This is a genomic window from Caballeronia udeis, assembly GCF_001544555.2.
GTDB lineage: Bacteria > Pseudomonadota > Gammaproteobacteria > Burkholderiales > Burkholderiaceae > Caballeronia > Caballeronia udeis.
Genome location: NZ_FCOK02000028.1, coordinates 57,672 through 103,353, shown reverse-complemented (window position 1 = coordinate 103,353; position 45,682 = coordinate 57,672). Strand labels below are relative to the sequence as shown.

Genomic DNA, 45,682 nt, shown 5'->3' with positions numbered 1-45,682 from the left:
CAATCCGGAGCGCATGCAGCCGGAAGAACTAAAGCAGTTTGCTTGAAGTGACACGACAAGTACGTTGACAACCGCCGGAAACGCCAGTGCGCTCGAGCCTGCCAAGCTACTGGTATTTGCGTTTGTGGGTGAGCATGACCCGGTCAAGTTGCCGATTCCAAAGTAGGCGGCAAGGCGCAGACGATGGCCCGTTCTGCGCCGCCTTTCCCACTCGTTGTCATTGCGCGTTATTCGCAGAGACGGTATACGACAGTGACATGACCACCAGCAGTGTGGTCCAGCCGGTTCAGGACCCTGCATAAATATTGCAGAAACTGACCGGACCGACACAGGTTTCAGGACTTTGCGTACCGTTAAGCTTGACGCGTGGAGCACTCATACCAGAGCCAGCCGCGACGCCGCCATACGCGCTCGCATTTTTCTCCTGATTCGCGACCTGGTTCTGAAACACCGGACTGATATCCGGATACGATGCATTCGACACGTACTGCGAACCATTCTGCTCTGCTTCCACCAGTTGCTGGCGGACTTCGGAACGGGTCAGTCCTTGCGCGAACGCGCTTGAGGAAACAAGGACGGCGGTGGACAACGTAAGCCAGGCAAGTGTCTTCATTTTCGACTCCAGTGTGTTTAACGGGTTGGTACAAGGGCTAACACATTTCCCGCCGGATTTATTCCTGAGTTATCGAAAATAAATAGAGGCCTGCCTGCGCGACACCATCGGCACTTAAGACAAACGCCGCTGCAAGAAAAAACCGCCGGAGCATCAACTCCGGCGGCCGCATGAATTTGCTTCTGGTGAAACGCAAACACCTAGAGCGCTTGCACCTGCACGGGCGCACCCGGCTTGCCCGACACTCGCGGCGCAATCACCAGGTAGCGCCGTTTATCGGCGGGATGACTCACACCCGGCACGACTACCTGACGGATCTGCCCAATTGCGTTGACGATCGCCGCGCCGGCCGGGTTGGTCATGAACAATGCAAGCGATTCCACGTTGCCGCTGCCATCGGCGTTATCGGAAAGTCCCAATACGTACGGCGATTTCGGCTGCAAGCCAGTCGCCGATGCCTGCAACACCTGCAGCAAACCCTGGTCGAATAACGCGACGCTGGTAGGCGCCACGTCCGTCGCCTGACCCGTCCCTACCGGCACCAGGCTGAGGTGCGCACTCTCGCCCGCCAATCCAAGCGGTTGCGTGTTTTGCGTACCATCGCCTTCGGGCACTGCGTTCGGAACATAGACAACCGCTTGCGGCGCCTGCCCGATGGGGACGGTGGCGATGACCTTGTTGGTCAAGGTATCGATAGCGGTCATCCCATCGGCATTTTCCAGGCCGACATACACGCGGCTGCCATCGCCTGACGGCCAGATTCCATGCGGCAGCTTGCCGACCGGGATGGTCGCGACCTGCGAGAAGTCGTCGGTACGGAACACCTTTACCTGATTCAGGCCACCGACGGTCACATAAGCAAAAGTACCGTTGGCGTTATGCACGATGTTGACGTGGTTCGTGATCGGACCTGTATCAAGCACCTTTAGCGTGGCGAACGGCGGACGCGCGTCGAAGACCTGCGTCTTGCCCGTATCTTTCAGCGTGAACCAGACCTGCTTGCCGTCAGGCGTGGCCGCAATGTTCGGGCAGAACGGACTCACCTGCGTGACCTTGCCGACCAGCTTGTGATCGGCCACGGAGATCACGTCCACTTCAGGATTGAACGACGAGCACACGTACCCGTACTTGCCGTCGGGCGAGAAAATCTGCATGCCCGGTCCCGCAGGAGTGACGATGCGGGTCTTCTCCTCGAACGTGTGTCCATCCAGCACCGACACATAGTTTTCTCCCCGCACGGTCACCCAGACCTCGTTGCCGTCCGGTGTGAAAAACGCTTCGTGGGGTGCCCTCCCCACATAGGTCACATGCTTGACGGCATTGGTCTGCGTGTCGATGAACGAAACCGAGTTCGAGCCGATCGAGACCACGGCAATCGTGCGATGGTCCGGTGAGAAACCCATGCCATGCACGAGGACCTGCCCCTTGTACAACGGGCTGAAATTGCCCGGCGACGGATCGCCCAGACGAATCACGCCTACCAGTTTGTTGTCGACAGGGTCCGTGACGGAGACCGTGTTGGAGAACTGCTCGGCCGCATAGACGCGGTCGTGGTGGCTGATCGCCACATCAGGTGCGGACGCGGAATCAGGCGCCTGGCCCGCGCAAGCAAGCTGCGGCATGGCGGCGAAAGCGGCGGTCGCGAACACCGTCATCGCGACGGAAAACAGAGTGGCTCGTTTCATTTCATCTCCTGATCCATGCGCATCGGCATGGGCATTGTTGTGCTGGACGTGGGTTGGGCGGGTACTGCGTCTGACGGTGCCTGACCTTGATCCGGTGCCGGCGCCGAGGGAGGCAATGATTGACCAAGCGCGAGGCGCATGGCGGTGATTTCCTGCTGTTGCTCAACAATGATTTCCTGGGCTATCCGACGTAATTGCTCGTTGTGCCCATAACGCAGTTCGGCCTGCGCCATATCGATCGCGCCTTGATGATGCGGAATCATCATTGCGGTGAAATCGCGATCGACGTCGCCGCTCGGCTTGATGGACATCCCGCCCATCATGCGCGTCATCGCCTGGTCGTTTTCAGCGAGGAACGGTGTTTCCGGGCCTCCGTTCGCCGCGCCTGCAGCATGGGCTGCGGAACCGGCTGAACCCAGGGCAACGGCGGCAACGGACAGTGCCGCCGCGACGCCTCGGGCACGCAAGACCGTAATGAAATTGGAAGGCATGGACATTCACCTCGAAGAACGGGTGTGAATACATCAATGCCAGCGCTAACCCCTTTCCACAACTCTTTATTCCACGACTTTTTTCTCGACCGGTAAAAGAACGCAGCGGGCAAGCGCAGCCGGTGTCCCACAGGCGATTCAGCACGAATCGTCGTAATCTTGTATAAGGTTTCCGATTGAGACGGCCTATAGAAATCCCCACGACAACTGGAGTTGCAGATGACGACGCTTTCCATCAACGGCGAATCTCACACGGTCGACGCCCCGCCCGACATGCCGCTTCTCTGGGTGCTGCGTGATCTGGTTGGTCTCACGGGCACCAAGTTCGGCTGCGGTATCGCGCAATGCGGCGCGTGCACCGTGCACCTCGACGGTCAGGCAGTACGCTCCTGCGTGCTGCCGGTCGCAGCGGTTGGGGAGCGCAAGGTGACGACCATCGAGGCCGTCAGCACCACGCCCGCAGGCAAGAAAGTGCAGGACGCGTGGGTCGCGCTCGATGTTGTGCAGTGCGGGTACTGTCAGTCGGGTCAGGTGATGTCGGCGGCTTCGCTGATCGCCTCGAACCCGAACCCCTCGGATGCCGATATCGATGCAGCCATGGCGGGCAACATCTGCCGCTGCGGTACGTACAACCGTATCCGTGCCGCGGTCAAGCACGCCGCCAGGGGGGCGTGACATGTCGCGAGGATTACTCGATGCACAGAATCGCCGCACACCCGACGGCCTGAATCGGCGCACATTTCTAAAGCTCGGAGTATCGGTTGGCGCAGCGGTTGGCGGCGGCTTGCTGCTCGGTTTCAGCCTGCCCGCCGCGAGCCAGGGTGGAACTCCGCAGGGCAAATCGGTGATCGGCGGCGACGGCAACGAAGCACCGCAAAGCGGCGTATTCGAACCCAATGCGTTTGTACAGATCGACTCGGCGGGCAAGGTGACGCTGGTCATTCCCAAGGTGGAAATGGGCCAGGGAATCTATACGTCCATCCCCATGCTGATCGCGGAAGAACTGGAAGTGCCGCTGGACAGCGTGGTGATCGATCACGCGCCGCCCAACGAAAAGCTCTTCATGGACCCGCTGCTTGGCGGCCAGTTGACCGGCGGCTCGACGTCGATCCGCTATGCATGGGAGCCCATGCGAAAGGCCGGCGCCACCGCCCGCGTGATGCTCATTTCCGCGGCGGCGCAGCAATGGCAGGTCGACCCGGCGACGTGCCATGCGGAGAAAGGCGAGGTGGTGCATGCCGCAAGCAGTCGCCGTATCGGCTATGGACAACTTGTTGATGCCGCCGCGAAACTGCCCGCTCCGCAGGACGTGCCGCTTAAAGACCCGAAGGATTTCAAGCTGATCGGCACCGCTGCCAAGCGTCTCGACTCTCCTGAAAAAGTGGACGGCGCGGCCATGTTCGGACTCGATGTCCGCGTGCCGGGCATGGTCTATGCCGCCATTGTGAATAGCCCGGTGTTCGGCGGGACGCTCGCGTCTGTCGACGACACCAACGCGAAGAAGATCCCCGGCGTTCGCCAGGTGATCCGGCTCGACAACGGCGTGGCCGTGATCGGCGATCATACGTGGGCCGCCAAGCGCGGTGCGGCTGCGCTCGACATCAAATGGAACGAAGGCCGCGGTGCGGACTTTTCCACGGCCAAGGTAGTGCAGCAACTCGCCGATGCATCGAAGCGCGATGGCGCGGTGGCCCGCAAGGACGGCGACGTGAAGAAGGGCTTCAACGACGCCAAGACGCGCGTTGATGCGGTGTACCAGCAACCCTTCCTCGCGCACGCCACCATGGAGCCGGTGAACTGCACCGTGTCCGTGCGCGCTGACGGCTGCGATATCTGGGTCGGCACGCAAGTGCCCACGCGCGCGGTGGATACGGCAGTGAGAATCACCGGCCTCACCGCCGACAAGATCACCGTGCACAACCACTTGCTCGGCGGCGGCTTTGGACGCCGGCTGGAAACCGATTTCATCGCTCAGGCGCTGAAGGTCGGCAAGCAGGTCGGCACGCCCGTGAAGGTTACCTACACGCGCGAGGAAGACGTCCAGCACGACATGTATCGCCCGTACTACTACGACGTCATCTCCGCCGGCCTCGATGCCAGCGGCAAGCCCGTCGCTTGGCAACATCGCATTGTGGGGTCGTCCATCATGGCGCGGTTCGCGCCGCCTGCGTTCAAGAACGGCCTTGATCCGGACGCGGTGGAAGTTGCCGCCGACCTGCCCTACGACCTCCCGAACCAGTTCATCGACTATGTGCGGCAGGAACCCATGGACGTGCCCACCGCGTTCTGGCGTGGCGTCGGTCCGACTCGCGGAACCTTCGTAGTCGAAAGTTTCATGGACGAGCTGGCCGCGCAGGCGAAAGTAGATCCGGTGAAGTATCGCCACGACCTGCTGGGCAAGACGCCGCGCGCGCAGAACGTGCTCGACGTCGCCGCCCGTGAAGCCGGCTGGGGCAACACGCCGCCCAAGGGCCAGGGACGCGGGGTATCGGTGATGCACGCGTTCGGCAGCTTCTTCGGCATGGTGGTGGACGTCACCGTGAACGGCGACGGCGAAGTGGCCGTGAACCGCGTGGTGTGTGCGGTGGATTGCGGCATGGTGGTCAATCCGAACACCATCGAGGCGCAGATCCAGGGCGGCATTATCTTCGGCATCACGGCAGCGCTTTATAGCGAGATCACGATCAAGGACGGCCGCGTCGAACAATCCAACTTCACGGATTACCGGATGCTGCGGATCGACCAGACGCCTCCTATCGAGGTGCATATCGTGAAGAGTAGCGAGGCGCCCGGAGGCATTGGCGAACCGGGTACCGCAGCACTCGCGCCCGCGCTGACCAACGCGATTTTTGCCGCTACCGGCAAGCGCTTGCGGCAGTTGCCCGTTGGCCGTCAACTGCAAAGCGCATGAGGGACCACACAATGATCAAACATCTTGTTGCCACCCTTGCGCTCACGCTTGGCTTGCCCCTTCTGGCTCATGCTGCTGCGAACGACGATCCGCTCGTGGCCCGTGGCGCCTATCTCGCGAAGGTGGGCGATTGCGTCGCCTGTCATTCCGCGCCCAAGGGCAAGCCGTTTGCCGGCGGTCTGCCGATGACCACGCCCATGGGCAAGATCTATACGACCAACATCACGCCCGACCCGGATACGGGTATTGGTAAATGGAGCGAGGAGGACTTCGAAAAAGCGTTGCGCCAGGGCGTGGCGAGGGACGGTCACAACCTTTATCCGGCCATGCCCTATACGTCGTATGCGAAGGTCCGCGACGACGACGTGAAGGCGCTCTATGCGTACTTCATGCACGGTGTCGCGCCGGTGAACCAGGCGAACCGGCCGTCGGACATTCCGTTCCCGCTGAACATGCGCTGGCCGCTCAAGTTCTGGAACATGGTGTTCCTCGATAAAGGAGTCTATCGCGACAAGGACGGCCACGACGTTGCGTGGAATCGCGGTGCCTACCTGATCCAGGGCCTGGGCCATTGCAGCGCATGCCACACGCCTCGCGGTATTGCATTCCAGGAAAAGGCGCTGGATGAAAGCGGCAGCGCCTGGCTCACGGGCGGTGCGCTCGACGGCTGGTTTGCGTCGAACCTGACGGGCGAGCAGAACGTCGGGCTGGGGCGCTGGTCGGATGCTGAGCTGACCGCGTTCCTGAAGACCGGAGCGAACGCGCATGCGTCGGCGTTCGGGTCCATGACCGATGTGATCAACCACAGCACCCAGGGCATGGACGATCAGGATCTGGCAGCCATGTCCGCGTATTTGAAGTCGTTGCCGCCGGCCGGTGGCACGAATGCACCGGCCTATGCCTACGATCCGAAGGCCACTACCGCACTGCTGCAACATCCGGCCAATGACGCAGGCGCGAAGGTGTATACCGCGTACTGCATGCATTGCCACGGTGTGGATGGCCGTGCGTTCGCACCACTGCTTGCGCCGCTGGCGGGCAATCCGAACGTGATGGAGACGGACGCCTCGTCGCTGATCAACGTCACGCTGAACGGCACGCACGACCTCGTGATACAAGGCATTCCCGCCGCGTATCCAATGCCGAAATACGCGCCGGTGCTAAGCGATCAGCAGATCGCCGACGTGCTCACGTTCATTCGCGCCGGATGGAACAACGGTGCGCCCGCCGTTGCAGCAGCCGATGTCGCGAAGCTGCGCAAAACGACGCAGGCATCGCAGTAAGTCGGTTTGGTCTCAGCGAAAGCGGCGGCGGATTTTCGAGTCCGCTGCCGCTTTACGTAAGCTCATGCAGGCTCCGGAACGGGCATTGACCACTCGATCAATGGCTGGTCGCCGCGCACATATAGCGGATGACGCGGTGCGCCATTTTTCGTCATGCCGAGGCAGGTGAGTTGCGCGCCTGCCTCGCGCAGCAGGTTCATGACCGCTGTCACCCGGTCGTCCCTGGCGTTCGCACCCCAGCCACGCACGACGAGTCCATGCCTCACCGCCATCTTGTGCAGGTAGTCGTCGTTGTCCGGACCAACCGGGTCGTGATGAAGCCACAGCGCCGCCGGGTCGGTCGAGCGCAACGCATACAGGTTCACGACGGTGATGCCGTTGAATCTCCATGAAGACGCAAAGCAACGACAGCGCCTGATAGTCGGGTCGTCGAGCGTGGCGTCAGCCGTGCTCGGATTCAGCATGAGAAACATCACCTTTCCGCGTTTGCCTGACGGCGTGTCGCCCGCGCGCGTCAGCACGTAGCGATACGTGCCGCAAGGACTGATGATCGCGCTCATAATGAGGTTCCTCGATGAGCAGGGAGACGGCCATGCATCAAGACGTTGAAGTGGGCGACTACCTTCTGACTATAAACGTGGCGCCGAAATGCGACCCTGCCGACGCAGAAAAGATTGATGGTTTTAGCGTCCGCGTGACGGTGACTCGCCATGATGGCACGCCGGTCCGAGGTTCAACGCACGCGGAAGATTCCGGTGAATTGACCGGCGCTCACGGGCCCTACGTCACGGTGGCGGACGCCGTTGCGCACGGTGAGGCATGGGGTAGACACTTCGTCGCGCGCGTATTGGGCGGGGCGGTCTAGTTCCCGTTTGTTTGGCGCGGGCTCCTGAGGGTGGAGGTTTCCATGTGGGAAAGAATAGACTACAAAGGCTTCGAGATCTGGGTGCTGCCAATCCTGGCATACGGACCTCCCACGCCAGATACCCCCTACCACTACAACGGCTACGTATGCCGACCCGGCGCCGACCTGCGTCATGCCGGGCAACGCACGCAGTTTTATGAGCTCGGCAACGTGTTTGAGACTGAAGCAAAGGCACTTGACGCGGCCTATCACGCGGGGCGCGACCTGGTCGACACGCTGACTGACAACCGCTGAGTAGTGGCGTCGAAACGCGTGAGCGGCTGGTGCTGGCTGCAATTCCCGCCACTCACGGCGAAGGGTGAGATGCCCGCGTGCATGCAGGCTTACGCGTGCTGCATTGCACAGAATTGCCCGGTGCTGAGCGGGTATTGAGCGGCGGATTTCAAGTCCGCCGCTTTTTCATCACTGCGATGCCACGCTCAGCAGCACCGGTTTATCGCGGTAAAGCGTCGGAAAGACGCGCTTCAGGTTCTCGACCTTCGGCAGGTCATTGATCGCGATATACGGTGTATCCGGATGCAGCGTCAAATAGTTCTGGTGATAAGACTCGGCAGGATAAAAACCCTTGAGCGGGTCTGTCTTGGTGACGATCGGCGCGGGAAAAACATGCGCCTTATCGAGCTGCGCAATATAACTTTGCGCGATGTGTTTTTGCATGTCGTTGGCCGGGAAGATTGCCGAACGATATTGCGTGCCGCTATCCGGGCCTTGCCGGTTCAATTCCGTCGGGTCGTGCGCGACCGAGAAATAGATCTGCAGCAGCTTGCCGTAGGTGATCCTGGCCGGGTCGTAGGTAATCTGCACGGACTCGGCGTGACCCGTCTGGCCCCCGCTGACGGTTTCATATTGCGCGGTCTGGGGCTGACCGCCGGCATACCCCGCCACAACCTTCGTCACGCCGTTCACATGCTGGAACACGCCTTGAACGCCCCAAAAACAGCCGCCTGCCAGCACGGCGGTTTCCTCGTGCGCACCATTTGCGGGTTCGTCGAGCGCGGGGGGCGCAATGACGACGGCGGCTTCTGAAGAATGCGCGAGATGCATGGAGGCAAACAGGATGCTGGCACCCAGGCCGACAGCCGTCAACAGCGCAGCCCCGCGCGAGCGCAGGAACGTTGCAGGATTTTGCTTCTTGGAAATCATGGAGAGCCTCCGGGTTTCAGGACGACGCGCTGTACCCGGCGCCCGGCACCCAAGCGCCGGCCGGGCGCTCAAGCGTCCTCCTCTTGCCTTATGTTAGCTCGCCCGGCGACGTGTGGAAGCTTGATGACAAAGATGTCATCGAAAGGTCAGGAAGGAAAGCTGACGAAGGGCGGCAAAAGCTATTCACGCAAACGCAGCCACGACAATCCGTGCCGCCGACGCCACCACGTCGTCACGCGCCTTTGCATCCTGCTCCCGCTGAGTCAGATAGATGGCCAGGACAATGGGCGGTTTTCCCGGCGGCCAAATTACGCCGATATCGTTTGTCGTACCGTAGTCGCCTGAGCCGGTCTTGTCGCCAATCATCCAATGTGCAGGCATTGCCGCAGCGATTTTGCCGGCGCCCGTGGTATTGCCCAGCAACCATGTCTGCAGTTGGCTGCGTTGCGAAGCGCCGAGCGCATCGCCTAGCGTCACGCGCTGGAGGCTGTGCGCCATCGCTGCAGGTGTCGACGTGTCGCGCGGGTCGCCGGGTATTGCCGAGTTCAGATCCGGTTCCCGGCGGTCGAGGTGGAACTGGTTGTCGCCTATCGAGCGCGCGTACGCAGTCACCGTTTCCGGGCCGCCGACCAGTTTCATCAACAGGTTGGCTGCGGTGTTGTCGCTGTATTGCAGCGTGGCGGCGCAGAGTTCCGCGACGGTCATGCCCGTAGCAACCTGTTTTTTCGTGATCGGCGCCCACGACAGGAGCTCGCTGCGCGCATAGTGGATCCGGCGCTCAAGCAAGCCCTTTTGAAGCGGACTCTCACTCTGTTCGAGGACCGCGGACACCAGCATCAATTTGAAGGTGCTGCAAAGCGGGAAACGCTCGTCCGCGCGATAGTTCACCAGCTTGCCGTCAGCGGTGTTCAGCGCTGCAACGCCAAGGCGTCCTCCAGCACTGCTTTCCAGTTGCTTCAACTGGTCTTGCGCGATTGAGCTGCCGGTGGCCGCGCGCCACGACGTACACGCGCTGACAAAGGGGATCATGGCAGCAGCCGTCAGCAATGAGCGGCGTCGCGGGGAATAAACAATTGAATGTTGCATCGGGTAGGAAACAGGCGAAAGCTTTGCGGAAGTGTCGTGAATCAGGGGATGAATAACGAGCAGGAAATGCTCGTTGCCGAAGCTTACAGGCCGGACACGGAAAGCACAAACCACGCGCGCCGGCGCCGTAAAGATGGCTCGGTCGATGCGCAAAAAATCTTGCGCATCGACCTGCGCGATGGCGTGCTTGCCCTCCTCTTACGCCGCCTGATGAACGTGAGCGCGGCGCGGCGTGACCATCGATACGACAAACGCCACCACAATATTCGCGGCAAGCGCGATCAGCCCGATATACAGCGGATACGTCGCCCCAGCCAGATGCAGCGCGAACACGGGCTTCAGGCCCTGCGCGATCGCCATGCCGGTCCCGAGCACGATTCCGGCCAGCCAGCCGAGGAACAAGCCCGGTGTGTTCAGACGCCGCGTGTAAAGCGAGAACACAATGGCCGGGAATATCTGCAGGATCCACACGCCTCCAAGCAATTGCAGATCGATTGCATATTGCGTCGGCAGGAACACGATGAACAACAACGCGCCGAACTTCACAACCAGCGACACCAGCTTCGCTGTCTTCGCTTCCTTCTCGGGCGAGGTGTCACGCACCATCAGCGGCCACAGATTACGCGTGAACAGGTTCGCTGCACCAATCGACATGATCGCCGCCGGCACGAGCGCGCTGATTGCAATGGCCGCGGCCGCGAAGCCGACGAACCACGCGGGGAACAGTTGGCCGAACAACGCGGGCACGACGTCGGACGCGGATTGCACCTTGATGCCCGCAGCAATCGCCATGTAGCCGAGCAACGCAATCAGGCCGAGCAGCAGCGTGTAGGCAGGCAGGAAGATGGCGTTCTTGCGCACGGTCGCAGCCGATGACGACGACAATACTGCGGTCATGGTATGCGGATACATGAAGGCCGCCAGCGCCGAGCCCAAGGCAAGCGACGCGTACGCGGTAAATTGCGTCGGCTTCAGGATGATGCCGGTTGCACCGCCCTTGGCTTTGAAGAACTGGTCGGCAGCATCGAACACGTGCGCGTAGCCGCCGAGTTTCGACGGAATCAGCCACACCGCCGCGATCACCACGATATAGATCATGATGTCCTTCACGAAGGCGATCATGGCCGGGGCACGCAAGCCGCTGGTGTACGTGTAGAGCGCAAGAATCACGAACGCGACAATCAGCGGCAACTCGCCGCTCACGCCCAGGCCCTTGATCACGACCTGCATGCCCACCAGTTGCAACGCGATGTACGGCATGGTCGCGATAATCCCGGTCAGCGCCACGGCCGCCGGGAACCACTTGCCGCCATACTCGCCCTGCACATAATCGGCCGCCGTAATATGGTTCTTGGCGTGAGCGACCTTCCATAGCCGCGGCATGACCGCAAACACAAACGGATAAACAATGATGGTGTAAGGCAGCGCAAAGAACCCGTACGCCCCCACCGAATACACCAAGGCCGGTACGGCGATCACGGTATAGGCTGTGTAGAAATCCCCGCCTACCAGGAACCACGAAATCACGGTGCCGAACTGGCGGCCGCCCAGGCCCCATTCATGAAGTTGCGTCAGGTCGCCGCGTTTCCAGCGCGCCGCGAAAAATCCCACCACCGTCACCAGCAGGAAGAAGGCGATGAAGACCGTCATGGCTACCGGATTGACCGGAACAATATCGCTCATTTGACACCTCTATACACGATGTAAATGATGAGCGAGGTCAACGGCACCCACAGAAACTGATACCAGTAGAAGAATGGGAAACCGGCGAAAGACGGGCGGGTATCGTTATAAAAAGGCAGCCACAGCAATGCGATATACGGAATAAGCAAGACCAGCCAAAGCCAGGAATGCTTTGTCTCTTCGGATGTTTTCATAATAGTTTGTTCGAGATTGAGGTTCGACCTGTCGCGCTTCGCGGCAGCCGGGCGCCGCGGCAAAGCTCGAAATAACGACATCGAGGATTATGTTCGAGTTTTTGAAGACGTGCTGAATGCCCCTGGCAGGAGGGCTTGGAATGCGGGTCGATCGGGGAGACCGAGGAGCTTAGCTGCAGGCTTTTAACTCTAGACAGGTCCTGGGCTTTTGTCTGCGCCAGTGCAGGAAGCCGCTTCGTTCCTATGCAAGGCCGCAAAGGAACGAAGCATGCAAGCGCTTAGGGTTACGGCTGTTGGCCAAGCAAATCCGCTAGCGCAATTGCAACGGTCTTGGTCGCAACCCTCAAGTCTTCAAGCGCAACCCGCTCGTCGGCCCGATGTCCGTTAGCCTCAAGCAGCGTCCGCGGACCGGCGCCGTAAATGACGGTGGGTACGTCCGCCTCGCAATACAAGCGGGCATCGGTATAAAGAGGTACGCCTTCAGTGGGAATGTCACGCTGAAGCGTCACCCGAGCCGCACGCTGCAACGCCTGCGACAAGCGCTCCGAGCCGTCGAGCGCGCGCAGTGGCGACGTCACCAGCACCTCTTCCATCTCCACGCTGATACCCGGCAACCCCGCAACCGCCGCCGTGATCAGCGTCTTCAATTGCTTGAGCACGTCTTGCGGATTCTCCTCCGGCACCACGCGCCGGTCGAGCCGCAAACTGACCTTGTCAGGCACCACGTTCGTGTTGATCCCGCCTTTGATCAGACCCACCACGATCGTAGGGTGATCGATACCCGGCGTCGCCGAACGGATCTCGCGCAATGCTGCCCGATGCGCGTACAGCGCGTTCAGCACCGCCGTAGCAGCTTCCAGCGCGTCATGCCCGGTATCGGGCCGCGCCGCGTGCGCCGACTTGCCCCGCACCGTGACTTCCAGGTGGATCGTGCCATTGTGCGCGGTCGTGATCGAATAAGAAAAGCCCGCACAGATAGCGTAATCGGGCTTCACGATGCCTTGCTTCAACAACCACCCCGGCCCGATCAGGCCGCCGGTTTCCTCGTCATAGGTCAGGTGAAGCTCCACCGTCCCGGCCAGCGTCGCGCCGCTCTCGATCAACGCCTTCAACGCAAACGCATAGGTGGCGAAGTCCGATTTCGATACCGCCGCCCCGCGCCCGATCATGAAACCATCGCGGATCTCGGCGCCGTATGGATCCGCGGTCCAGCCATCGCCGGGCGGCACCACGTCGCCGTGCGCGTTCAGCGCGATCACCGGCCCCGCGCCAAAGCGATGGCGAACCACGAGGTTCGTGGCGCTGATCATGCCGGCGCGCGTGACATCGCCGGCCGGCACCACATGGCGCTCGACCGTGAAGCCGAGCCGTTCCAGCCATTGCGCCGCCATCTCGGCGTGGCCTGCGCAATCGCCCGGCGGATTGTCCGACGGCTTTTGCACGAGCGCGGAAAGGAACTGGACCTCCTGGTCAAAGTGATGGTCGACGCAGTCGGTCAGGGTCGAGGCAAGGACGGGTTGTGTCATGGGCAGTGGTCTATCCAGGTATCTGGCTGGGGGTTGGCTGCATGGTAACGAGTATTGCTACCGCAGGCGAGCAGCGCCAGCTTAGCGGACCCGGCGCGCGCCTTGGTAAGCGCACCCGAATTCCGCCCATAACAGATCGCGATCAATTTATTGCGCCCAAGCGCGGTTTTCATCGAAGAATATTGCATCGGCGCCTAAGCGCCGCGTTTGTTTCGCAATCAATTAAAGACCGTTCTCGGCTAAGCTTTCAGGCATGGGCACGCGCTCTGCCAAACGGCGGCGAGACGTGGATTTCCGTCCGGCACGCGGACACACACGGACACTTAATTCACCGGAATACGCTTCAATGAACCATAGAGACGATGCCGCGGCAATCGACCGCGACGATCCGCTAGCCCGCTTGCGCGACCAGTTCGCGCTCGGCCACGACACCATCTACCTGGACGGCAACTCGCTTGGCGTCCCCCCCAAAGCGGCCGCCTCGCGCGCCGCGGCCGTCATCACCGGCGAATGGGGCGACGGTTTGATCCGCTCGTGGAACACGGCGGGATGGTTCGCGTTGCCCAAGCGGCTTGGCAACAAGCTGGCCCCGTTGATTGGCGCGGCCGAGGACGAAGTGGTCGTCACCGACACCATTTCCATCAACCTCTTCAAGATCCTCTCGGCGGCGCTGCGGGTCGCCAACGAGCGCGACGCGAAGCGTCGTGTCATCGTCTCCGAACGCTCGAATTTCCCGACCGATCTGTACATTGCGCAGGGCCTGATCGAGCAACTGGATCGCGGTTATGAACTGCGTCTCGTGGATCACGCATCCGAGCTCGCCGGCGCTATCGACGAGAATACGGCTGTCGTCATGATCACGCACGTGAACTATCGCACGGGCGCCATGCACGACATGGCCGCGCTGACCCGCGTGATCCATCAGGCGGGCGCACTCGCGGTCTGGGACCTGGCGCATTCGGCAGGCGCGGTTCCGGTCGATCTCAACGGCGCCGGCGCGGATTACGCGGTCGGCTGCACCTACAAGTACCTGAATGGCGGACCGGGATCGCCTGCGTTCATCTGGGTTCCGAAGCGGCTGCAGAATGTTTTCTCGCAACCGCTGTCCGGTTGGTGGGGCCATAAAAAACCGTTTGAAATGAGCCCGGAATATCGGCCCGATGATGGCATCGGCCGGTTCCTGTGCGGCACGCAACCCATTGTCGCCATGTCGATGGTCGAATGCGGCCTTGACGTGTTCGGGCAAACCAGTATGACCGCGTTGCGCAGCAAGTCGCTCGCGCTGAGCGACTTGTTCATCGAACTCGTGGAGACCCGCTGCAGCGAATTTCCGTTGCAGCTCGTGACGCCGCGAACACATGCCGAACGCGGATCACAGGCGAGCTTCGAACACCCGCATGGGTATGAGGTCATGCAGGCGCTGATCGCGCGTAACGTGATTGGCGACTACCGCGAGCCGCGCATCCTGCGCTTCGGCTTCACGCCGCTCTATACGCGCTATGTGGATGTATGGGACGCCGTTGAAACACTGCGCGACGTGCTGGCGACCGAAGCGTGGCGCGCACCTGAATTCGCCGAACGTGGCGCCGTTACCTGATCAAATGGAGAACGCGCGATGACACAATCACATGAACGCGAAGGCACGGGCGGCTGTCCCATGGGGTATGGGACGGGGACGGGGACGGGGACGGCAGGCGACGCTGCGCAGAAGCCCGAAGGCTGGCATGACGCGCAGCTCGACTTCACCGGCTCGATGAGCTATGGCGACTATCTCTCGCTCGACACGCTGCTTGCGGCACAGCACCCGCTCTCGCCCGACCATAACGAAATGCTGTTCATCGTTCAACACCAGACGAGCGAGCTATGGATGAAGCTCGCGCTTTATGAGCTGCATGCAGCGCTTGCCGCCGTGCATCGCGATGACCTGCCGCCTGCGTTCAAGATGCTCGCGCGTGTCTCGCGCATACTCGATCAGCTGGTCCAGGCGTGGAGCGTTCTTGCGACCATGACGCCTTCCGAATACACGGCAATGCGGCCTTATCTGGGGGCGTCGTCCGGATTCCAGTCGCATCAGTACCGGCAGATCGAGTTCCTGCTCGGCAACAAGAACGTGCAGATGCTCAAGCCGCATGCTCACAGGCCAAACGTGCTTGCCGAAGTCACGGCAACGCTTGAAGCCCCCTCGTTCTACGATGAAGTCATCCGCCTGCTTGCGCGCCGCGGTTTCCCGATCGCGCCGGAAAGGCTTGAGCGAGACTGGACTCAGCCAACCACCCACGACGCCAGCGTGGAAGCAGCGTGGCTCACGGTGTATCGCGAGCCGACCCAGCATTGGGAACTCTACGAGATGGCGGAAGAGCTTGTCGATCTCGAAGATTCTTTCCGGCAATGGCGCTTCCGTCACGTCACCACCGTCGAGCGGATCATCGGCTTCAAGCAAGGCACCGGCGGAACCAGCGGCGCGCCCTATTTGCGAAAGATGCTGGACGTCGTGCTGTTTCCCGAGTTATGGCACGTCAGGACGCTGCTCTGAGCGTTTGAATGTTCGACTGCGCGGATCATATTGAGCCGGTCATCCGCGTGGACCTTTTAGAATTTGAAAGCTTGAAGGTCGCACGGGGTAAAACAGACTCGCTCTGACAAGCGGCGCGCTTTGCCCGATAATGACCCGCATGAAAATACTCCCTACTCCCCGCCTCAAGCGGCGTGCCTTGCTGGTGCTGCCCGCCGCCCTCTTGCTGGCGTCCTGCGCCACGCCTGTCGCACCAACATCACTCGATACCGCCATTGCCGCGCCGTATCGGGGAGACAAGGCGCAGGCCCGCGACGTCTACCGGCACCCGAAAGACACACTGGAATTCTTCGGCCTCGCGCCGAACCAGAGCGTGCTGGAAATTGCGCCGGGCGGCGGTTGGTACACGGACATCCTCGCGCCATATTTGCGGGGACGTGGCACGCTTTACGAAGCGCAGTACCTGCCGCCCCAAGGGGCGCTCCCTGCCGGCGAAGCGAAGAGCAACGCGGCGTTCGAACACAAGCTCGCTACTGAGCCCGAGATCTACGGCACGGTTGTTGTCGGCACCCTGCGATCGGGGCAGTTCAAGGGCTTGCCTGCAGGGCTGCAGGTTGATCGCGTGCTGACGTTCCGTAATATTCATAACTGGATAGAAGACGGTCAGGTCGATGCAAACCTGCGTGCTTTCTATTCGGTCCTTAAACCCGGCGGCGTACTGGGTGTGGAAGAGCATCGCGCAAAGCCCGGCACATCGGTTCAGCAAATGATCGATACCGGCTACATGACTGAAGCCTACGTCATTGAGCACGCACAGGCTGCGGGTTTCAGGCTTGCCGCGCGCAGCGAGATCAACAGCAATCCCCGCGATACGAAGGATTATCCGAACGGCGTGTGGTCCCTGCCGCCGACCTACCGCGGGGGCGATACCGACCGCGCGCGCTTCGCCGCCATTGGCGAGTCGGACCGGATGACACTGCGTTTCGTCAAGCCGTAGGCGGGCATGCCCGGTTGCAAGGTCATCGCTTATCAGGGCAATGACCGGCCGTTGCCGTGCGCGGCGGTTCTGATGACGCAACGATGACGCAACCGGAACCGCAGTTTGCGTGCTGCGCACTCACCACCCCTTCTTCAATGTTTGAATCACAAGGTTATCCATGATCGAAGTCCATCACCTGAACCAATCCCGGTCGCGCCGCATTACGTGGCTGCTCGAAGAGCTCGGACTCGATTACACCGTTCATGCTTACCAGCGCAATCCGCAAACGCGGCTTGCGCCGCCCGACCTCGAGAAGATTCATCCGCTGGGCAAGGCGCCCGTGATTCGCGACGGCGACGAAGTGATCTTCGAGTCCGGTGCAATCATCGAATACCTGGTGCGCAAGTATGGCAACGGCCGGCTTGCGCCCGCGTCGGACTCGCGTGACTACAACCGCTATCTACAGTTCCTGCACTACGCAGAGGGTTCCGCCATGCTGCCGCTCATGCTCAAGCTCTACACGAGCCGGCTTGGCGACGGCGCCGCGCCGCTCCAGCCGCGCATTGAAAGCGAAATGCAGAGGCATCTCGGTTTCCTGAACAGCGAGCTTGCGGGACGAGACTACTTTATTGGCAATGAACTGACGGGCGCCGACGTTCAACTGTCGTTCGCGGTCCAGATGGCTGTGAAGTTCTGCGGCGAAGAGGCGTACCCCAACCTCACGGCGTTCGTCCGGCGCATAGAAGCGCGTGACGCGTATCAGCGGGCGATTGAGAAGTCGGGAGAGTAAACGGTTTAGGTGTCGTTGGCGGGGCAAGGATCGCTTGCCCCGCCGGCAGCCCTCGACAACCCTTGCGCTGATCAAACCCGTGCCGAAGGACGCTATAGCAAGCAGTTTCCTAACGGCCGCGACCAGCGGCACTCGCAAACCCCTCGGCCACGGCATCCCCGAACACACCGGCCGCACTTTTTAAATTGCCCAACTGAACGGGGTGGATCAGCCAGATATCGAGGCTTAACGAAAAGCCCTTCACGTCGACAACAGATAGTTCGGCATACGAATCACTTCGACCAAGCACACTGCGCGGAACGAGTCCCAAACCAAGCCCCGCAGCAATCAACTTCAGTTGCATCTCGGTGCCGTGCGTATCCACGCTTAACCTGAGCTCGCGCCCCGCCCCCTGCATCGCCCGTTCCAGCGCGGCCCGGTAACCGCAGCCCAGCGGATTGAGGATCCATTCCTGCTCCGCCAGCGCCTTGATGCTCGAGCGCCGCTCAACCACCGGCCGCCGTTTGCTCTGGACCACCAGCACCTCCAGCGTCGTGATGAACCGGCCCGCCACATCGGCCGGCAGCGTGCTGGGGGACGGCAGCAGCAACGTGGCTGCGTCCAGCTTCCCAAGGCTGACCTGCTGCAACAACCCCGTGCTCCATTCGGTGTGCGACTGAACCTCCAGCGCCGGAAACGCGGCTTTCAGACGCATCACCGCGTCGAACAAGACGATCTCCGCTACCACCTGCGACAGGCCAAGACGAAAGGCCCCGCTCGGCACAGCCTCTTCCCGGGGAATCTCGAGCAGTTGATTCACGCTGCGCATGAGCGGCACCGCATGTTCATAGATCCGGCGCGCAAGCGCGGTTGCTTGAGGAGGTTTGCTATTGCGATCCAGAAGCTCCGCGCCCAGGACCGCTTCAAGATGCTGAATCCGCCGCGATATGGCCGATTGCGTCAGCGACAACACATCCGCCGCTCGCGTCAACGAGTTATGGTCGAGCACCGCAACCAGGGTTTTAAGGTCTTCGAATAACATGCCTGCCTCTCATGATTCACATGAAAATTATGCGCTTGATGCAAGTTTACACCTAGTCTAATCTTCAATGGCGAACCAAGCGACTGCAGCATCTTTTATCGCAGCGGCCGAACTCCAGGCACGACAACACACCCGACAGGTCGCGGCCACCGCTTCCCTATTCCCCACTTAAGCCAGAGGTCAAACCATGCCACTCGTTCGAATCAATCTCGCGCAGACTGCCTCGCCTGAAGTCGTTCAGGCAATCAGCGACGTCGTGTACGGCGCCATGATCGACGTAGTCAACGTGCCCGAGCACGACAAGTTCCAGATCATCACGCGTCATGCGCCGGACGAATTGATCTATCCGGCTGAGGGATACCTGGGCGTGACCTACACGCCGGGAATCGTGTTTATTCAGGTGACCTGGAACACCGGCAGGACGATCGAAGTGAAAAAGGTCTTTTACCGCGCGGTGGCCGACGGCATACATGCGAAGACGGGCATACGAAAGGACGATGTCTGGATCAACCTGGTCGAGGTGAATCGCGAGGACTGGTCGTTCGGCAATGGCGACATGCACTACGCGCCGAAGTAACTACCGTACGTGCAACAAGACAAAACCACCGGTCGCGCCTATGCGCGACCGGTGGTCATTCGATCACTCGCTAATGCGGACGCCTGTGATTCAAAGCGATGAATACGCCCATCAGTGTGACAAACGCCAGCACAAGCAAGGTCGCGTTGAGCAGCACATGCGGATAGCCAAGTTCACCGACATCAATGAACGGATACGGATAAAAGTCCGACGTGCTGCCGCGCCACAGCGTGATGCAAAGATAAGCCAGCGGATAGATCAGCCACAGCAGGCATTGCCGCAAAGTCAGATGAAAGCGCGGTACGAACAGCACCCAATAGATTGCCGACAACACCGGAGTAATGGTGTGCAGGCATTCGTTGAGCACCGCGCGATATCCCGCCGGCGTCCACAGGTGGCGCAGCAACAGGTTATAAGCCAACCCGACAAATACGATGTACACCACGACCGCCGTCACCACGGTCGGCTTGCGAAAAAATCGCCCAAGCGGCGAGTGGCCAAGCGCGGCGACAAATGAAAAACACAGGGCGACGATAAATACGGTCAGGTTCGTCAGATAGCTGCTGAGACGTTCAATTCCATCGAATACGCTTAAGCCCCTGGCCAGCATTCGATGAACCGTGATGTCGGTTTGTGCGGCAAGCGCCAGCCACGCCATGGTCGCGATCAACGCAGCCAGCAACAACGAAGCCGTGCGGGACGCACGCAAAGGCAACGCGTGCTCTGACCCCGCCTCTAGCTGGCTTTCCATGTGGCTTTGAGGCGGCGAGGAGACTGGCTTGGACATGCCGCGATTTTATACGCGACCAAGCACCTCTGCAGGCGCAGATCCGCTGAGCGAGGCGATCAACGAGCACAGGCGCGCGGAACTTAAGCTCAGGATATCTTGAAGATGTTTTGCGAGCCGCGCACGTACAGGTCCTCGGCTTTCAGGAGAATGCGTTCACGGTACAGATCGAAGGCGGCGAGCACGGCGGATTCGCCCGACCCCATTTGCGGATTGAAACTCGACAGGGCCGCATCGCCTATCTGGAATGCGATCTCGCGCGAACCGTCATACCCCCAGAAGCACACACAGTGCCTGGAGTCGTCGTAGGACCGGCTGGGGTTCGGGAAATTGAGTTTCATACGCCATCCTAGTCCCATTCGGGTGACGTGCGCGACGGTGTTCTTCACAGTAATTACCCTGACCTGACTCTCCTTGCCTCATACATGCAATGCTTTTGTAATGAACGAGACACGTCGATGCTCTCGCATGGTGTCCCCTGGTTCAAGTAGACTCTGGTGCCACGCAATCGATTGAACCTTCGGCGCTTTGCTTGCAAGCGCGTCGTCGGCTCCACAAGCAATCCGCTCGCCGCCTCGTGAAACCTGCCAACTTCCGCATCACCGCCGCCGTTGTAGCCAGCGCGCTTTTTATGCAAAACATGGACGGTACGATCGTCGCGACGGCCCTGCCCGCCATGGCGCGCGATCTCGGCGTTGACCCGGTGCATTTGAGCAGCGCCATTACCGCTTATCTGGTGGCGCTGACGGTCTTCATTCCTGCTAGCGGATGGGTGGCCGACCGCTTCGGCGCCAAGCGCGTCTTCATGTGGGCAATCGCGACTTTCACGCTGGCGTCACTCGCGTGTGCGGCAGCCGCGAACCTTCCGCAACTCATTGCTGCGCGTATCGTGCAGGGAATTGGCGGGGCAATGATGGTGCCGGTCGGACGTCTGATCCTGTTCCGTGGCGTCAAACGCGAGGAGTTGTTGCAGGCCACCACATGGCTCACCATGCCGGCGCTCATCGGCCCCTTGATGGGTCCGCCATTAGGCGGTTTTCTCACCGATACCCTCTCGTGGCGCAGCATCTTCTGGGTCAACGTGCCCGTTGGCATTGTGGGTTTGCTGCTGACCTGGCGCTTGCTGCCGGCCGCGCCTCCCGAACATCATGCGCCGCCTGACGTTCGCGGAATGATGTTGATAGGCGGCTCGCTCACGCTGTTCATGACCGGCATTGAATGCGCGGGACGCGGGGTCCTGCCGCCGTTTGCTTCTCCTGCATGCGTTGCTGCGGGCGTGCTGATGTTCTGGATGGCGGTCAGGCACTGCCGCCGCGTGGACGATCCTGCCGTCGATTTCTCGCTGCTCTCCATTCCGACTTTTCATGCGGCGACTATTGCGGGAAGTCTGTTTCGTGCCGGTGCCGGCGCGCTGCCGTTTCTCGTGCCGCTGACATTGCAGGCAGGGTTCGGTTATAGCGCTTCCGCTAGCGGCCTGGTGACGTTCGCCAGCGCGCTGGGGTCATTTTGCATGCGTCCCATGACATCGCTTGCACTAAGGCGCTTCTCTGTCCGGACCGTCTTGTGCGCGGGCAGTGTTTCGTTTGCCGCCGTGCTGATGGTGTGCTCGCTCATGTCGCAGAACTGGCCGGCGGGTGGCATCTTCTTGTTGCTGCTTGTGGGCGGCTTGTCGCGTTCGCTTAGCTTCGCCACCATGGGAGCGCTCGCTTTCGCGGATGTTCCCAAGGCCCGGCTGGCCGCCGCCACCTCGTTCCAGGGTACCGCCCAGCAATTGATGAAAGCCGTAGGCGTGACGGTCGCGGCAGGGACCATTCAAGTCACCATGATCGTGGCCCCCGGCACGCATGCCGAACGCTGGCAGTTGGCCTCTGCCTTTATTGTTACCGCGCTCGTTGTGATTACTTCTTATCCGATGTTCATGCGGATGCCCGCTGAAGCAGGGGCCGGGATTTCTGCTTCGCGAGGATCCGCACGCGGGCGGGCAAGCGAGGTCAAGTAACGCTATTCACGCGAGCTGCTTAGGTCGCCTGTTCAAGCAGACTGTTCAAGCAGCCTGTTCAAGCACCAATCAGCACCCCGGTCCTGAACGGGACAGCGCCCGTTACACGGCCCATCGGTGCGCCGGCGATCACAAAACGAATTGCCCGGCGCATGTAAAAGACACCGTCGTTTTTCGTCGTCAGCGTGGTCACTTCGTCCGTGATCGGATCGACGATATCGAACACCGGGTCACCCGCTTTCAGATGTGCCCCAACCTGCGCGCGATACACCACCACGCCGCTTGCGGGCGCAATGAACTGCTCGCTGCCGGCCAGCGGCGTCGCCGGATGATTGAGCGGCGGCAACTCACGCGCCTCACCTTCGATCACACCGCGATACGTCAGGTAGTCGACAATCGCCTCCGCGTCCTGCTCTGCAAATTCGTAGGACACGTCGCGCTGGCCGCGATGCTCGACCGTCAGCGCAACATTAGGCGCGGCGAGCGGCGTGCCCTCGCCCAGCAGCGCGCGAACGTCGTTCCACAACTGCGTGTGAACCTCATCGAATGACTGGCCACCCGAGTCCGCACAGAGCAGTACACCACTTGCGCCCAGATAGCGCGCGAGTGGTTCGACCGACGGCCAGCTAGCAGGGCTCGTGTACAGGTGCATGGTGGCTTCAAGCGAACAATGCAGGTCGAGGATCACGTCGGCGTCGGCTGCCATGATCAGCATCTCGCGGCGCAGGGACTCGAACTCGTTCTTCGGCTTGACCTCGGCGAGCATCTCGCACACGGCCCGCCGCAGCAAGCGCGTGTTGTTGTCCGCATCCTGCGTCCATTGACTGCCAACACGCTTGACCAAAGCAGCGGCCGCCGGCAGCGGAAAGCTGCGGTTGAAGTTGTGGCCGCTATTCAACTCGAAACGCCCAAGGAACTGCCCGAGCACATGCTGCGACAGTCCGATCGGATTGGCGACCGGCACCAGGATCACCTCGCCGCGAATACATCCCGCCTTCTCCAGTTCGATCATCCGTTGCTTCAGGCGCCACGCGGTCAGCATCGCCGGTATTTCGTCCGCGTGCAGCGACGCCTGTATGTAGATCTTCTCGCCCTTGCCGGGGGTGCCGAAGTGAAAGCTGACGAACTCGCGGCGCGTGCCGATGGACGTGGAAACCAGCGGCGTGCTTTGGGTATGCATCGAATGCTCCTGAAATCTTGTTAGTTGCCGTAGACGTCGAAGTCGAAGTACTTGTGGGCGATCTTCTGATAAGTGCCGTCGGCACGCATGCTGGTGATCGCCTGATCAATGCTCGCCTTGAGCGCAACGTCGTCCTTGCGCAGGCCAATGCCCGTGCCATGGTCACCCATGTCCAGCGTCCCGCCGACAAAACCGAATCCCTTGCCTCGCGGGGTCTTCAGGAAGCCGTTATCCGCTTCCACCGACCCCAGCAGCGCCGCGTCCAGCCGGCCAGCCGTCAGGTCTTCAAAGACACCCTCCTGGCTTTGATACGCGACCACTTCCACTCCGCCCGGCTGCCAGTTCTTCTGTGCATACGTTTCAAACTGCGTGCCGCTCTGCACGCCAACGCGCTTGCCGCGCAAACCCTCCGCGCTGACCGTCAGGGGAAGACCGGTCTTCGCGATCAAACGCGACTTGAACTGGAACAGCTTGGTTGAAAACGCGATCTGCTGCATGCGCTTTTCGGTGATCGCCATCGACGAGATGATCGCGTCGATCTTGCGTGCCTGCAGCGCCGGGATCATGCCGGAAAACTCCATTTCGACCCATTGGCAATGCATCGCGATGCGGCGGCAGATCTCGTTGGCGAGATCGACGTCGAAACCGGTCACGGTGCCGTCGGGCATTTTTACGTCCATCGGCGGATAGGTCGGATCGATGCCCAGTCGCAACACGTTCGCATCTTTCGCGAAGGCCGGCGTGGCGACGGTCACGGCCGCGATCACGGCGGCGGCGAGCAACGAAGAGAGGGTTTTCATCGGCGCTTACTCAGTAGTTAACACGGTGATGGGGATAGGACGTCTGCATGGTACGAGCGCAAAATGCCACCAAACAGGCCCGATTTACTTATCATGATCACTTTTACCTATCACCCGGGCGATTACAGTGGACTTGACCTTAACTCAGCTTCGCGTATTCGTTGCTGTCGCCGAAGCCGGCAGTCTCAGGGCGGCGGCGCGCAGCCTCGGCATTGCGCAAAGCGGTGTGACGCAGCAGTTGAGGAAGCTGGAGACCAGCGCGGGCGGACCGTTGTTCGAGCGCGGGCATCGCGGCGCCCGCCTGACCTCGATCGGCGAGCGCCTGCGGATTCGGGCGGACGTGATCCTTGGTGAGTGCGTCCGAACCGAAAACGAAATGCGCCAGTTGCGCGGCGAGTTGACGGGGCAAGTCTCGCTCGGCGTCGCGGCTGAGGCCATGATGCGATTATTTCCCGCGCTGCTGGCGAGTTTTCGCGAACGGTGCCCGCGTATCGACGTTCACTTGACCAGCGCCACATCGCGGGTCCTGACGGCGTGGGTGCGCGACGGCAGCCTGGACTTTGCGTTGGCGCTCGCGTCGACCAAAGCCGATATCCACGACCTGGACGCCACCACGCTGTTTGAATCGCCCGTCACCGTGATCGCGCGGCGGGGTCATCCGCTCGCCCGCGCGCGATCGTTGCGGGCGTTGCAGGACTGCGAGTGGGTCAGCACCCGGCCTCGTCATTCGGGCGATGTCGTGAACCGCTTGTCCGCCTTGTTCGAGGACGCGGGGCTTGAACCGCCGCGTATCGCGGCCACCACCGAAGCCGTGTTCGACACGCTGCATTGCGTGGCCAACAGCGATTATTTGTCGCTCGAACCCGTGCGTCTCGCGGCCCACCCTTTTTTCACGGACCACGTGACGATCGTCCCGATCAAGGAACAGGCAATGAGTACGCGCGTGTGCCTGCTGCGCCGCGCAGGCGTGCCGCTGACGCCGGTCGCGCAGGAGCTGGCGTCCATGGCTGTATCGTTTGCGAGAATGCTGCCCGCAACGGGCGTGACTGCGGTGACCGGCGCGACAGACGTGACAGACGAGGCGCCGGGTCAATGACACTCGATACGATTGCGCCCCCGCTCCTTCGCGCGATATAGCGCGGCGTCGCTGCGCGAAAGAGACGCATCGGTGGCTGCATCGGCCGCATTCATGACGGTAATGCCAATGCTGACCGTCAGCGCGATTCGCCAGTCGCTTTCCATCAGCGGCGTCTCCACAATCCGTTGCTGCACTCGTTCAGCGAACGCCCTTGCATCGCTCAGGCCGAGACCGGGCAGCACCACGGCAAATTCCTCGCCGCCAACACGGCCGGCAATGCCCTGCTTTCCCAGCTCAGCCTGCAGGATGGAAGCGAAATGCCTGAGCGCCCGATCGCCGAGCGCATGTCCCCATGTGTCGTTGATCAATTTGAAGTGGTCCAGATCGCACATGAGGATGGCCGCGATGCCCTCCTTTGTGTGCCGTATCCGCGCGAGTACCGCCTCGAGCTGAACCATGAAATGACGGCGATTGGGCAACTGCGTCATGAAGTCGATGGTCGCGAACTCCTTCAGTTCGGACTCTATGCGCTTGCGTTCCGTCACGTCGGTAATGAAGCCGTGCCACAGCGTGCTGCCGTCTTCCAGCCGCCGGGGCTGCGCGTCGCCCTGCCGCCAGCACAGACCCTGTCTTGGCAATTCGACACGGTATTCAAGGTGCCACCGCGTCAGGCTGGCCGCGGAGTGTTCCAGGGACGCACGATAAGCCGGGAGATCATCCGGGTGCACGATCGTATTGATGAGCGCCGCGCTCGTGGCCACCTGCTGCGGCGTGATCTCGTAGATATCTTCAATGCCCGCGCTTGCATACGAAAAAAACGACTCGCCGTTCGGGAGCAGGCGATATTGAAAGACCAGGCCCGGCACCTCGTTGGTCAGGCTGGTGATCAGGTCGACCGATTCCTGCAGCCGTTCCGACATCGCGCGCATGGCCGTGATATCGGTAGTGGTGCCAATCATGCGCAGCGGCCGGCCCGCGGCGTCACGGCTCACCACCTTGCCGCGGCTGGAGATCCATTTATAGCTGCCATCCTTGCACCGGATGCGATGTTCAACTTCGTAACTTGGCGTCTTTTGATCGAAATGCGCCTGGATGGTCGCCTGGACGTAAGCGAGATCGTCCGGGTGGACCCGCTTGTAGCTCTCGTTGATCTGATTGGTCAGTTCCGAGTCCGCATACCCCAGGATGGCTTTCCATCCCGCGGAGTAGTGGATCTCGTTTGTAACGATATTGCGATCCCAGATGCCCGTGCCACTGCCTGCAATGGCAAGCGCCATTCTTTTCTCGCGCTCACACAGCGCGTCCTGCTCTTCCTTTAATTGGGCGGCCACGTGATCGCGCTCGACGATCACTTCCGCCAGCCGGGCAAACTCGCGCAGGCATTCGCGCTCTGCCCGATCCAGTTCGCGGGGCTTGGTATCGAGCAGACAAAAGGCGCCGAGCGTTTCCCCGTTCGAAGCCCGCAGCGGGCATCCCGCATAAAAGCGGATGCGGGGAGTATCCATGACAAGCGGATGACTATAAAAACGCTTGTCAGCAAGGGTGTCCGGCACGACCAGGAGATCGTCGCCATAGGTTGCCTGGCCACAGAACGATAACTCGCGGGGGGTTGCCGGGAAGAGAGTCCCCGCAGGAAGACAGTCGCATGAGCTGAACCACTGCCGCTGCGCGTCAACCTGCATGATCAGCGCGAGGGTAACGCCGAAATGGCGTCTGGCGAGGCGGGTCAGGCCGTCGAATCGTTCGTCCGGGACCGTGTCCCCATCGGGCGATCGCAGGGCATGAACCGGGTTGCTTTCGTCGTCAAGTTTAGCGGGGGCCAGCATATCCGGTTCTGTCGACGGTGACTGGGAGCAGTGCATACAGTCTATAACGACAATTCTCGCATAAGGTTTAGACCTTTAATCTTGCACTGCACGCACAGGTGCTCGCGGTTCGATCGGCAGATTGATTTTATACAGGCGCTCTCCGGCGCAATAGGCGTGCCCATGCCAACATCAACGTGAATTTTTCCATCATGCGCGGACCGCGCGGCGCTGTTCTTCCGGTTGGTTCCGACCGGCTATCATGTCGATCTGGGCAATACCTCGAGCTTCGGAAAACACGGTCATGACACGAAAGAAACTTGCGGACAGCGCGCCTCGGGAAGCCGCTGCAATCCTGCGTCACTGGCACGACGCCGTACCCAACGACCGCCTCGCCCACCTCGTGAAGGACGCCGCGCGTTCGATGGTTCGCGCGATGCAGATGCGCCTTGCCGAGCACACCGTATCGTACGGGCACTGGACGTTCCTGCGGATCTTGTGGGAGACCGACGGCCTCACGCAGCGCGAACTGAGCACGCAGGCGGGAGTGATGGAGCCTACGACCTTTGCCGCCGTCAAGGCCATGGAGGCGCTGGGTTATGTCGAGCGTCAGCAGATGCCCGACAACAAGAAAAACGTGCACGTCTTCCTGACCGCCGACGGCCGGGCACTGAAAGAGAAGCTCGTTCCGCTCGCGGAGGAAGTCAATGAGATCAGCGTGGCGAGCCTGAGCGAGCAGGACATCAGGACCGCGCGGAAGGTATTGCTGGCTTTGATCGAAAACCTGGCCGACGATGAATTGGGGTCCACGAATCCAATGCGCCGCGTGCCTTCAACGCGGGAGCTGGGACGGATTATTGCCGAGCGCGGGGATACGGTTGAGGACAGTTGACGCCGAGGATAGCGCTGCTTTAAGAGGATCTGCGATTACCACCAGGATACTTATGATTCGCGAAATTCCACTCGACACACCCGGCGAGATCCTCGCGGAAGAATGGCTCGCCCCAATGGGCATCACTCAGTACGCGCTCGCAAAAGCGATCGATGTACCTGCACGTCGTATCAATGAAATCGTACAAGGGAAACGCGCCATCACTGCTGATACAGCCGTTCGGCTCGGTGCATTTTTTGGTGTCGATCCCCAAAGCTGGATGAACCTCCAAACGCATTACGATACCGAACAGGCGCGTGAAAAACTCGGCGATCGACTCGCGCAAATCATGCGCAACGGTGTAGCAAACGAAGCGATCGCGTCGCTGCGTTAAAGCGCAAAATGACGGCGGGTTGCGCTCGGCGCGCGTAACCCGCCTGTATAAACGGCGTGTACCCCAACAGTACCCTCTACACCGGTGACGGATTGCGGTCCGCGAACCCGCGTTGATGCCAGTACGGATACGGCAGCGGCAATGTGCTCGCTTTATCCAGAGCGGCGATCTGCTCCGCACTCAACGACCAGCCGATACTGCCCAGGTTCTCGCGGAACTGCGTCTCGTCGCGCGCACCCACGATCACGTTCGCGACCGTCGGCCGCTGCAGCAGCCAGTTCAACGCAATCTGCGGCACGCTCTTGCCGGTTTCCTTGGCCACGGCATCCAGCGCATCCACAATGCTGTAGACGTATTCGTCGGCAACCGGCGGTCCCATGTCCGCCGTCTTGTGCAAGCGGCTGTTCGCCGGCAACGGCGCGCCGCGACGGATCTTGCCCGTCAGACGTCCCCATCCCAGCGGACTCCACACCATGGTCGACACCTTCTGGTCGAGTCCCAGCGGCATCAGCTCATGCTCGAAATCGCGGCCGGTCAGCGAGTAATACGCCTGGTGCACCGAATGCCGGGCGAGGCCTTCGCGGTCCGACACCGCCAGCGATTTCATCAAGTGCCAGCCGGAAAAATTCGAGCAGCCGATCACGCGGATCTTGCCCGCACGCACGAAGTCGTCGAGCGTGCGCAAGGTTTCCTCCACGCGAGTCAGCGCGTCGAAACCATGCAGTTGATAGATGTCGATGTAGTCCGTGTTCAGGCGCTTCAGGCTGCCGTTGATGGCCTCCGTCAGATGATGCCGGGTCGAGCCGACGCCGTTCACGTCCGAGCCGAACGGAAACGTCCCTTTCGTCGATACGATCACCTGCGAGCGGCGTCCGGCAATGGCCTTCCCCAGGATCTCCTCCGCCTGACCGTCGGAATAGACGTCGGCGCTGTCGAACATCGAGACGCCCGCCTCCAGCGCAATGTCGACCAGGCTGCGCGCACCGTCGGCGTCGGTACTGCCCCACGCCTTGAAGAAATCATTGCTGCCGCCGAACGTGGCGGTGCCCAGACTCAGCACGGGCACCTTGAAGCCCGTCTCACCCAGTAAGCGATATTCCATATCCACTCCTTGCCATTGAAAGCCACTGAACCGCCACCGCGCCGTCGGCGCGAGCAGGCGGCTTCGTTGATGCATGGGCCATGTTAAGAGAACACTGTAATTCGCGCTTGGACGCCGGCGGCCATAACAAGCCTTGCGCTCAAGCGAGCACGGTTACAGCCCCCGGACCACATTCAGCGCAGCGCCCACCATCTCCTTCACAACGACCTGAACCTTGCCGGCCGCTTCAGGCGCGTAGTCGAACGGTTCGGTCTCATGCATGTAGGTCGACTGGCACATTTCCAGTTGTATCGCGTGAATGCCGCTCTCGGGCGTTCCATAGTGACGCGTGTTGTAGCCACCCTTGAAGCGGCCGTTGGCGATCCACGTATAAGCGCTCCGCGCGGCGACATCCGTGACGGCCTGCAAGGCGCCGGGCGCCGCCGTCCGCCCATCCTGCGTACCAATGTTCAGGTCGGGAAGCTTGCCCTCGAACAGCCGCGGCAGCACGCTTGCAATGGAATGCGCTTCCCACAACAAGACGTTCGGATGCGCCGCCCGCAACCGCGCCAGTTCCACTTCAAGCACGTCGTGATAGGGCTGCCAGTAAGTGACCACGCGCCGCGCTTTCTCGGCGTCATCGGGCTGCGTGCCATCACGATACAGCGGCATGCCACGGAAGGTTTCACCCGGGCATAGACCGGTGGTTGTCTGGCCCGGATAGAGGCTTTCATCATTCGATGGACGGTTCAGGTCGATCACATAACGCGAGATGCGTGCGCCCAGGATTGTCGCGCCCATCTCGCGGGCAAAGTCGTACAGACGGTCGAGATGCCAGTCGGTATCGGCAACGGTCAACGCTATGTCCGTGTACAACGGCTGCAAGCTCTCGGGAATCCGGGTGCCCACATGCGGGATGGAAATGAGCAGCGGAGCGTCGCCGCGATGCAAGGTGTAGAGATCGGTCATGATGGATTCCGGGCGAAGTAGGTAGGCAGAACAAGTGTCGAAAAAAGCTCGATAGGCAAGTCGATAAGCGGTTATTGGAGCGCGTCGTCCGGCAGGGCCGGCAGCGCTTCCTCCAGTGCCGGCCGAATGCGCTGGTCAAGCACGCCGCGCGTCAGGGAGATGAGCTCGGCCGCAAAACCGTCCCATTCGCTTTCACGATGCAGCAGGAAAAAATCGCGGCGTGCAAGGCCGCCGGGCGGGAGTGGCAACACGTCGATCTCGTCCAGATAGTGACGCGCCTGCCATAAGCAAAGCGGCGTGGAGATCGCGAAACCGAGGCCTGCGGCAACGAGGCTGAGCAGGGGATCGGTGGCGTCGAATTCATAACGCCTCGGGCTGTCGATACCCAGGTGCCGCGCAAAGCGCTCCACCTGCTGGCCAATGACCGAACGCCCCGTATAACGAATCAACGGCAGGCTGCTCGCAAGCAAACGCCAGTCCGCCGCCGGCCGCGACGCGAGGAAACGCCGCGACGCCACGGCCACGAACGCCTCGGAGAACAACGGAATCTCCACTATGCGAGGGTCCGAAATGACAGTCTGGGTGCAGACGGCCAGATCGATCTCGCGATCGTGCAACTGCTTGGTCAGCCCCGGTGTCAGTCCCGACCACAACGCAATCTGCCGCGACGAACCCGACAACGCGCGAATCAGTTCCGGGCCCACGGTCGCCGCGAACGAGTCTACGCAGCCAAGCCGCACCGAAGCGTTGCCCACATCCGATACCTCGTCAATGCGGGCGCTGACGCGTTGCGCATGATCGAGCAAGGGCGTGGCAAGTTCGAGCAACGCGCGCCCGGCGCTGTTGGCACGCGGCGGACGGCTGTCGCGATCGAACAGGCTCGTGCCCTGCTCGCGTTCGAGCGCCGATACAGCCTGGCTGATTGCACTCTGGCTCACGCCGAGTTGCCTGGCAGCGGCGGTCATTGAACCTGTATCGCAGACGGCTACGAACGCCTGCAGCGCACGCAGGTCGATGGGGTGATGCGGTCGTCTCATAGGCGCTCCGGGCAGCGTTTTCCGTCGATAAGCATAAGTTTGCCTTATGCAAAATGTTCGCGGAAGCGGCGTTTCGTGCAATCGCGGTAAGGTGCGGGCGTGCGGTGGCGCCTGCCACATACGCCACCTCATGCGCCGCCCGATGTTCCGGCTTAGCGCGATCCTTCCGGAAAGTCGGCGCCGACCGTCGTCTTTTCCCACACGTCAAAGTCGTGAGTCAGCGAGGCGACTTTCTTGCGCGCCAGTTCAAGCGCTGCTTTGCCGAGCAGCAGACGCAGCGGCGGAGTGTCCGAGAGTGCGGCGTCAATGATCGCCTGCGCCGCGCGCACGGGGTCTCCCGCCTGATTGCCGCTGCGCGCTTCGGTCTGCTTGCGGCGCTCGCCCGCGGTCGCCGCATAGTCATCAATGCGCGTAGCCGACTCCTTGATCGATGGCCCGGCCCAGTTGGTGCGGAATGGTCCGGGCTCGACCACGAGCACGTCGATGCCCAGCGGTTTCACTTCAATCGCGAGCGACTCCGAGATGCCTTCCACCGCGTATTTGGTGCCGTGGTAATAGCCCGTGGCCGCGAAACTCGTGATCCCGCCTATCGACGAAATGTTGACAATGAGGCCGCTCTTCTGCGCACGCATGACGGGCAGCACGGCCTTGGTCATGTCGACCAGGCCGAACACGTTGGTCTCGAACATGGCTCGAACGGCGTCGTCTTCACCTTCTTCAATCGCTGCCAGGTAACCGTAACCTGCGTTGTTCACGAGAACGTCGATACGTCCGAAATGCTTCTGCGACTTCGCAACAACATCGGCGATCTGCTTGCGGTCGGTCACGTCGAGTTGCAGCACCAGTGCGCGGTCCCCGTGGCCTTCGGCGAGATCGCCGAGCTTCGACGGGTCACGGGCGGTCACCACGGCGCGCCACCCGCGGTCCAGCACGAGCTTCGCCAGCTCGCGGCCGAAACCGGTCGAGCAGCCGGTAATGAGCCATACGGGATTGTCTCGATTCATCATGGAAAGCTCCTGTCTATAGATCGGAAAGTCGTTTGTATTAATGCAGCGGAATAAGGAGGGCTTCCGGGATACGAACGTCCGGGTTCTTCGCCAAAACCACGCTCGCGTGGAAATCCCCGCTAGAGCTTACTCGCGATGCGCGAATGCAGCACGGAGCAGCCGGGTTAAGGTTTCCGGGTTCCCGGGTTTCCGGGTCGTGGCTTCAGCTTGCCTGATTCTGCTAGCGGCGGCTGACTCAAGGTCGAATCTGATTTTTAGTTTTATTAGTTCGCGGCCACGAAGGACTTTCATTTCGACTTTGCCAACGCACAGAAAATTGTGCGAAAGCGACGCGGGCAAACATGCCCTTCCGCACTTTCTTTAGTAGATGAATGCCCCTTTTTTTAACATGCCGAAATAATCCGACGCCCTCGAACGGTGCAGCTATCCGGTCCGAAAGGCATGGGTAATATCGCGTCGTTCAAGTTACTGTCATAGCCGTCAATCCGGCCCTGTCCAAACACCGATACAGCCACCGGTTTATATTGCTTCGATGACCCTACGCACTATCGATCACAAAATGCGTAATGCCGGACGCCACGCCTGGATCGGCAATCGTGCCGATAAACGCGTCCGGCTGCAGCATTTCGTATTGCGGATGCATCCAGCGAATCAGGGCGTCGGCGCTAGACAAAGCAAGGCACCTGTCTCAAACGCGTATTAAGTCATTGTCATAAACAAGACGGTCAAGCTTACTGTGTATTCAAAACGACGGTAGCTCTTGCCGTCCAATAATGATTTTACAAACCGCATTGCGCGCGTTCCTACCGAAAAATCCGTACGCGTGATTGCGGGTTATCCGAACGCTGCTAATCCATCCATCTATGTCTCACATGTCCGGCATTTTGGCGGACACATGGTATTTGTATCTTCCACGATGGTTATAACGGCGGGTTATTCAATGGCCCGATTCAAATCAGAAAGAAATTCCAGTTTAAGGAAGTGGACGACCAACAATGGAAATTTTTCCTTGTACGCTGGTCTTCGTCGATGTCGACGCAACCGCCAGTCCCAATAGCACGAGTAAAGATCCGTTGTCCTACGCCCGCCAGGCGCTTTGTTTAAACAAGACCTTGCTTCATGCAGGCATGCCCCGGCTTAATGTCTTCACGAATGCACTGGACGCGGTCAACGCCTGCTTTTCCCTCGTACCGGAAGAGCGGCGTCCGTTCGTGCACGAACTGATCGCCAGCGTCAATGTCCCAAGGAATACGGAGTTCTACGGAGCGCATTTCAAGCTCGACCTGCTTGAACAAGTGGCCGGCATGCTCGCGCCCGACATGCTGTTGTTGCTGCTCGATTCGGACATTGTTGCCATCCGGCCCCTGGACGACGAGCTGCTTCACCTCTGTGCCGATGCAGGAATCGGCGCGTTTGACATATCGGATCAGGTGTTTCCCGCTTACGGCAGTGCCAACGTCATCAAGGATCTGGAGATCGTGGCCGGCCGGCACCTGCTTAATCCGCGCTGGTATGGCGGCGAATTTCTGCTGAGCACAAGCGCGTTCCTCAGGGCATTGGTGCCTCGCGCACGCCGGCACTGTGAACGTTATGTCGCGGAGATCGCGAATTTGCGGCATCACGGCGACGAGTCGTTTATCTCTGCGGCACTTAATACGCTGGCCGACGAAGGGCAGCAGATTGTGGAGTTGGGCGCGTACCAGGCCATCGGCCGGCACTGGACCGGCAACACGCATCGTGACCTCCGATGGTTCCAGCACTGCTGCTTCGTCCATTTGCCCGACGGCAAGGCGTTGATCGAACGCGAGTCGCGTTATTCCGGCTTCAACCCGAACCGCTTCTGGCGGGCGGTGTCCACGGCACATCTTCTCAACCGCGCGCGCTTTGGCATCAAGCTGTGTTTCGAGGCAACCCCGATCGCGCCGCAACTGCGCAAGATGATCGTGCCGGGCAAGCCCGCTGGGTCAAGCGACGAACCGGGTCGGGGGCCTGACTCGCCGGAGCCCGGCCCGGTGAGCGCGCTGCGCGTAAAACGCCACCTGAACGAAAAGAACGATGAGCCCGTGTCCTGAGCCAAGGGCTCAAGGAAAAACTCCTGCCGCCTCGCTATTTCACGCCGCCGCGCCCGCTACGATAGAAGCCGCAAGCAACGCCTGCGTATAGGGATGTTCGGGCGCTTGCAACACGTCCAGGGTGTCGCCCATCTCCACAATCCGCCCAGCCTTCATGACCGCCACCCTGTGCGCCATCGCGCGCATCACGGCAAGGTCGTGCGTGATGAACAGGTAACTCAGCGTGTATTTTTTCTGCAGCCACGTGAGCAGGTTGAGCCGCGTGGCGGTCTCGAGATCGTTTAGCGTCTGCGCTTTCAATGCAGCGTCGATCATCGCGTCGGCGGCTTTCGAACGAACCCCCGCATAGTTCTCCGAGCCGGGCTGCGAGGCTGCCGCGCTGCCGAAGCGGCGCGTCAGTTCGCCGCCCGGAATAGTGACCGGCGGGTAGATATACGTGGTCATGTCAAAGTCAAACGCGTCCATGCGCTTCTCATACAACGCACTGTCGAGTTCCCGCAGGTGCGCTTGCACACCGAGCGTCTGCAACTGCTGGATGTACGGCAGGATGACCCCGTCCATGCCAGGTTGGTCGTCCATGATCTCGATGGTCATCGGTGTGCCGCTGGCATTGCGCAACGCACCGTCGCGATACCGCCAGCCCGCTTCGTTCAGGAGCGCCTGGGCTTCGCGCAAATTGGCGCGCAACGAATGCGGCGGCACGGTGTCCGGCTGCTTGATCATCGGGCCGAATACGGCGGCGGGAAGCGTCGAGCGATACGGTTCGAGCAGCTTTAGTTCTTTCGCATCCGGCACGCCCTGCGCGCCGAACGGGGAATCCTGGAAGTAACTTCCCGTGCGACGATATAGACCGTAGAAATACAGCCGGTTCAGCCAGTCGTAGTCGAAAGCGAGCGTCAACGCACGTCGCACGCGAACATCCGCGAACAGCAGCTTGCGGGTATTGAAGATGATGCCCTGCATCTGCGCCGGGCCATCGGGGAATGCACCTTTCCTGAGCGACCCGTTGCTGAAGTTCTTGCCGACGTACTTGCGCGCCCAGGTCGACGATGAATACTCCGCGCGCATATCGGTGTGTCCCGCCTTGAAATCTTCCAGCGACGTGTAGTGATCCGTGAAGAGCCTGAACGTGATGCGCTGGAAGCGATACATGCCGCGTCGCGACGGCAGGCCGGCAGCCCAGTAATCAGGGTTGCGCCTGTAGGTGATCTGCTTGTCGTTCTTGCGTTGCTCGATCAGGTAGGGACCGCTTGCCACCGGCGGCACATCCGAAATCTGGTCGAACGGCGGCCGCGTGCCGTCCGCTCTCATGCCCCACTTCGGCGAGAAGACCGGCAGGTCACCCGCGATCAGCGGTGCATCGCGGCGCGCTTCCCTGAAGTCGAAGCGCACCGTCAGGCGATCGATCACGGTCGCGCGGCTGATGCTCGCGAACTGCGAGTTGTAGATCGGCGAGGCCTGATGGCTCGCCAACGTGTCATAGGAATACTTCACGTCGACGGCGGTGATCGGGTCGCCATTCGAAAAACGTGCGTTGGGATTGATATGGAACGTAGCCAACCTGCCGTCCGGGGCAACCTCCACGTCGTCCGCAATCAATGGATACTCCGACGCCAGTTCGTCCCAGCTTCGCTGCATCAGAGTGTCGAACATCAGGTTCTTCAGGTCGGGCGCGGGTGCGCCGCGGACCAGGAAGGGATTCATCGAATCATAGCTTTGCTGTTCATCGTAGTTCTGGAAATTCATGTCGCCGTTAGCCGGCGCGTCCGGGTCCGCATAGTCGAAGTGCGTGAAGTTCGCCGGATACTTCGGCTCGTCGTATTGCGCAATCGACGGCCTCGCGAACGTTTGCGATGCAACGAGCAGGGCCGCAAACCCCAGCGTGATAAAGCCTCTATTCATCGTCGCTTGCCGCCGTTGCCCTGAACGCTGATTGCACGTCGGACCCTGGCCGCACGCATGCAATCAACGTTCAATGCTTGATGATGTACATGTCTTCGCTGCGGTAATGGTCCATCGGGTTTTTCGTGGAATAGCCGCCCACGTAGCTCTTCACGAGCCGCACCATCGTGTATTGCAGCAGCGGCAACATGGGATAGTCTTCCATTGCCACCTTGCCCGCTTCGGTCTGCAATGTCTGGCGCGTAGCCGGGTCGGTTGAGTCGGACGCCTGGTGCATCAGCGCATCTGCTTTGGCGCTGCACGCCTGGTTGTCGTTCTGCTCGGAGCCGCATTGAACCAGCGTGAGGAAGGTGCTCGCGTCGTTGTAGTCCGCCACCCAGCCGTTGCGCGCGATCTGATAGTCGCCGTCATGCCGCTTCTTGAGCAGCACCTTGAATTCCATCGTCTGGATTTCGGTATCCAGGCCCAGCTTGGTCTTCCATTCGGAAGCAGCGAAGATCGCCATCTTCTTGTGATACTCACTCGTGTTGGTGGCGAACTGCAGCTTGGTGCCGGGTTTCACGCCCGCCTCGGCCAGCAGCTTTTTCGCTTCGTCCACGCGCTTCGCCATTGGCCACGAGGCCCAATCGTACGCGCTGACGTCGGCGCCCTTCACTCCCTTGACGATCACGCCATACGCCGGGATCTGACCGTCGGCCGTCACGCGCTGCGCCAGGATGTCCCGGTCGATGACCATGGACAGCGCCTTGCGCACACGCACGTCCTTCAGGAGCGGGTCCTTGTTGTTGAACGAGTAATAACGCAAGCCGAGCATGGGCGCCGCGCGCATCTCGTTCGGATACTCCTGTTTATAGCGGGCGTAAGTGCCCGAGGGAAGCTGGTTCACCCAGTCGTCACCGCCGGACCTGTACAGGTCCACGTCCGTGTTTTCGTCTTCCACCGGCAGGTACGTGACCTGATTCAGTTGAACGTAAGCGGCGTTCCAGTACTGCGGATTTTTCACCAGCACAAGACGATTGTTCACCTGCCAGTCCTTCAGCATGAATGCGCCGTTGCTGACCAGGTTGCCGGGTTTGGTCCAGTCCTTGCCGTACTTTTCGACGGCCGCCTTGTTCACCGGCCCAAGGTTCGTATTCGACATCAGGTCGGGCAGGAACGGCACCGGATTCGGCGTCTTGATTACCACCGTGTACGGGTCGGGTGCGCTCACGCCAAGCGACGCCACCGGTTTCTTGCCCGCAACAATATCCGCTCCGTTAAGCAGGAACATGCCGTAGGTGGTTGCATACGGCGAAGCCGTTTTCGGATCGACGAGACGCTGGCATCCGTACACAAAGTCAGCGGCGACCACCGGCTCGCCGTTGGACCACTTCGCATTCTTTCGCAGATGAAAGACCCACGTGGTGGGGTCCTTCATTTCCCACTTTTCCGCGACGCCGGGGACGGTTTCGCCGTCGGCGCGCGTCGCGGTCAGCCCTTCAAACAGGTCCCGCGCGACGGTGTTGGCCGGCACGGACTCCGCCACGTTCGGGTCGAGTGTCTCGACTTCCGAGCCGTTGTTGCGCACCAGTTCCTGCTTCGCAGCGAGTTGCACGCCAGGAGGAACGATTGCCCCCTGCACGGTGCCGGCGAGCATGAAGCCACCCAGGACAAGTGCCGACGATACGCGGCGAAGAGCGATTGAAGGATGAGGACGTGGTGAGAAAAACATCTGGAAACTCCTGGTATTCATTACTTCCGCGCCCGGCCTTCGCTGCGACCTTGAGCACGTCATGCGATGAGGTTTCGAAAGATCGATGTTTGAATCGAAAGGTCCGGGTCGAGGACGATGAGAGCACGCCAAAAACAAGGCCGCTCCAGCGCCGCCTAAGGCGCGCCGGAGCGACCGCTCCATCCGGCAAACAACTACAGCGGCATCAGAACTTGTACGTCGCGCCGACCTGTGCGAAGCGGCCAATGTTCGTGTAGATCGACTGGTCGTAGCCGTTCTGATCCAGCGTGCCATTCGCAAAGATCGGATCGTACGGCGGCGCACGGTTGAAGATGTTGTCGATGCCGCCGAAGATCGTCCAGTGCTTGAAGCCCGTGTACGTCATCATCAGGTTGAACTGGCTGTACGACCCCACGTGCGACGGCCCGCCGGCAACCAGATTTTGCGCATACGGACCTGTGAACTGCCAGGTCAACGCTGCGTCAAACTTGTTGTACGCCCAGTCCAGCGTGGTGTTGCCTTTCCAGCGCGGGAAGCTGCCACCGAACGGCTGTGTGATGGTGTAGTCATTGCCCGCACCATTCACCGGCGCCTGGCCCGGAGAGCCGAGCTTGAAGCTGTTCACGTAAGCCCAGTCACCGGACAAGGTGAACGTCCCGGTCTTCGTCGGCAGCGACTGGCGGAACGTGCCTTCGAAACCGTTCGTGTCGAGATAGCCGAGGTTCGCGTACGGGATGACCTTGTACAGGAGATCGCCCGTTACCGGATCGGTGACAACCTGGGAAGGCGAGCCTTGGCCAATCACGTTATCGACACGAATCTTGTACCAATCCAGGCCGATATCGGTCGTACGGGTAGGCGACAGCTGGAAGCCGACGGTGAGGTTACGAGTGCGCTCGGCTTTCAGGGCCGGATTACCTTCCGTGATCGATGTGTAGTTCTGGCCGGTGGTCTGGTCCACCTGGATACCCTGCGTCCGCGAGTCGCTGTCCTCAACGAACGTCGGTGCACGGAAGCCGCGGTTGTACGAGGTGTACATCGTGAGCGCCTGAACCGGCTGATAACGCAGCGCGAAACGCGGCGAGAACGCACCGCCCACATCGCTGTAGTGGTCATAACGGCCCGACTGGCTGAACGTCAGCGCGCGCACAATCGGAATGTCCACCTGGTAGTACACGGCGGCCACGTTGCGCTGGCCGTTCACCGTCTGCAGAATCGGGCTGATAACTTCGCCCTGCTCGAATGCCGAACCCGGGGTCATCACTTCGCTCTGATGCGTGAACTGCGCCCCAAACCCGAGACCCACGTCGCCCGCCGGCAGACTGAAGAGGTGTGGCGTGGACAACGTCGCGTCAACGGTATCGAGCTTCGAGATCGCCAGGTTATTCGCATCCTGGTACAGCCCATTGAGGCCGTTCGGCGTAGCCGCCGGATTCGAGAAATCGAACGTCCCGTTCTGGTAAATATTGTTCAGTACGTTGGTGTTGAGCTGGTTCGTATAGGTGTTCGAAACCGTGCTTTGCGAGTGACTGATCGACGTCGCCCAATCCCACTCGCCGTTCGGCAGGTTGAACGAACCCTTGAGGCCCGTTGACGCGCGCCAGTAGGTGGCATACGTGTCTTCCGCTACCGCGCCCGGGAACGCGTACGTAAGCGGCGTGGCCACCCCGAACGGGTTGAACGGATTGCTCGCCGGCACAGTGAAGTTGAACGGAGAAAGCAGCTTGGTCGCCGGATTCCACACGAGTGCGGGGACCTGTGGATTGCCAATAACGTTGTTCCACAGACCGTCGTTCGTGGTGGTCTTGTTGCTGCTGATCAGGAAGTCGCCGAACGCCGTCGTTGCATCGTTGATCTTGAAATCGGCGTGAAGCTTCGCGTTCAAACGCTCGGTCATCGGTGCGATGGACGTGCTTTCTGCGGAGTTGTAGCCGCAGATCGTGCCCGGCAATCCCGATGTCAGCGAGTTGGTGCCTGCGGGATGCACCGCACCGCCGTTCGCGCAGCCGCTCAATGCCTGCACGCTGCCGTCGGGCATATTCCAGTACGACGGCGCGAGCAACGAATGGCCGCCCGGCTGATTGGTGAAATCCTGAGCGCTCGTCGCGTCGCGGTCCGCGAGCGTAAAACCGTTCGACTTGTAGTAGCTTGCGGCGGCCGTCACGTTGAAGCGATCGGCGTTGAGATCGCCAAAACCGGCGAGCACGCCGAATTTGGTCGTGCCCGCGCCGCCGCCCTGGCTGATGGCGCTGCCGTAGCTCCCGTCGAGTTGCAGCCCCTGAAAGTCGTGCTTCGTGATGATGTTGACCACGCCCGCAATAGCGTCCGAGCCGTATTGCGACACGGCACCGGCCTTCACGATTTCGATGCGGTCGATGGAGTTCAACGGCAGCGTATTCAGGTCAAAGAAGGAGTCGACGCTGTTCGAGAAGAACGCGAACGGCGCAACGCGCTGTCCATCCACCAACACGAGCGTGTACTTTTCGCTGAGACCACGCAGGGCAATACCCGCGGCGCCTGCAGCAAAGTTGCCGGACTGGCCTTCGCCCCAGCTATTGGCCGAGTTGGCGGAGGTCGTGCGCAGATAGTCGGCGACGGTCGTGGCGCCGCTCTGCACAATGTCCTTCTGCGTAACCGTCTGAACCGCATTGAAGCCGACCTTGTCGGCGCTGCGGATCAGCGACCCGGTCACTTCGAATTTCTTGATCTGCTGGACGCCCTTGTCAGCAGTCGGTGTCGCGGTGTTGTTGTCCGCGGACGCTGCTGCAGGTGTGCCGGATGCCGATGCCGGTGCCGCCGCTGCAGCAGTGCCGGATGCCGGCGCCGCCGCTGCTGCCGGTGTGCTTTCCGTCGTCGTTGCGCCCGCGGCTGTACCCGTGGTGGCTGGCTGGCTTTGCGCAAACGCCGGTACGGCGATTGCGGCTGATAATGCTAGTTCAGCCCAGACTATTCTTTTGATGGCCAGCGCCAATACCCGTTGTTTCATTTTTCCCCTTCTCGCTCGTAAGTAAAGCCACAGCTGTGTGTGAAGAGAGGCCTTGTGGACCTCTCCACTCGATATACGGCGTTCTTGCGCCGCGCTCCGTTAAAGCTGACCCGTGCTTCTACTGCCCGGCATCGGGTCAATAGCGCACCAAATTGCAAATACAGACAGAAGACGGGACACTTCAGATACTTTCATATCGGACTACTTATTTATTACAAACGAAATGCGCAGCGCTTTCTAATTGTTTTCACTTCCACTACTTTGCATGATGGACCGGGCAACGCCCCTCCATCAAAGCAACCTTGCAACCATCCATTAGCAATACTTATTAGCACTATGTCAGTGCTTTTAGAGAAAGTACGGAGCGAAGGCACCTAGAACAATCTTGGCGTGCCCACCCATACGACCACAGCTTCTTCGCGAGCGGTATTGCTCCAGGCGTGAGGCACGGTGGACTCGAAATGCGCGGTGTCACCTGCCTGCAATACGAACGTTGTCCCTTCCAACGTGAGCGATATCTGGCCGCTCGTCACATACAAGAACTCTTCTCCGGCATGTGTCGTGACTTCCGATGGGTTCTGTCCCACCGGCATCCTGACGAGAATCGCTTCCAGCTTGGCGCCTACCGCCAGGTTCGTCAGCCGGCCAAAAAGATTCGCGGTTCCGTCGAACCCGAAGTACGTAAGCTCACTCCCTCTACGCACTGACTTGTCTTCGGTGGGCGTATCAACGAAGTACTGCACCGTGACGCCCAGAGCTCGCGCAATGCCAACCAGCGATGTAATGGAAGGCGTTGCCTGACCTCGTTCCACCTGCGATAAAAAGGGTTTGGAAATCCCCGCGCTCGTCGCCACTTCGTCCAGCGTGCGCTTGAACCGTTGACGGAGTGCGCGGATTTTTCTTCCTATTGAAACTGCGATCTGTGCCTTGTTATCGAGTGGCAAAACCATAGCAAGACATAATCCCGTTATTTTGACGCCACCATCACCCACAATCGGGCGAGGTCAGCCGAACCGTCGGAGCCTTTCACCGCACGGAAGGTTTGCACTGCGCGAGCTTTGTCGCCTGACACGTAGTAGGCCACGCCGAGATGCAGCTGTGCCTGGTCAGGGTGATCGAGCCCACCCTTCGCGATGGCCGCCTCCATTGCGGCAAGACCCTGCTTGGTTTGCCCCGCGAAGACCTGGTTGAAGCCGACGTCGACCGGAGCTACCGGGTTCTCCGGATCAGCCGGCGCTTGCGCCCGCTTCGCGGCTAGTGCCTGCAAGCGCTTTTCACGATCCGCCTGTGCATCGTGGCCCAGAACGCCTGACGCGAATCCCTGGTCGATCACCTGCTTACCCTCGGCCGTGGTTCCTGCCACGATCGCGAGCTGGGTCATCTCCATGTAGTCGTCGACGGTGGTGAGCGAACCGGTCGCGCGACGCAACCGATAGGTGTCTATATCGAGCGCCGACGAATAGCCCGGCTTCGTGCGGATCGATTGAAACAGATCGTCCCAATACGACTGCTTCGGGTGATAGGCGACCAGTTTTTCGAGCGCGCCGCGGTACGTCGTGTCATCTTTTACACGCTGCGCGCAGGTGCCAAGCAATTGGAGTTGCGACTCGTCGGGCGCATGGGCAGCACGCACCTGTGCGTCGATTCCAGGCTTGAGCAGACCCACCACATTGCTGCAGTCGTTCGAAAGATAGTACGACTGCACAAGCAAGGTGCGCATATCGGGATCGCTGCCGCCTGACTTCTGATAGCGCTGTGCGACCTTGATAGCCTGTGGGTAGTTCTTTTCCTGAAAGTAGATGCTGGCGAGCGCCTCGGTGGTGCGTTGTTCGTCGGCGCCGCTCAGGTGCCCTGAACTCAGCAAGGTTTCGTAGGCCTGGGCAGCCACGGCTTTGTTGCCCGCCGCCGCCGCCGCAGCGCCGCGCATTTCTTCGACCATGAGGCTTTCGTACGGTGTCTTTCCCGGCACCGCGGCAGCCTGATCGATCTTCGTCAATGCTTCCTGGTACTTGTGCGCGCGATACAGATCCTGCGCGGCGTTCAGCGGCTTCGCCACATCCGGCCGCAAGGTGTCCGCGGCGTAAGCCGTGACCGGCAGCACGACGAGCGCCGACAGCCCGCAGGTAGCGGCCGCAATGACAGCGTGTTTGAACCGATGATGGATCGTCAGCATTCCACTTCCCTATTGCATGTACTGCTCATTGCCGATCAGGCCGATTTTCGTCGCGCCCAGTCGTTGAGCGGAAGCCATCACCGCGGCGACATCCCTGTACGGCACCAGCTTGTTGGGCCGCAGATGAATTTCCGCCTGCACCGGTTCGGCGGCCACCTGTGCGAGCCTCGATTCGAGTGCCGCACGGTCAGGTACCGCCTGGCCGTTCCAGGTCGTGGTGCCGTCGAAGTCGATATCGATCTGCACCACTTCCGGCTGCGTGATCGGCGGCGGCGGATTGCCGATCGGCAAGTTCATCTTGATGGCGTGCGTCTGGATCGGGATAGTGATGATCAGCATGATCAGCAACACCAGCATCACGTCGATCAGCGGCGTGGTGTTGATATCGACCATCACATCCGGTTCAGCATTGCCACCGCCCGAAGATACATTCATTCCCATGGTGGCTTCCTAGCCGCCGCGCGCAGGCGGCTCAGTAATAAACGAAACCTTGGCAATACCGGCGCGTTCGCACTCGGTAATGACCCGGCCGATGAATTCATAGCGCGCGTTCTGGTCCCCACGAACATGCACTTCCGGTTGCGGCGTCATGACCGACACGGTTTTCAGGCGTGTCAGCAGCGTCGGCGCATCCACCAGCTTCTCGTTCCAGAAGAAATCGCCGTCGCGATTGACCGCAATGACGATACTTTTAGGTGTGGTCTGCAGCGGCTGGATCGTCTCCTTCGGCAATTGCACCGGCACCGTATGCGTCACCACCGGAATCGTGATCAGAAAGATGATCAGCAAGACCAGCATTACATCGACGAGCGGTGTGGTGTTGATACTGGAGATCACCTCGTCGTCATCATCTTGCCCAACGCTCATAGCCATGGCGAACTCCGCTTAATTGGCCAGCGCTGCTTCGCGAGCCGTAGCGCGTGCCGAGCGCCGGCTGCCCGCCAGCAGGACCGTGTGCAGTTGTGCGCCGAACGCACGAACACGCTCCATCACCGACTTGTTGCGGCGAACCAGGAAGTTGTAGCCGAGTACCGCCGGCACGGCCACGGCGAGACCGATCGCGGTCATGATCAGCGCCTCACCCACCGGGCCGGCGACCTTGTCGATCGAAGCCTGACCGGCAATACCGATTGCCGTCAGCGCGTGATAGATCCCCCACACCGTACCGAACAGACCGACGAACGGCGCTGTCGAGCCGACCGTACCGAGGAAAGCCAGGCCGTCCTGCAGACGATTCGATACGTTGGTGATGGCACGATCAACCGAGGTGTCGATCCACGTGTTGCGGTCGACGGCTTCGAGCAGTGCTTCGTCGTGATGCTCGCCGGCCTCGATGGCTGTTTCGGCGATGAAGCGGAACGGCGAAGCTTCGTCGAGCATCTTCGCGCCTTCGACTAGCGACGGCGCGGTCCACAGCTGCTCGTCGGCGCTCTTCGCACGACGGTTTGCACGAAACTGCTCGAAAAATTTGGTGATCATGATGTACCAGCTGCCCATGGACATAAGCACCAGCAGGATCAGCACGAAGCGGGCGACAAAGTCACCGTTCTTCCAGAGCGCGCCGAGACCGTATGGGTTAGCAACGGTTTCGGACGTGGCCGGTGCCGGCGGCGGTGCCGCTTCGTCTGCGGCCGAGCCGGCCGTTTGCGGTGCGGCGGTGGCCGTGGGGGTAGCAGTGGCCGCAGCGGACGCGGTGGCGTCGCTAGCTTGCGCGTGGGCCATATGCGGCGCCACAAAGGTATCCACCGTGGTTACGGCGAACAACAGGGTTGCCGCCAATGCGGCGAGAGTACGCTTTTTCATGCCTGCTCCAAGTTCATTAGTACAACTTCTAAACCAAGACTGATAAATCGCAACCGGTACCGGACAGCCAGTGGGTTTCAGTTCAGGTTAAACGAGAACGGAACTTGCACACGGACAGCCTGGCCTTGGGAAACGCACGTGAACTGCCTGACCGCGTTGAACGCTGCACGGTCGAGTGAGGAATCTTCCGCAGACCTGGCCACGCGTTCATTCGTAATATGACCCTGTGGGTCCACCGTGAATTCGATCAGCACATCACCCGTCACGTTGTTCTCCTGCGCTTCCTTCGGGTAGCGAATCGACGAACGGATCTGATCCGAGTTCGGGCACACAACCCCTACTTCGGTGCTCACGGGCTTGCTCGGCGCGGGAGGCGCCGGCGGTGCGGGCGGCGCTACCGCGGGTGCCGACACGACCGGCGCGGCCTGGTGCGTGATGGTCGGCTGGGGCGGCGTTTGCACCTGCACTTCCGGCGGTGGCACGAACGGCGGCGGCGGCGGCGCGAACTTCGGTGGCGGCAATTGCACGGTTGGCAACGGCGGCGGAGGCGGCGGCTTCACCGGCTCGATGATTTTCGTTTCAATAGGATGCTGGATGACCTGTACGAC

44 protein-coding genes (1 of these 44 running past the window's edge) are annotated in these 45,682 nt (G+C 60.7%); 15 read left to right on the top strand and 29 right to left on the bottom strand.

Translation table 11 applies throughout. The annotated features are described in order from the left end of the window. Nucleotides 1-286: 286 nt before the first annotated feature. The 3 genes from AWB69_RS20615 to AWB69_RS20605 form a co-directional block, all read right to left on the bottom strand. Nucleotides 287-613, bottom strand: a complete 327-nt coding sequence (locus AWB69_RS20615; RefSeq protein ID WP_063977865.1) for a DUF4148 domain-containing protein — start codon at nucleotides 611-613, stop codon at nucleotides 287-289. 200 nt (nucleotides 614-813) lie between these two features. Further along, nucleotides 814-2,298, bottom strand: a complete 1,485-nt coding sequence (locus AWB69_RS20610) for a YncE family protein (protein ID WP_062088094.1) — start codon at nucleotides 2,296-2,298, stop codon at nucleotides 814-816. Then, entirely contained in the window at nucleotides 2,295-2,789 is a 495-nt protein-coding gene (locus AWB69_RS20605) for a DUF305 domain-containing protein (protein WP_082913495.1), read from the bottom strand. Before AWB69_RS20605 ends, AWB69_RS20610 begins: the two co-directional genes overlap by 4 nt. 219 nt (nucleotides 2,790-3,008) lie before the next feature. Here AWB69_RS20605 and AWB69_RS20600 point away from each other — a divergent pair, with 219 nt between their 5' ends. Genes AWB69_RS20600 through AWB69_RS20590 form a run of 3 tightly spaced genes read left to right on the top strand, consistent with a single transcriptional unit; the run spans nucleotide 3,009 to nucleotide 6,983 of the window. After that, nucleotides 3,009-3,464 (top strand): (2Fe-2S)-binding protein, encoded by a 456-nt coding sequence (locus AWB69_RS20600; RefSeq protein WP_062088092.1) that lies wholly within the window; start codon nucleotides 3,009-3,011, stop codon nucleotides 3,462-3,464. A gap of 1 nt (nucleotide 3,465) precedes the next feature. Beyond that, a complete protein-coding gene (locus AWB69_RS20595) occupies nucleotides 3,466-5,700 on the top strand; it encodes a xanthine dehydrogenase family protein molybdopterin-binding subunit (protein WP_062088090.1) in 2,235 nt (744 codons plus the stop codon). A gap of 11 nt (nucleotides 5,701-5,711) precedes the next feature. Further along, a complete protein-coding gene (locus tag AWB69_RS20590; RefSeq protein WP_231937175.1) occupies nucleotides 5,712-6,983 on the top strand; it encodes a c-type cytochrome in 1,272 nt (423 codons plus the stop codon). A 62-nt stretch (nucleotides 6,984-7,045) separates the two neighbouring features. Here the strand turns inward: AWB69_RS20590 and AWB69_RS20585 are convergent, their stop codons facing one another. Further along, complete coding sequence (locus tag AWB69_RS20585; RefSeq protein WP_062088086.1) at nucleotides 7,046-7,543, bottom strand: DUF1643 domain-containing protein; 498 nt, start codon at nucleotides 7,541-7,543, stop codon at nucleotides 7,046-7,048. Between the two features lie 32 nt (nucleotides 7,544-7,575). On the opposite strand from AWB69_RS20585, the gene AWB69_RS20580 reads away from it, so the two are divergent. Both AWB69_RS20580 and AWB69_RS20575 read left to right on the top strand, forming a co-directional pair. Beyond that, complete coding sequence (locus AWB69_RS20580; RefSeq protein WP_062088114.1) at nucleotides 7,576-7,848, top strand: hypothetical protein; 273 nt, start codon at nucleotides 7,576-7,578, stop codon at nucleotides 7,846-7,848. A gap of 42 nt (nucleotides 7,849-7,890) precedes the next feature. Next, nucleotides 7,891-8,142, top strand: a complete 252-nt coding sequence (locus AWB69_RS20575) for a hypothetical protein (RefSeq protein ID WP_062088084.1) — start codon at nucleotides 7,891-7,893, stop codon at nucleotides 8,140-8,142. A 168-nt stretch (nucleotides 8,143-8,310) separates the two neighbouring features. On the opposite strand, the gene msrA is transcribed toward AWB69_RS20575, so the two are convergent. From msrA to AWB69_RS20550, 5 genes are all read right to left on the bottom strand, one after another. Next, nucleotides 8,311-9,051: a peptide-methionine (S)-S-oxide reductase MsrA gene (msrA, locus tag AWB69_RS20570; RefSeq protein WP_062088082.1), complete on the bottom strand. Its 741-nt coding sequence runs from the start codon at nucleotides 9,049-9,051 to the stop codon at nucleotides 8,311-8,313. A gap of 183 nt (nucleotides 9,052-9,234) precedes the next feature. Continuing rightward, nucleotides 9,235-10,125 carry a class A beta-lactamase gene (bla, locus tag AWB69_RS20565; RefSeq protein WP_062088112.1) on the bottom strand — a complete coding sequence of 297 codons (891 nt, stop codon included), beginning with the start codon at nucleotides 10,123-10,125 and terminating at the stop codon, nucleotides 9,235-9,237. A 210-nt stretch (nucleotides 10,126-10,335) separates the two neighbouring features. After that, complete coding sequence (gene mctP, locus AWB69_RS20560) at nucleotides 10,336-11,820, bottom strand: monocarboxylate uptake permease MctP (RefSeq protein WP_062088079.1); 1,485 nt, start codon at nucleotides 11,818-11,820, stop codon at nucleotides 10,336-10,338. After that, on the bottom strand, nucleotides 11,817-12,014 hold the full coding sequence (locus AWB69_RS20555) for a DUF3311 domain-containing protein (RefSeq protein ID WP_062088110.1): 198 nt from the start codon (nucleotides 12,012-12,014) through the stop codon (nucleotides 11,817-11,819). Before AWB69_RS20555 ends, mctP begins: the two co-directional genes overlap by 4 nt. Before the next feature lie 284 nt (nucleotides 12,015-12,298). Further along, nucleotides 12,299-13,540: an ArgE/DapE family deacylase gene (locus AWB69_RS20550; protein WP_062088077.1), complete on the bottom strand. Its 1,242-nt coding sequence runs from the start codon at nucleotides 13,538-13,540 to the stop codon at nucleotides 12,299-12,301. Nucleotides 13,541-13,886: 346 nt separating this feature from the next. Between AWB69_RS20550 and kynU the strand changes: the two genes are divergently transcribed. The 4 genes from kynU to AWB69_RS20530 all read left to right on the top strand — a co-directional run bounded on the left by kynU (nucleotide 13,887) and on the right by AWB69_RS20530 (nucleotide 17,821). Continuing rightward, the gene (gene kynU, locus AWB69_RS20545) at nucleotides 13,887-15,137 is read left to right on the top strand and encodes a kynureninase (RefSeq protein ID WP_062088075.1); all 1,251 of its coding nucleotides are present in this window, start codon (nucleotides 13,887-13,889) and stop codon (nucleotides 15,135-15,137) included. Between the two features lie 18 nt (nucleotides 15,138-15,155). Further along, nucleotides 15,156-16,073: a tryptophan 2,3-dioxygenase gene (kynA, locus tag AWB69_RS20540; RefSeq protein ID WP_082913492.1), complete on the top strand. Its 918-nt coding sequence runs from the start codon at nucleotides 15,156-15,158 to the stop codon at nucleotides 16,071-16,073. A 139-nt stretch (nucleotides 16,074-16,212) separates the two neighbouring features. Next, nucleotides 16,213-17,049 carry a class I SAM-dependent methyltransferase gene (locus AWB69_RS20535; RefSeq protein WP_082913491.1) on the top strand — a complete coding sequence of 279 codons (837 nt, stop codon included), beginning with the start codon at nucleotides 16,213-16,215 and terminating at the stop codon, nucleotides 17,047-17,049. Nucleotides 17,050-17,209: 160 nt separating this feature from the next. Further along, entirely contained in the window at nucleotides 17,210-17,821 is a 612-nt protein-coding gene (locus tag AWB69_RS20530) for a glutathione S-transferase family protein (RefSeq protein WP_062088071.1), read from the top strand. Between the two features lie 109 nt (nucleotides 17,822-17,930). Here AWB69_RS20530 and AWB69_RS20525 read toward each other — a convergent pair whose 3' ends face one another. Then, the gene (locus AWB69_RS20525; protein WP_062088069.1) at nucleotides 17,931-18,842 is read right to left on the bottom strand and encodes a LysR family transcriptional regulator; all 912 of its coding nucleotides are present in this window, start codon (nucleotides 18,840-18,842) and stop codon (nucleotides 17,931-17,933) included. 187 nt (nucleotides 18,843-19,029) lie between these two features. Between AWB69_RS20525 and AWB69_RS20520 the strand changes: the two genes are divergently transcribed. Then, nucleotides 19,030-19,419 carry a tautomerase family protein gene (locus AWB69_RS20520; protein WP_062088066.1) on the top strand — a complete coding sequence of 130 codons (390 nt, stop codon included), beginning with the start codon at nucleotides 19,030-19,032 and terminating at the stop codon, nucleotides 19,417-19,419. Between the two features lie 70 nt (nucleotides 19,420-19,489). On the opposite strand, the gene AWB69_RS20515 is transcribed toward AWB69_RS20520, so the two are convergent. After that, nucleotides 19,490-20,206, bottom strand: a complete 717-nt coding sequence (locus AWB69_RS20515; RefSeq protein ID WP_062088064.1) for a Pr6Pr family membrane protein — start codon at nucleotides 20,204-20,206, stop codon at nucleotides 19,490-19,492. 89 nt (nucleotides 20,207-20,295) lie between these two features. Further along, nucleotides 20,296-20,547: a DUF1488 family protein gene (locus tag AWB69_RS20510; RefSeq protein ID WP_047846077.1), complete on the bottom strand. Its 252-nt coding sequence runs from the start codon at nucleotides 20,545-20,547 to the stop codon at nucleotides 20,296-20,298. Nucleotides 20,548-20,783: 236 nt separating this feature from the next. Here AWB69_RS20510 and AWB69_RS20505 point away from each other — a divergent pair, with 236 nt between their 5' ends. Further along, nucleotides 20,784-22,205, top strand: a complete 1,422-nt coding sequence (locus tag AWB69_RS20505) for an MFS transporter (RefSeq protein WP_062088106.1) — start codon at nucleotides 20,784-20,786, stop codon at nucleotides 22,203-22,205. Between the two features lie 58 nt (nucleotides 22,206-22,263). On the opposite strand, the gene AWB69_RS20500 is transcribed toward AWB69_RS20505, so the two are convergent. Together AWB69_RS20500 and AWB69_RS20495 are read right to left on the bottom strand one after the other, a co-directional pair. Continuing rightward, nucleotides 22,264-23,385, bottom strand: a complete 1,122-nt coding sequence (locus tag AWB69_RS20500) for a succinylglutamate desuccinylase/aspartoacylase family protein (protein WP_062088062.1) — start codon at nucleotides 23,383-23,385, stop codon at nucleotides 22,264-22,266. Between the two features lie 20 nt (nucleotides 23,386-23,405). Continuing rightward, complete coding sequence (locus tag AWB69_RS20495; protein ID WP_062088060.1) at nucleotides 23,406-24,185, bottom strand: transporter substrate-binding domain-containing protein; 780 nt, start codon at nucleotides 24,183-24,185, stop codon at nucleotides 23,406-23,408. Nucleotides 24,186-24,312: 127 nt separating this feature from the next. Here AWB69_RS20495 and AWB69_RS20490 point away from each other — a divergent pair, with 127 nt between their 5' ends. After that, on the top strand, nucleotides 24,313-25,281 hold the full coding sequence (locus AWB69_RS20490) for a LysR substrate-binding domain-containing protein (RefSeq protein WP_062088058.1): 969 nt from the start codon (nucleotides 24,313-24,315) through the stop codon (nucleotides 25,279-25,281). Here the strand turns inward: AWB69_RS20490 and AWB69_RS20485 are convergent. Continuing rightward, nucleotides 25,275-27,089, bottom strand: a complete 1,815-nt coding sequence (locus AWB69_RS20485; protein ID WP_062088056.1) for a GGDEF domain-containing protein — start codon at nucleotides 27,087-27,089, stop codon at nucleotides 25,275-25,277. The two genes, AWB69_RS20490 and AWB69_RS20485, sit on opposite strands and share 7 nt — an antisense overlap. Before the next feature lie 283 nt (nucleotides 27,090-27,372). Here AWB69_RS20485 and AWB69_RS20480 point away from each other — a divergent pair, with 283 nt between their 5' ends. Both AWB69_RS20480 and AWB69_RS20475 read left to right on the top strand, forming a co-directional pair. After that, entirely contained in the window at nucleotides 27,373-27,960 is a 588-nt protein-coding gene (locus AWB69_RS20480) for a MarR family winged helix-turn-helix transcriptional regulator (RefSeq protein ID WP_062088054.1), read from the top strand. Between the two features lie 52 nt (nucleotides 27,961-28,012). Further along, nucleotides 28,013-28,333 carry a HigA family addiction module antitoxin gene (locus AWB69_RS20475; RefSeq protein ID WP_062088052.1) on the top strand — a complete coding sequence of 107 codons (321 nt, stop codon included), beginning with the start codon at nucleotides 28,013-28,015 and terminating at the stop codon, nucleotides 28,331-28,333. A 76-nt stretch (nucleotides 28,334-28,409) separates the two neighbouring features. Here the strand turns inward: AWB69_RS20475 and AWB69_RS20470 are convergent, their stop codons facing one another. The 5 genes from AWB69_RS20470 to AWB69_RS50365 all read right to left on the bottom strand — a co-directional run bounded on the left by AWB69_RS20470 (nucleotide 28,410) and on the right by AWB69_RS50365 (nucleotide 33,100). Further along, nucleotides 28,410-29,435, bottom strand: a complete 1,026-nt coding sequence (locus tag AWB69_RS20470) for an aldo/keto reductase (protein WP_062088050.1) — start codon at nucleotides 29,433-29,435, stop codon at nucleotides 28,410-28,412. Nucleotides 29,436-29,588: 153 nt separating this feature from the next. Next, on the bottom strand, nucleotides 29,589-30,383 hold the full coding sequence (hutG, locus tag AWB69_RS20465; protein WP_062088048.1) for an N-formylglutamate deformylase: 795 nt from the start codon (nucleotides 30,381-30,383) through the stop codon (nucleotides 29,589-29,591). Nucleotides 30,384-30,454: 71 nt separating this feature from the next. Then, entirely contained in the window at nucleotides 30,455-31,420 is a 966-nt protein-coding gene (locus AWB69_RS20460) for a LysR family transcriptional regulator (RefSeq protein ID WP_062088046.1), read from the bottom strand. Nucleotides 31,421-31,572: 152 nt separating this feature from the next. Beyond that, entirely contained in the window at nucleotides 31,573-32,427 is an 855-nt protein-coding gene (locus AWB69_RS20455; protein WP_062088044.1) for an oxidoreductase, read from the bottom strand. A 538-nt stretch (nucleotides 32,428-32,965) separates the two neighbouring features. Further along, nucleotides 32,966-33,100 carry a hypothetical protein gene (locus AWB69_RS50365; protein ID WP_269447487.1) on the bottom strand — a complete coding sequence of 45 codons (135 nt, stop codon included), beginning with the start codon at nucleotides 33,098-33,100 and terminating at the stop codon, nucleotides 32,966-32,968. Between the two features lie 322 nt (nucleotides 33,101-33,422). On the opposite strand from AWB69_RS50365, the gene AWB69_RS20450 reads away from it, so the two are divergent. Next, on the top strand, nucleotides 33,423-34,499 hold the full coding sequence (locus AWB69_RS20450) for a hypothetical protein (protein WP_063977864.1): 1,077 nt from the start codon (nucleotides 33,423-33,425) through the stop codon (nucleotides 34,497-34,499). A gap of 39 nt (nucleotides 34,500-34,538) precedes the next feature. On the opposite strand, the gene AWB69_RS20445 is transcribed toward AWB69_RS20450, so the two are convergent. The 9 genes from AWB69_RS20445 to AWB69_RS20405 all read right to left on the bottom strand — a co-directional run. Next, nucleotides 34,539-36,401: an extracellular solute-binding protein gene (locus AWB69_RS20445; RefSeq protein ID WP_082913490.1), complete on the bottom strand. Its 1,863-nt coding sequence runs from the start codon at nucleotides 36,399-36,401 to the stop codon at nucleotides 34,539-34,541. 70 nt (nucleotides 36,402-36,471) lie between these two features. Beyond that, entirely contained in the window at nucleotides 36,472-38,112 is a 1,641-nt protein-coding gene (locus tag AWB69_RS20440) for a peptide ABC transporter substrate-binding protein (RefSeq protein WP_062088042.1), read from the bottom strand. Between the two features lie 205 nt (nucleotides 38,113-38,317). Then, entirely contained in the window at nucleotides 38,318-41,098 is a 2,781-nt protein-coding gene (locus AWB69_RS20435; RefSeq protein ID WP_062088039.1) for a TonB-dependent receptor, read from the bottom strand. Between the two features lie 374 nt (nucleotides 41,099-41,472). Then, complete coding sequence (locus tag AWB69_RS20430; RefSeq protein ID WP_062088037.1) at nucleotides 41,473-42,048, bottom strand: helix-turn-helix domain-containing protein; 576 nt, start codon at nucleotides 42,046-42,048, stop codon at nucleotides 41,473-41,475. Nucleotides 42,049-42,065: 17 nt separating this feature from the next. After that, nucleotides 42,066-43,271: a tetratricopeptide repeat protein gene (locus tag AWB69_RS20425; RefSeq protein ID WP_062088035.1), complete on the bottom strand. Its 1,206-nt coding sequence runs from the start codon at nucleotides 43,269-43,271 to the stop codon at nucleotides 42,066-42,068. 9 nt (nucleotides 43,272-43,280) lie between these two features. Next, nucleotides 43,281-43,712, bottom strand: coding sequence for an ExbD/TolR family protein (locus AWB69_RS20420; protein ID WP_062088033.1), 432 nt, complete (start codon nucleotides 43,710-43,712; stop codon nucleotides 43,281-43,283). A 9-nt stretch (nucleotides 43,713-43,721) separates the two neighbouring features. Beyond that, nucleotides 43,722-44,144: an ExbD/TolR family protein gene (locus tag AWB69_RS20415; RefSeq protein WP_062088031.1), complete on the bottom strand. Its 423-nt coding sequence runs from the start codon at nucleotides 44,142-44,144 to the stop codon at nucleotides 43,722-43,724. A 12-nt stretch (nucleotides 44,145-44,156) separates the two neighbouring features. After that, on the bottom strand, nucleotides 44,157-45,074 hold the full coding sequence (locus tag AWB69_RS20410) for a MotA/TolQ/ExbB proton channel family protein (protein ID WP_062088029.1): 918 nt from the start codon (nucleotides 45,072-45,074) through the stop codon (nucleotides 44,157-44,159). A 77-nt stretch (nucleotides 45,075-45,151) separates the two neighbouring features. Then, on the bottom strand, nucleotides 45,152-45,682 hold the 3' portion of the coding sequence (locus AWB69_RS20405; protein WP_075643957.1) for an energy transducer TonB. The gene runs 180 nt beyond the window's last position; only the last 531 of its 711 coding nucleotides appear in the window; its start codon lies off the right edge, out of view — the gene reads right to left on this strand; it ends in the stop codon at nucleotides 45,152-45,154.

What these genes read in the sequence shown, in the direction of transcription:
- AWB69_RS20615 (WP_063977865.1), bottom strand. Translation starts at nt 613, where the DNA reads ATGAAGACACTTGCCTGGCTTACGTTGTCCACCGCCGTCCTTGTTTCC.
- AWB69_RS20610 (WP_062088094.1), bottom strand. Translation starts at nt 2,298, where the DNA reads ATGAAACGAGCCACTCTGTTTTCCGTCGCGATGACGGTGTTCGCGACC.
- AWB69_RS20605 (WP_082913495.1), bottom strand. Translation starts at nt 2,789, where the DNA reads ATGCCTTCCAATTTCATTACGGTCTTGCGTGCCCGAGGCGTCGCGGCG.
- AWB69_RS20600 (WP_062088092.1), top strand. Translation starts at nt 3,009, where the DNA reads ATGACGACGCTTTCCATCAACGGCGAATCTCACACGGTCGACGCCCCG.
- AWB69_RS20595 (WP_062088090.1), top strand. Translation starts at nt 3,466, where the DNA reads ATGTCGCGAGGATTACTCGATGCACAGAATCGCCGCACACCCGACGGC.
- AWB69_RS20590 (WP_231937175.1), top strand. Translation starts at nt 5,712, where the DNA reads ATGATCAAACATCTTGTTGCCACCCTTGCGCTCACGCTTGGCTTGCCC.
- AWB69_RS20585 (WP_062088086.1), bottom strand. Translation starts at nt 7,543, where the DNA reads ATGAGCGCGATCATCAGTCCTTGCGGCACGTATCGCTACGTGCTGACG.
- AWB69_RS20580 (WP_062088114.1), top strand. Translation starts at nt 7,576, where the DNA reads ATGCATCAAGACGTTGAAGTGGGCGACTACCTTCTGACTATAAACGTG.
- AWB69_RS20575 (WP_062088084.1), top strand. Translation starts at nt 7,891, where the DNA reads ATGTGGGAAAGAATAGACTACAAAGGCTTCGAGATCTGGGTGCTGCCA.
- msrA (WP_062088082.1), bottom strand. Translation starts at nt 9,051, where the DNA reads ATGATTTCCAAGAAGCAAAATCCTGCAACGTTCCTGCGCTCGCGCGGG.
- mctP (WP_062088079.1), bottom strand. Translation starts at nt 11,820, where the DNA reads ATGAGCGATATTGTTCCGGTCAATCCGGTAGCCATGACGGTCTTCATC.
- AWB69_RS20555 (WP_062088110.1), bottom strand. Translation starts at nt 12,014, where the DNA reads ATGAAAACATCCGAAGAGACAAAGCATTCCTGGCTTTGGCTGGTCTTG.
- AWB69_RS20550 (WP_062088077.1), bottom strand. Translation starts at nt 13,540, where the DNA reads ATGACACAACCCGTCCTTGCCTCGACCCTGACCGACTGCGTCGACCAT.
- kynU (WP_062088075.1), top strand. Translation starts at nt 13,887, where the DNA reads ATGAACCATAGAGACGATGCCGCGGCAATCGACCGCGACGATCCGCTA.
- kynA (WP_082913492.1), top strand. Translation starts at nt 15,156, where the DNA reads ATGACACAATCACATGAACGCGAAGGCACGGGCGGCTGTCCCATGGGG.
- AWB69_RS20535 (WP_082913491.1), top strand. Translation starts at nt 16,213, where the DNA reads ATGAAAATACTCCCTACTCCCCGCCTCAAGCGGCGTGCCTTGCTGGTG.
- AWB69_RS20530 (WP_062088071.1), top strand. Translation starts at nt 17,210, where the DNA reads ATGATCGAAGTCCATCACCTGAACCAATCCCGGTCGCGCCGCATTACG.
- AWB69_RS20525 (WP_062088069.1), bottom strand. Translation starts at nt 18,842, where the DNA reads ATGTTATTCGAAGACCTTAAAACCCTGGTTGCGGTGCTCGACCATAAC.
- AWB69_RS20520 (WP_062088066.1), top strand. Translation starts at nt 19,030, where the DNA reads ATGCCACTCGTTCGAATCAATCTCGCGCAGACTGCCTCGCCTGAAGTC.
- AWB69_RS20515 (WP_062088064.1), bottom strand. Translation starts at nt 20,206, where the DNA reads ATGTCCAAGCCAGTCTCCTCGCCGCCTCAAAGCCACATGGAAAGCCAG.
- AWB69_RS20510 (WP_047846077.1), bottom strand. Translation starts at nt 20,547, where the DNA reads ATGAAACTCAATTTCCCGAACCCCAGCCGGTCCTACGACGACTCCAGG.
- AWB69_RS20500 (WP_062088062.1), bottom strand. Translation starts at nt 23,385, where the DNA reads ATGCATACCCAAAGCACGCCGCTGGTTTCCACGTCCATCGGCACGCGC.
- AWB69_RS20495 (WP_062088060.1), bottom strand. Translation starts at nt 24,185, where the DNA reads ATGAAAACCCTCTCTTCGTTGCTCGCCGCCGCCGTGATCGCGGCCGTG.
- AWB69_RS20485 (WP_062088056.1), bottom strand. Translation starts at nt 27,089, where the DNA reads ATGCTGGCCCCCGCTAAACTTGACGACGAAAGCAACCCGGTTCATGCC.
- AWB69_RS20480 (WP_062088054.1), top strand. Translation starts at nt 27,373, where the DNA reads ATGACACGAAAGAAACTTGCGGACAGCGCGCCTCGGGAAGCCGCTGCA.
- AWB69_RS20475 (WP_062088052.1), top strand. Translation starts at nt 28,013, where the DNA reads ATGATTCGCGAAATTCCACTCGACACACCCGGCGAGATCCTCGCGGAA.
- AWB69_RS20470 (WP_062088050.1), bottom strand. Translation starts at nt 29,435, where the DNA reads ATGGAATATCGCTTACTGGGTGAGACGGGCTTCAAGGTGCCCGTGCTG.
- hutG (WP_062088048.1), bottom strand. Translation starts at nt 30,383, where the DNA reads ATGACCGATCTCTACACCTTGCATCGCGGCGACGCTCCGCTGCTCATT.
- AWB69_RS20460 (WP_062088046.1), bottom strand. Translation starts at nt 31,420, where the DNA reads ATGAGACGACCGCATCACCCCATCGACCTGCGTGCGCTGCAGGCGTTC.
- AWB69_RS20455 (WP_062088044.1), bottom strand. Translation starts at nt 32,427, where the DNA reads ATGATGAATCGAGACAATCCCGTATGGCTCATTACCGGCTGCTCGACC.
- AWB69_RS20450 (WP_063977864.1), top strand. Translation starts at nt 33,423, where the DNA reads ATGGAAATTTTTCCTTGTACGCTGGTCTTCGTCGATGTCGACGCAACC.
- AWB69_RS20445 (WP_082913490.1), bottom strand. Translation starts at nt 36,401, where the DNA reads ATGAATAGAGGCTTTATCACGCTGGGGTTTGCGGCCCTGCTCGTTGCA.
- AWB69_RS20440 (WP_062088042.1), bottom strand. Translation starts at nt 38,112, where the DNA reads ATGTTTTTCTCACCACGTCCTCATCCTTCAATCGCTCTTCGCCGCGTA.
- AWB69_RS20435 (WP_062088039.1), bottom strand. Translation starts at nt 41,098, where the DNA reads ATGAAACAACGGGTATTGGCGCTGGCCATCAAAAGAATAGTCTGGGCT.
- AWB69_RS20430 (WP_062088037.1), bottom strand. Translation starts at nt 42,048, where the DNA reads ATGGTTTTGCCACTCGATAACAAGGCACAGATCGCAGTTTCAATAGGA.
- AWB69_RS20425 (WP_062088035.1), bottom strand. Translation starts at nt 43,271, where the DNA reads ATGCTGACGATCCATCATCGGTTCAAACACGCTGTCATTGCGGCCGCT.
- AWB69_RS20420 (WP_062088033.1), bottom strand. Translation starts at nt 43,712, where the DNA reads ATGGGAATGAATGTATCTTCGGGCGGTGGCAATGCTGAACCGGATGTG.
- AWB69_RS20415 (WP_062088031.1), bottom strand. Translation starts at nt 44,144, where the DNA reads ATGGCTATGAGCGTTGGGCAAGATGATGACGACGAGGTGATCTCCAGT.
- AWB69_RS20410 (WP_062088029.1), bottom strand. Translation starts at nt 45,074, where the DNA reads ATGAAAAAGCGTACTCTCGCCGCATTGGCGGCAACCCTGTTGTTCGCC.